We start from the raw sequence: 57671 nt of genomic DNA on the forward strand, positions 1-57671 counted from the left end.
TGGTTATAGTGATTTTAAAGCTTACATTAAATTAAATAGACAAACATCTAAACCATCGACAGATATCATTGAAAGTTTAGAGCAAGATTTACAACAAACTATGAAACATTTAAAAATGATCGACTTTGATTATATAAGCGAACAAATCAATCAAGCGCCTTATATCTACATATATGGTACAGGTGTCGCACAATTAAACGTTGCACGTGATGCTCAACGACACTTTCTTTCTATCAATAAAAGAGTAATGGTTATTAACGACGAGAATGAACTTAAAATCGCTATGAATCAAATGAATAAAGATGATTTAATTTTCATCATTTCATTATCAGGCGAAACATCACACTTAAGAGAGAACGTCGAAATTATGCATACACGAAATATTAGTTATATTTCTATTACAACATTAAAGGATAACTATTTAGCTCAGAATGCGAGCTACAATATATATGTTAATAGTTCACCGATAGAATTATTTAATCAAACTTCTTATTCCAGCTTCTTACCGTATCACATTGCTTTTGAAGTCATCGTACGTAAATTCAGTGAATGGAAACTTGCTCATTAGGGTATAATTATCATATAAACGATGAAAAGTTCTATAGGAGGTTACATCATGAATAAAGTATTCATAACTGGAGAAATTCCAACAGAAGGATTAGAAATGCTACAAGAACATTTTGAAGTAGAAGTCTTTGAAGGGGATCAATTAATTACGAAAGATACTTTACTTCAAAAAGTAACAGACGTAGATGCAATTATTAGTCCACTATCTACAAATATCGATAAAGAAATTATTGATCAAGCACCAAACTTAAAAATCATCGCAAATTATGGTGCTGGTTTCAATAACATTGACGTTAAATATGCGAGAGAAAAAGGAATAGATGTTACAAATACACCGAAAGCCTCAACAAATGCTACAGCAGATTTAACGATTGGCATTTTACTTGCCGTATCTAGAAGAATTGCTGAAGGCGATCAACTTTGTAGAACAACTGGATTCAACGGTTGGGCACCTCTATTCTTTAGAGGTAGGGAAGTCTCCGGTAAGACTATCGGCATAGTTGGACTTGGTGAAATAGGTTCTGCTGTTGCTAGACGTGCCAAAGGTTTTGACATGAACATCCTTTATACTGGACCACATAGAAAGCCAGAACAAGAAGCTTCATTAGGGGCTACTTACGTCAGTCTTGATGAGATGTTAGAACAAGCAGATTTCATTACAATTAATGCTGCCTACTCTGATGATTTACATCATTTATTCAATAAAGATACTTTTGAAAAAATGAAAGATACAGCATATATTATTAACGCATCTCGCGGACCTATCGTTGATGAACAAGCTTTAGTTGAAGCTCTACAATCTAAAACAATCGAAGGTGCTGCATTAGATGTATTTGAATTTGAACCAAAAATTACAGATGCACTTAAAACAATGGACAATGTCGTGATAACACCGCACATCGGAAATGCTACATTTGAAGCACGTGATGAAATGGCAAGAATCGTTGCAAATAATACGATTAAGAAACTACAAGGTGGTACACCAGACTACATTGTGAACAAATAATAAAAAGATCCTCGCACTCATATTAAGAGTCCGAGGATTTTCTTTTATTTAACAAGTTTTCTTTATCGATGATCGTTCTTAATTTATAAATACTTTCTTTTATATCATGTTCATCAATATATGAAAAAGAAAATCTTAAACTATGCTTTTCTTTTTCTGAATATATCTCCCCTGGATGAATGAGTAACCCTTCCTCTATGGCCAGTTGGAATAACCTTTTTAAATCAATACTTTCATTAAATTTGAACCATATATAGAAAGACCCTTCTACTTTAGACCATCTACCAATATCTAAGAAAGATTCTGTTAAAGCATCTTCCATCATATCTTTGCGCCTTTTTAAATTGCGTTTAATGTCTTCAATATGTGTCTCATGGTAATGTGCTAACCATTTAGTAGCTATAAATTGAGAAATCGAACTTGCACCATAGTCATTTTGCATTTTTAAATCTGCTAAATGATTAATGACTCGTTCGTTACCAATTAACCACCCTATTCTAAGACCTGGACTAACTGTTTTAGATAGACTTCCTAAATACAGCACATTATGACTTGTATCAAGCTCTTTCATAGATTTAGGTATCGGACCTTCAAACCACAGCTCACTATATATATCATCTTCCACAACAGGAATACCCTTCGCTTTACACTGTTCAAGAATTTGTTCCTTTTCTTTCAATGTATATGTGTGTGATGTAGGATTGTGCAATGTAGGATTACAATAAAATATGCTATTACTGTAATCTTCATCTTCTTTAAAAATCGTATGAATATTATTTCTTATATAATCAATTGATAAAGGTATCATTTTGGAATGAATTTTGTGCCAAGTTCTAATTGAATTGATATAAGATGGTGTTTCAACGATAATTTTTGATTTGGGGATTAATAATCCATCAGCTATCAACTTCAAACCTTGTAATGCACCAGAAGTGATACAAATTTCTTCTACACTACACTCAATACCTCTTTTTTTAACAAGTTCTTTAATTTGTTGTCTCAACTGAATATTCCCTTTAGGTGCTTCATAATTTGATGTCAATTGACGACTTAAATCTTTAGAAATGATTTCATGAAATGTATCATTAGGTATTAATTCTGGCGAAAGTTCGCCTGTCCCTAATCTCACCATGTTAGGTATAAATTCGCATCGATTAATTTCTCTAATATAATATTGGTTGTTCTGGTTAATACTATTACCTATATAATCTTGCCAATTCAAATTATTACTTACATACTCATTCCATTTATTTTTCGAAACATATATCCCTTTTCTTTCCTTACTTTCAAGCACGCCATAACTTTTTAAAATATCAATCACATGTACAATTGTTGATCTATTTACACCATACTTTTGTGTTAAAGCTCTTTGCGAAGGTATTTTCATACCAACTTCTAATTGACCATTATTAATATCTCTTAACATATCATCTATAATTTTTTGGTAGATAGGTTTTTCCATAAATGTAACTCCAATCTGGTTGGGCATAAATTTAATTCTGGATGATTTCATTGTAGCTTATTTCTTTTATACTATACAAAAAGGAGGTTCAATCAAATGTTTCAAGCAGTCATCCACGGTCTTTTATTAGCACTCGGTTTAATTTTACCATTAGGTGCTCAAAATATATTTGTTTTTAATCAAGGTGCAAATCATAAAAGCTTAAATAAAGCTTTACCCGTTGTTATTACAGCTGGTCTATGTGACACATTACTCATATTACTTGCAGTGTTTGGCGTATCACTCATCTTAAATCATTATCCATCACTGCAATTAATCATATATATCGTTGGATTAATTTTTCTATTGTATATGGCTTGGACGTTATGGAACGAAAAATCATCAAGCAATGGTTCAGACTTAGCAATATCAGCTAAAAAACAAATCAGCTTTGCACTATCTGTATCATTGCTCAATCCACATGCCATTATGGATACAGTCGGTGTTATCGGTACAAGTGCATCACTATATTCAGGGTATGAAAAAGTCGGATTTACAGTAGCAACAATCTTTATCTCTTGGTTCTGGTTCTTCGGACTCGCTATAGCAGGTAAACAAGTCGGCATGTTTGATAAATCAGGTAAATTTATCATCATATTAAATAAAGTATCAAGTATCATCATCTTATTCGTCGCAGCACTCATTATTAAAAATATAATCAATATGTAGAATGAGGTAAAAATGTTTTGGTTGGGATTTTAGTTGGGGGTTGAGGGGCTCATTTTCGCGTATTTTTTAAAATTTATTACCCGCTAACGATCTTGTTTCACTTTCTTGAACGTTAGAATTTCTAACGATCTTGTTTTCGAGTCTTGAGCGTTAGCGCCCTGTTTTCACGCATTTTTTAAAATTTATTGACCGCTAACGATCTTGTTTCACTTTCTTGAGCGTTAGAATTTCTAACGATCTTGTTTTCGAGTCTTGAGCGTTAGAACTACTTTTTTTCAGTTTTTGAGCTCATTTTCGTGCGCTAACGATCTTGTTTTACTTTCTTGAACGTTAGAATTTCTAACGATATTGTTTTCGACTCTTGAGCGTTAGAACTACTTTTTTTCAGTTTTTGAGCTCATTTTCGTGCGCTAACGATCTTGTTTACGATTCTTGAGCGTTAGATTAGTTTAAACAAAATAAATGCTGGCACTAATTTATTAATCAGTGTCAGCATTTATTAAAAAGTAGAATTTCATCATTATGTTTAACTTTTTATAAAGTTCCATTCAAAAATTGTGCTTCTCCTTTGAAGAAACTCCAATCTTCATCTGTATTCTCGACTATACTAAACATAACGTCTTCTTTTCTTATATTTAATTTGTCATGCAACTCATTTACAACTTCTCTATAGAACTGTACTTTTTGTTGTTGGGTTCTTGGTCTTGTAATAATCGTGAAAATTATAACACCCTCTGTTCGCTCTACACCTAATCCAGTATCTAATATTTCCATTTCATAATCTTCATGTTGCGTAACTATTTGATATCTATCACCTATTGGCGCATCAAATGCAGTTAGCATTGTTTCATATGCTATATCCAATATTTGTTTGATTTCACTCTTTTTTCTTCCTTTTATTATATCTATTTTCATTAAAGGCATATTATCCACCACTTATCGTCTTATTATACTTTGCCATTAGATTGGCATTTATAAATAATTGATTCAACTGTTCGTTCGATTGCTTTTTTACTTGGGTTCAATATTTGTTGTGGATTAAACAAACTTGTATCGTTAGTTAATACTTCTCTAAGTTCATTACTCCACGCAATATTTATTTCTGTATTAAAGTTAATTTTTGCGTGACCTAATTTTATCGCTTTCACTAAATCTTCGTCTGATATACCTGATGCACCATGTAATACTAAAGGTATATCAATTGTTTCTTGAATTTCTTTCATTTCTTTAAATCCTAAATTAGGTTCACCTTTATATTTACCGTGTACTGACCCGAGTGCTGGTGCCAATGTATCTATATGTGCTTTTTGTGCTAAGTTTATACAATCTTCTAACTTCGCATATTGTACATTTCCTATGACACCGTCTTCGTTTCCACCAATTGCTCCAACTTCACCTTCTACAATCACGTTATTTTTATGTGCATATTCTACTACTTGTTTGGTAAGTTCTATATTTTCTTCAATTGGTAATTTAGACCCATCAAACATAACTGAATCATAACCAGCATCTACTGCTTTCTTACACCCTTCAACAGTTAAACCATGATCTAGATGTATAATTACTGGTACTGTTATATTCATTGACTCTATTTTATTTCTGATTGTTTTACAGATAAAATCATACCCACCTAAAAAATCTATAATTTTATCTGTCGTTCCTAAAATAATGGGGGAACGTGTTTTCTCAGCAACTTTTAAAATACATTCAATCCATATTAATCCGTTAACATTAATTTGTGGAATAGCATAATGTTCTGTCTTTGCTTTGTGTATAAATGTATTCATTCTATAACGTTCCACCTTCCTTTTTTAAAGTGTCTTTGATTGTTTATTTAATAGCGACTTAGGTTCATTTGATAGTAACGACTCTTTACATTTCACAGCAATTTCTTGAGCTTTATAGCCATCTTCTATTGAACAAATTACTTCAGTGTCATTTAAGATAGCTTCAATAAATCCATCCATTTCTACTTTATAAGCGTCACTATAACGTGCTAAGAAGAAGTATGGCGGATTGTCTTTAGATATTCCTTCAGCTCTATGATAATTTAATGTCGTTGTTTGTTCATTACCTACATCAATTGCACCTTTATCACCCAATACTTCAACTCGTTGATCATATCCATATACACTTCTTCTACAGTTTTCAATTATGGCCATTGAGCCATTTTCGAATTTAAGTGTTACAAGTGCTGTATCGATATCATCATATTGAGCAATTTCAGGATTTACAAGTGCACCACCAGTTGCATACACTTCTGTTATTTCAGATTGCATTAAATATCTTGCCATATCAAAGTCATGAATCATCATATCCATGAAAAGCCCACCTGAGCGTTTAATATATTCTACTGGTGGTGGCTCTGGGTCTCTTGAAGTAATCCTTAATGTTTGAATATTACCAAGTTCACCTTTATTTAAAATATCTCTTAACTCTTTGAAGTTTTTATCAAAACGTCTATTAAAGCCCATTTGCAGTTTCACATTTGATTGTTTTACCGCTTCTAATGCAATTTTTGCTTCATCAATAGACAAACTAATCGGTTTCTCGCAGAAGATGTGCTTTCCTTTTGCACTAGCTTCTTTAATGATATCTACATGCGTATCGGTAGGTGAACATATTACTACTGCATCTACCTCAGGATCATTAATAATATCCATATGATCCTTAGTTTTATTTTCTATTCCTGCTTTTTTGATCCAATCTTCCATCTTGTCGCAATATAAGTCTGAAATCCACTTAATATTTACATCTTTATGTGTTCTTAAATAATTTATATGTAATTGGCCAATTCTACCTGCTCCAATTACTCCGAATGTTAGTGTCATATTTTTCTTCCTCCTATGCTAATCCGAGTGGTGAGAATAATACGTATGTGCCAATAACTACAAATATGATAATACCACCTACTAAATATCTATGTTTCCATGGTGTGATATCTACTTTTGCGTAATTTACACTGAAATCAAACTCATCAGATGGTTTCCATTTATTGAATAACATCACTATAAGTAAATCTACAAAGAATAGTACACTTAATACATATAAGAAATGTATTTCTGTAATCAAAACTTTTGAAAGCGCATACAATACAATGTGTAAAATAAACATCACTTTAGCGCCAAGCTGTGATGTACGTTTTACAAAAAATCCTACCAATACAAGTACTAAAAGTGGCATGTTATAAATACCATTAAACTCTTGTACAACTGCATATAAACCTTGTGGGAACAGAGAAATCATTGGTGCAATTATTACAACAATTACACCTACTAATACTGTAACCAATCTACCAATTCTTGATACTTGTTTATTACTAGCTTCTTTGTTGATAATTGATTTATAAAAGTCTAAAGAGAACAAAGTTGCTGTACTATTTAAAGATCCAACAAACGAACTTAGAATAGCACCAAAAATAACTGCTCCAAATAGACCATATGCCCATTCTGGTAATACTTCATTAACTAGCATTGGATAAGCATTATCAGGATTTGTAACTTTGTCTCCTAACATATTGAATGCTAATACACCTGGAAATACTAAGAATAAAGCACCAAAAATTTTAAATGTACCTACATACATAGCACCCTTTTGTGCTTCTTTTAAACTTTTACCAGCAAGTGCTTTTTGAACAATCATTTGGTTAGTACACCAGAAGAATAAATTGTTGAAGAACATACCAAAGAACAACGTTGGCCATGGTACTATCTTAGAATCAATCGCACCCAGTGAATTGAGTTTTTCCGGCGTGTTCTGAACCACTTTATCAAACCCGTGTAAGAAGTTTCCATCTCCAAAAATAATGAGACCTAAAGTTGGTATAGCAAGTCCACCTATAATTAAACCGACACCGTAGATAGAATCACTATGTGCACTTAAAGATAATCCACCTATGAATAAATATATAATTCCTACTATACCTATTACTGTTGATATTAAAATAACTGCAGTCATATCGCTTATATTTAGCATTTCACTTACATTGAAAATTTTATTAAACACTAGTGCACCAGAATATAAGACAACTGGTAAGAATGAAACAACATAAGTAAATATGAATAATAAAGATACGAGTCGTTTCGTGAAAGTATCAAATCTCATTTCAATAAAATCTGATATTGTATCTACACCATACCTAAAATATCTAGGTAAAAAGACAAGTGCTAATATTACAATGGCTACTGATGATGTTACTTCCCATGCCATAACTTCCATACCTGCAACGAAACTTTGACCATTTTGACCAACTATTTGTTCTGTAGATAAATTAGTCATAATAATTGTAGAAGCAATTGTAAAACCTGTTAAACTTCTACCACCCATAAAGAATCCATCTGAATCTTGAGTATTAATCTTTCTACTTCGTAAGTAAGCATATACACCGACACATATAACAACTAAAACAAATGAAATTGCTGCAAACATACTCATGATAATTCTCTCCCTTTAGGAGCCCTTAACTCCTATACCATTTTGTTTAAAATTTTATTGATATTGTGCTATATATTCTTTTGCTTTTTTTGCATATATAAATGGTTTTGCAATCGCTGGATCTTGTTCAGCTTCAACTACAATCCACCCACTGTAATCAGATTTATAAATTAAATCTAAGATAGGTTTAAAATCTATTACACCATCTCCAGGTACTGTGAACATACCTTTTTTTACACCATCCAAGAAGCAACTACTTTCTTTATCTACAGCTTCTTTAACATCTTGTCGAACATCTTTAAAATGAATATGTTTTATCCTATCTTCATATCTTTCAAATATGTCTATCGGATCTTCGCCAGAAAGGACAAGGTGTCCTGTATCAAATAAGAGAGAAACATTATCTTTGTTTGTTCTTTCCATTAATTCATCTATTTCTTTTGTCGTTTGTACACCTGTACCCATGTGATGGTGGTATACGATTTCCATATCTTTTTCATGTGCTAATTGTCCTAGCTTCTCTAATCCGTCTATTAATAATTGCCATTCTTGTTCGGTGAATATAGGTTTTTCTTTAAATAATGCTTTCGTTAAATCTCCTTGAATACTATTGCCTTGTTCTGACACAACAATAACGTTAGCGCCTAATGCATGTAAAAAATCTCTATGTTTTATAAATGCTTCTTCTGTTACTTCATATGGTTCGGAAGTTAAATATAAGCTTAACCATGCACTTGCGACTGATAGTCCTCTTGGTTCCAAATATGATTTCAAAACTTCAGGATCTTTCGGGTACTTGTTACCAATTTCTGTACCTTCATACCCAGAGAGTGCCATTTCACTTATACATTGCTCAAATGAATTTTCACGCCCTAGTTCTGGCATATCATCATTTGTCCAAGCTATCGGTGCACATGCGTATCGAATATTTTTAGTCATTTACTTCACCTCACAACTTAATGATTGTTTTCTTTTCATAAGATTCTTGCATTGCAATTGCAACCTCTGTACTTTTCAATCCATCAATACCTGTTATTGATGAAGGAACATTATTATTGATAGATTCTATAAATGCATTAATTTCATTAATAAATGCTAGTTTGAATCGTTCAGGAAAATGACCTGAAGTCGGTCTAACGACGCCGTTTTTGTCATAAAGTGTAACTAAGTTTTTCTCAGGTGCATTTCCGATTCTTATCATGCCTTCAGTTCCTATGATTTCTGTTTCAACATGGTATCCATGTTGTGCATTTCTTCCTGCTAATAAGTATGCGATTGTACCGTCATCTAATTCTGCCAGACATGCACCTGTTTCCAATTCTTCACATTCTGTTAATTCAGGTGCTGCTATGTTATTACCTAGTGAATAAACAGTTTTAAATTCTGAACCTGTGAACCAGCGTACTAGATCAATATCATGAATCGACATATCTAAAAATATGCCACCACTCGCACTGTTCTTCGCAAATTGGATAAAGCTATCTAACCCTGCACTAGGATCTATTCCATAACATCTCATTGCTGTAATTTTACCTAGTTCACCATTCTGAACAACGTCTTTAGCAAATTGGTAAGAATCATCAAATCTACGCATAAAACCTAACTGAAACACTTTGTCTGAGTGACTATTTATTTTTTCAACAACTTGTTTGATATTATCTAATTCAAGTCCAATAGGTTTTTCTGAAAAGACATGCAAACCTTTATCTAATGCTTGTGAAATTTGAACTGCATGAAATCCACTTGGTGAAACAATTACAACTGCATCTAGCTCATCGTTTTCTATCATTTCTGAATAGGATGTATAGCAATTTTTTACACCTAATTCATCTTTGGCGTATGCTAATTCTTGCTCAACAACACTTGCAACAGCGAATAATTCTGCGCCTTTCACATGATTAACAATGTTTTCTGCATGCACTTTTCCTAATCTACCTAAACCAACTTGACCAATTTTTATTTTTGTCATGTTATGAATCTCCTTATTAATATTGTTTTGCTTTTTTCATAGCTTGAACCTTTTCTTGATATGATGTATTTATATTTGATTTTTCACTATGTTCGGATACACCAACATTCCAGAATGATTCATATCCGTCAGTCATTGTTTTAGGTAAAGTCTTAATTTCTATTAATGTAGATTTTGTTTCTTTTTTAGCATCTTTAATTGCATCTTCTAAAGCTTGAAGACTGTTAACCTTGTATGAAACAGCACCATATCCTTCTGCAATTTTCTTATAATCTACATTCATGACTTTGCCGTTATAATCATTAAATTCAGTACAAAAACTTTCACTACCATTACCCATTTGTAAATTGTTGATACAACCAAATCCACTGTTATCAAATAATACAATGTTAATTTTATAGTTATATTGCAATGCAGTTAGTAATTCAGTGTGCAGCATCAAGAAACTTCCATCACCAACTAATGCATATACTTCTTTTTGGGGATTTGCTATTTTTGCACCAAGTGCAGCTGCAATTTCGTACCCCATCGTAGAATAACCATATTCCATATTGTAAGTATTAAATATATCGGTCTCCCACAATCTTTCTAAGTCTCCTGGTAAAGATCCAGCAGCGGCAACGATTATTGCATCATTATCGATTGTTTCATTAACTTTAATAACCGCATTTGTTTGTGGTAATTCCGTTTCTAAGGCTTCAATGTATTGATTAAGTTTTTCTTTACTAAAATGACCTGATATTTCAGCTTCAAAATCATTTTTATTAATATCTACATGAGATAATCTTTCTCTTTCTTCTGACCATTTATTTTTTAAATCATTTACTTCATCTAATGTATTAAATTGACATTTACTTAATGCTTTATCCAATAAACTAATTGATATTTTTGCGTCTCCAACTACTTGTATCGCATCTAATTTATAAGCATCAACTCTATTAACATTAATGTTTATAAATTTTGCATTATCAAAGTTAGCTACTGTCTTTGAGCTAGTTGTAAAGTCTGAATACCTTGTTCCAATACCAATAATGACATCAGCTTCTTTTGCATATAGATTGGCTGCTAAATTTCCTGTAACGCCAAGACCACCAAGATTCAATGGATGAGAGGCTTCTATTGTTGATTTACCTGCTTGAGTTTCTGCAATGGGAATATTCGTTTTTTCTATAAATGCTTTTATAGCATCTTGAGCTTCTGAATATTTAGCACCACCACCAACAATTAATAGTGGTTTTTTAGCTGTCTTCAATAGTTCAACTGCTGCATCTATTGATCTATTAGAAGGTTGAAGTCTATCAACATAATGTACGCGCTTTTCAAAAAATGTTTTTGGGAAATCGTATGACTCTCCTTGAACATCTTGGCTCAATGCTAATGTCACAGGACCCGCTGTTTGAGGGTTTGTCATGACCTCAAATGCACGAATTAAGGCAGACATGATTTGCTCAGGTCTCGTTATGCGATCAAAATATCTCGAAATTGGTTTTAACGCATCATTTGTAGTAATACCAATACTTTGAGGGTTTTCAATCTGTTGTAATACTGGATCTGGTTGACGAGTTGCAAATGTATCTCCTGGTAAAAATAATACTGGTATATGATTTGCTGCGGCTGTACCTGCTGCCGTTACAAGGTTAGCAGCACCTGGACCGACAGATGTTGTCACTGCAAATACTTTTTTTCGTAAACTTTGTTTACTAAAACCAATTGCTGTATGTGCCATACCTTGTTCATTTTTGCCTTGGATTATTTTTAATTCTTTTTGATAATTTGATAGTCCTTCTCCTAAACCAAGGACATTACCGTGGCCAAAAATATTCATGACACCTTCAACAAATCTTGTCTCTTTTCCATCAATCGAAATATATTGTTTCGTCAAAAATCTAACAATTGCTTCTCCAGTTGTTAACTTCACTGTATTAACCATGTTTAATACCACCTTAAGATTGTTCTTTAATTAAATTTTCTATTTTATCAACTGTAGGCATCGCTTCAGATGAACTATGACTACTTACAACAATCGCTGCTGAAGCTGCACCATATTTCAATGCTTCTTCAACTGACTTACCTTTAACTAATGCATAAATAAATGCGGCTGCGTATGAATCGCCAGCTCCAAATGTTTTAACGACATTGGCTTTAAATGCTTTACCTTCATAAGTATTGCCTTCTTTATCAAATGCATTTGAACCCTGCACACCGTGTTTAATGACAACTAAATGTGGATTAGCTTTAAATAATAGTTCACTAATTTCTTTGTCTGATAATGCTTTATATCTTTCGACCATATCAAATTCATCACGTGTTCCAATTACGACATCAGCTTGTTCAGCGACTAACTCATAGTAAATAGAAGTTTCTTCTTCGTCTTTCCAACTATAAGGTCTATAATCCAATTCAAAGATTACTTGTACATTATGTTTTTTCGCTAGTAACAGTGCTTTTAATACTGCTTCTCTTGATGGAGATTTAGCTAATGCCGTTCCTGAAATAAGCAAATATTCTGAATTTTTAACGTATGATTCATCTACATGTTCAGGCGCTAAATATAAATCTGCTACTTCTTCTCTATACATTAATATGCTAGACTCACTCGGACTTTTAATTTCTGTAAACGTTAAGCCGATTTTATGTCCATCTTCATCTACATGTATTTGAGAAGTATCAACACCTACTTCTTCAAAGTAATTCGTAATAAATCTTCCATGTTGATCATCTGATACATTGGCAATCATACCCACATCTAAACCTAACTTTGCTGTACCAATCATGATATTAGCTGGTGAGCCACCAACATATTTGCGAAATGATTCTGTTTCTTCCATTGGTCTATTAATTTCTATTGAGTTTAAATCTATTGCTGCACGACCTATTGCTATAATTTGTTTTTTATTAGACATTCACGTACACCCCTTATTCTCTATCAATAATCCATTCATGATCTGGTTGATTATAAAATTTCCAAACTTTTTTAGGTCCTGCCATAACATTTAAGTAATAACCATCGTAACCATCCGGTACAGCTACTGGATGATAACCTTTAGGCACAACAACAACATCACTATTCTCTACTGTCATCGTTTCATCTAATGAAAGGTCGTCTGTAAACACACGTTGAAAGACGAAACCTTTACTTGGATTCATTTCATGATAGTAAGTTTCTTCAAGTAATGATTCATTTGGTAAGTTATCAACGTCATGTTTATGTGGTGGATAGCTCGACCAATTACCTTGATCTGTATACACTTCAACGACAAGTAATTTTTCACTCGCTGTATGTGTATCAGGTAAAATATTATGAACATGTCGTTTATTTGAATATTTACCTCTATCTTCTACTGAGTTCTCAGATGCTGGGATTAATTGTGTTGCTCTTTCTTCATCTGCTGGTGAATAACAAAATACAACTCTTGAATCTTTATTCGCTTTAATCGTTACTTCATGATTTTTTGAAATATAGATACTGTCTGTTGGTATTTTTTCAAATACTGAATCTCTTGTTCCTAAATCTTCATAAGAACTTTCTCCATCTGACACATCAATATTGCCAGTTAAAGCGACAATACATAGTTCAAAATCACCTGTTGATTCTGTGTAAGTACCTTGTGATTTTATGTCTAACACTTTAAAACCAATATAAGCTAAATCAATATCTTCAGGTTTCAAATCATGTATTACTTGTACATCATCACTTAATGGATGATGTACAGGTTTATTTAATAATCGAGCCATCTCTATTTTTCACTCCTTAAAATTGTGGATTACCATGTCTAGCAGTTACGACTTTACGGTGTGTGTAGAAATCAATACTATCTTTACCGTTCGCATGTAATGAACCGTAGAATGATGATTTCCATCCAGAGAATGGGAAGATTGCCATTGGTGCTGGTACACCTAAATTAATACCTAACATACCTGCATCAATGTACTCTCTGAAGTATCTAATGGATGATGCACTGTCTGTAAATAAACATGCACCGTTCGCAAATTCAGATTGATTCGCTAATTGAATGCCTTCTTTTAGATCTTTTACTTTAACAAGTGATAGCACCGGTGCGAATATTTCATCTTGCCATAATTTCATATCAGTTGTAACATCTTCAAAAATAGTCGGTTTTACGAAGAAACCATCTTTGTTGTTGTCTTCTCTACCATCTAATACGAGTTTGGCACCTTCTTCGACACCTTGATCAACGTAATTTAATGTACGTTCAACATTTTCTTCTCTAATAACTGGACCTAAGAAAACATTATCTTCTAAGCCATTTCCGATAACGATATCTTTAGAAGCTTGTACAAGTTTTTCTTTAAATTCGTCATAAACACCTTCTTGAACAGCTACTACAGCTGCTGCCATACAACGTTCACCTGCTGATCCAAATGCTGCACCAATTACATCTTTAACTGCGCCATCAATGTTCGCATCATTTAAAATGATTGTATGGTTTTTAGCACCTGTTAAACATTGCGCACGTTTTAAGTTTTCAGTTGCTTTTTTATAAACATATTCACCTACTGGTTTAGAACCAACGAATGATACAGCTTTAATATGTTCATTTTCACAAATGCCATTCACAACATCATGTGCACCATGTACAACATTGAATACACCTTTTGGAAAACCTGCTTCTTCAATTAACTCTGCAAGTTTATTAACAAGTAATGGTGTCTTTTCAGAAGGTTTAATCACAAACGTATTACCTAACGAAATAGCCATCGGGAACATCCAACATGGCACCATCATTGGGAAGTTGAATGGTGTGATACCACCTACAACACCTACTGGATATCTATAGCTTGTTCCTTCTATATTTGTAGCGATACTTGAAAGTGAGTCACCCATCATTAAAGAAGGAGCACCTGCAGCGAATTCAACATTCTCAATACCTCTTTGTACTTCACCTAAAGCTTCTGTCGTATTCTTACCATTTTCTTTTGTAATAATTTCAGCTAATACTTCTCTATTGTCTGTTAGTAATTGTTGAAGTTTGAATAAAAGTCGAGCACGTTTAGGTACAGCAACTTCTTTCCATTCTTGAAACGCTTCATGTGCAATTTTTGCCGCTTCATCTAATTCTTCTCTAGTTGAAACAGGTACTTTAGCAATCACTTCTTTAGTAGCTGGATTGTATACATCTATTGTTTCCTTACTTTTTGACGCTTGCCATTGTCCATTAACGTAATTCTTTAAGATTTCTACCATTTACATATCCTCCAGTTATAAATATTAAAGTAACCGCTTTCATCACCTTTTAAAAAATGAGTATATATTGATTAACTATTGGTTACTTGTTGAGATAATATTATAATAACGAGTAGAATATGTCAAATTTTGAGTAACTTATATTTTTTATAGTTGTTATATAAGCAAATTTTGGGTATATTGTAAGAAATGGGGGAATCGTATATGAAATCTAAACGAATTTATGAAATAGAATCTTTCATAAAAAAAAACAAAACAGCTTCAATTGATGAATTGAAGGACACATTTAATGTATCTGTTAATACAATAAGGCGTGACATCAACCTTTTAGTAGATATGAATGTAGTTAAAAAAGTTTATGGTGGTATTGAAGTTATCGAGGATGAATATAAAGCGGTTGATTATCAAAAAAGAAATGTTGAGAATTATCAATCAAAAAAACATATCGGTCAATTAGCTGCTGCACATATCGAAACTAACGACATTATTTATATTGATACAGGAACAACAACAATACATGTATTAGATTATGTCGACAAAAAATTATCATTTACAATTATTACGAACAGTCTTGATATCATGAATAAAGCTTCACAATTTGAAAATGTAACTTTATTTATCATTGGCGAAAAATACAAACCACGTACACGATCATTCATAGGAATAGATACTAATATTTTATTGAATAAATTTAATATTAATAAATGCTTTATGGCAGCTACTGGTGTTAATATTCCAAATGGTCTATCTAATTCAGAGATGGAAGAAAATTTAATCAAACAACTTATTACAAAAAAAGCACGGGAAACTTATGTTTTAGCGGATAATAGTAAGATAGGACATTCAACATTACTAACATACTGCAATTTAAGTGACGTAGACAAAATAATTACTAATAAAGTACTCCCTCAAGAAATACAACAGTTCTGCGATGAAAATGATATTAAGGTACTATATTAGTTAATAAATATAACACGCGTGGATTTTGTGGGGCACTAACGATCTTGTTTGCGACTCTTGAGCGTTAGCGCCTCGTTTTCGCGCATTTTTTTAAATTTATTACCCGCTAACGATCTTGTTTTACTTTCTTGAACGTTAGAATTTCTAACGATCTTGTTTTCGACTCTTGAGCGTTAGCGCCTCGTTTTTGCGCATTTTTTAAAATTTATTGACCGCTAACGATCTTGTTTCGGTTTCTTGAACGTTAGAATTTCTAACGATCTTGTTTTCGACTCTTGAGCGTTAGCGCCTCGTTTTTGCACATTTTTTAAAATTTATTGACCGCTAACGATCTTGTTTTACTTTCTTGAACGTTAGAATTTCTAACGATCTTGTTTTCGACTCTTGAGCGTTAGCGCCTCGTTTTCGCGCATAACAAAAAGACGTGATACTGCTATTTTCTATCGGTATCACGTCTTTATTTATCTTATATTATGATGTCAGGGCTATTTCATTATAGAATTCGTCTATATTTATGGATTGCCCGTGGTTCAGTCTTGATTCTTCTGCTGCGAATGCCATTAAGTGACTGATTAAGGATTTACTTGCTATTGATTTAGATACATTTTGATCTGAGCTATTAATTGCATCTATAAAATCTCTTATAATACCTTCGTCTCCTCCACCATGTCCACTGCTCACTTCTGGGAATTTAATGACTTTTTCTTCTCTTGTTAAAAAGTCAAAAATACTTATTTCATTTGTTTCCATATTTCCTCTTATTTCACCTTTTGTTCCCATTATTTGAACTATTCTTGTTTGTTCTCTTGTAAATGCGCTCATACTAAATGTTGCTGTTGCGCCATTTTCAAATTCCATATTCACAACTTGGTGATCGACAACGTCATTATCTGATTGGAAGACGCATTTTCCATAATCCGTATGATTTAATCTTTCAATGATCGCTTCGTTAGAATTTTCTTCTGTAAATTTCATCGCCCATCCTCTACCGATACCTAAATAATACCTTCCAGCGTGAAATGGACATTCATTTTCTACTGGGCATCCGTCTAGACATCTTAATGGTGCGCCTTCTGGTTTGTTAGCTTCATTAAAGTACATCAATGAACCAAAGGAATTGATCCTTTTACAATCTTGATCCATGATATAACTGATAATATCCATATCATGGCAAGATTTAGCTAATATCATTGGACTTGACTGTTCTTTACTTTTCCAATTTCCCCTTACAAAACTATGAGACATATGCATATATTCTACATTTTCATTAAGTTGGATAGATGCAATCTGACCAATATCTCCATTTTGAACGATAGATTTTATTCTGCTCCAGAATGGTGTATATCTTAATACGTGACAAATCGTTAATGTTCTATCCATTTCTTTCGCTTTTTCTACCATTTTAATGCACTCTTCAGGACTAGGAGACATCGGTTTTTCAAGTAATACGTGATATCCTAAATCTAATGCTTTCATCGTTGGTTCAAAATGAGCTTTATCTTGAGTACATATAATTGCTATATCAGCTTCTGGCTTTAAGTCCAATAATGCTTTCCATGATTCTTGTACGTATCGTTCATCAAGATTATGGTGACTGCTTACACGTTCTCTTCTTTCTTTAACAGGTTCTGCTACCCCAATTAATTTAATTTTATGGGGTAAAGATTTTATCAAATTCGCGTAAACTCTTCCCCCACGGTCACCTGCACCTAATAAAATCGCTTTTTTTATACCCATTGAATCGTCCCCCTTTATCATTCAATAGTTTCATATTACTACTATAAAAGTAAAAAATCACACATTTATCATTATTTTTTGTTCATATTTGTTCAAAATTGTTATTATTATAAATAAAAAAACAGTAGGCATTCAAATTATAAAAATGAATGTCTACTGTTTAAATATTGATATATTCAATTAATGACCTTGATTTTGTTGCATTTGCATCAGTTCATCTGCTGTAAATTGTACATCAGTTCCAATAATAATTTGGATATTTTTATCACTAATTACTTTGTTTCCTAATGCGCCAGATTGTTTGATTTTTTCTTGATCAACAACGCTTGTATCTTTTAAAGTTAGACGAAGTCTTGTTGCACAGTGATCGATAACTTCTATATTATCATTACCACCAATTGCTTCATATATAAGCTTTGTCTTATTAGAAACTTTCACACCACTATTGTTTGTTGAAGTACCCGCTTCATCTTCTTCAAGACTAGGATCTTGCTTTGCCGCTTCTTCCATTAAGCCATCTCTACCTGGTGTCTTAAGATTAAATGTACGAATCGCAAAATCAAATACAACGAAGTATACGACACCCATAATCAAACCAAGGACAAGTAACATTAATGGCTTATTCGCAATTGGAATACTTAAACTTAATAAATAATCTATTAATCCTGCACTAAATGTAAATCCTGCAGTCCAATGGAATGTTGCTGCTATAAATAATGAAATACCTGTTAATAACGCATGAATTCCAAATAACATCGGTGCTGCTACTAAGAATGAGAATTCTAATGGTTCTGTGATACCAGTTACGAATGAAGCAATCGCTGCTGTAACCATTAAAGAACCTACTACTTTTCTGTTACGCTTTTCAGCATTTTTCCAAATCGCTAATGCTGCAGCTGGTAATCCAAACATCATAATTGGGAATAAGCCTGCTTGGTATCGACCAGTTATACCCGCTTCACCTTTACTAGACCAGAAGTTTGCAATATCATTAATACCTGCAATATCAAACCAGAATACTTGGTTTAACGCATGATGCAATCCAAATGGTAATAATAAACGGTTAAAGAATCCGTATAACCCTGCCCCAAGAGGACCAAGTTTAGAAATCATTTCCCCAAATGACACTAATCCATTATATACTGGTGGCCAAATAAACATAAGCGCGATAGAAATCACTAACATTGCCGCCGCTGATAATATCGGCACAAGACGTTTACCACTAAAGAAAGCAAACGCTGTTGGTAATTTCGTATCTTTAAATCTATTGTAAATTGCAGCTGTAACTAGACCACAAATAATCCCGATAAATACATTACTAATACCCGTAAATGCGATATCAACTTTATCCTCAGCAATATGCAATACTTTCGCCATTGCTTCTGGCTTTAGTACTTGTGTAACCACTAAAAATGATACAAGTCCACTAAGTGCAGCTGCTCCATTTTTATCTTTAGACATACCGAATGCTAACCCTACTGCAAATAGTATTGGTAAATTATTAATAACGGCTAAACCACCATTTGCTAAAAAGTTCGCAACGCTATTTCCTTCCCCGTTAATTGCACCTGAATCAATAAAAGATGCGATACCTAAAAGTAACCCAGCTACCGGTAAAATGGAAATAGGTAGCATTAGAGACTGTGCAAATTTTTGCATATAAGCCTTCATATTTTTCTCCCCTTATATATTTGTTGGAAACGTAATCTCTATTACATATTTACCACAAAAAACATTTGATGTATATAACGAATTAATATTTCAAAAACTTAAAATAATCAATTAATAATTTTTAACAAAAAATAATAAGCATTTCGTTAATATTTATATCAACATACTTTCTAAAAAATTAAGAGCCTGCAACAATTTCAATGTTTCAGACTCTTATACGCTTATTTATTCACTTTTTTAACAACTGATGACTTCAATCCGATTTGTCCAAAGCCAGGTATTTTACAATCAATGTCATGACCATCTTCTGGGTCTACTAATTTGATACCTTTAACTTTTGTACCTTGTTTAATAGAATTAGATGATCCTTTTACTTTTAAATCTTTAATGACCGTTACAGTATCTCCATCATTTAATTCAACACCATTTACATCTTTAATAACTGTGTTTTCTTCATTTGATGCATCTTCGTCGTTTATAGACCATTCATGATTACACATAGGACAAATATAAAATTGTCCATCCTCGTAAGTATATTCTGAATCACATTTAGGGCAATTTGGTAATGTTGCTTCCATCTTTCAACCTCCGAAAGTTTATAATAACCTCTATAATTTATCACATTTTCATAAATACTGGTATTGGATTTTTCATAAATTTAAGGTTTCATGATGATATATGACGTAATCGCTTTTACTTTAGCATCTTTTTTATGATTTTCAAATTCATACATTTCAGCAAAATAAATTTCCTCACCAGAATTCAATATAATTGTGCCATGTGAAGAAGCTTCTTTACCGTGCGTAAGCATTGATTTAATTTCAAGGCTAGATACTTTTTGCAAGTGTTCATTTATTTCTTCTAAAAATGCTTTTCTACCCTTTAATTCAAAAGAACCCGGTACTTTCCATACTAAATCATCTGTTAGCCATTCAGTGAGATACTTTTCATCACCAACTAGTGAAGCAATCACAATGTCTCTAATAATTCTTCTTTTTGGTGCATTATCACATTTTAAATCTCCCAGTACAGTGAATTTTACATTTTTTAAATCATCATCTAATTGACTAAATGATAACCCTTGTTCTACTAATGCTTCTTTCAAAATGCCTATTGCTTTTGGTCCCATACCATGTAGTTTCGCCAAATTATGTTCATCTAATTGAGCAACCTGTTCTAACGTCGTAATGTTGATCGTATTCAAAGCATTTGTTGCTGGTTTCCCTATTTTCGGCAAATTTGTCATCCGAACACAGCTCCCTTTATGAAATGTCTTTTCGTTTAAACCCTATAAATCCAATCATGATGAGCACTATAGATATTATGATTAATATACTTATACCCGAATAATTCATATCTTCAACAGGTATTTCAGGAATATGATGAAATGGCGTTATATCTTTTAACCAGTCTTTAATATTTAACAATTGTCCTAAGTAAACGACAAAAAATGTATAAGTTAAATATAAATAAACAATAAAGTGTCCTTTATTAAACCATCCTAAAAGTACAACACCGAGTGCTACGAAAGATATAATGGCTGGTATATGCACAATCCCTGCCTTTATTATTGTCCAAAAACTAAATGGATCATCTAACACAGATGCTTGGGCAATATACAAACCGAATGCAGCTATAAAAATCATAAAAATAGCATTAAATAATGAAACAACTAAATAACTACTCAACAATTTAATTCTTGAAATAGGTCGAGACATTATAAGTTCTATTCGATGAGTATCTAATTCGTTTTTTATTTTGTATAAACTTAATAGTGCAGGTATTGTTGATACGATAGCCATTATAATCATTAAAATAGGTAAGAATGCTTCTATATAATGATCACCTTTACCAGCTACCATTTGCTGCAACATTTCATTATCTTTGATAAAATCGTCTAACTCACCAAATACTGATCCATATGAAGCCCCAAATACAAGCATTCCTATTGCCCAGGAAATAAGCCCTACTTTATACAATTTAAGTTGTAAACCGAGTGGAGATAACCATAGTTTATGTGCAGTTCTTTTACCTGGTTTAGAAGGCAGTATGCCAGACTCTATATCCCTTCTAAAATAAAGTATCATCGCTATCATCAATAATATAATAGCCGTTATCAAAGTTATGACGATTGGCCACCAATTATTTTCAGAATAAGCAAACGTTCTTGTAATCCATCCTAGAGGTGAAACCATAGAAATATCTTCATTTATGACATCACCAACCGCTCTCACTAAATAGCTTAAGAGCAGTACTGTAATACTATAGCCTGTAACACTACTACTTGTTTCAGTTAACTGTGCGAATATAGCTGTCATCATACCAAATAGAATACCAATTGCCCCTAATGAAACTGCATAAACAATTGAACCTTGCCAATCCACACTATCAATATTCATTAAAGGTAATATCACCATAATCAAAATGGTTATCATGATATTCACAATAATCATCTCAATAAGTGCACTTACGAGAGGTGATACTTTTCCAACTGGCAATGCTCTAATCATTTCAATACGACCTGCAGATTCATCTCCTCTTGTACTTTTTGAAACAAGTAAAATACTCATTATTGCAACGAGAATACCTGTAAATAGTAACATCTCGTGTGTAAATAACACACCAACTGATACGTGTTCAAATTGACCTGGTCCTAACATTGCTTCCATTGCAGGATTTTTAGAAGTTTCAACAATTGGTTGCATATCTGATTGGTGTGGATACATACTTTTAAATGTTGATGGAATGATAACTGTTAAAACGACAATACCTAATATCCAAAACAGCATTTTCCATTTATGAGTCTTGAGGTAAAATAACGTTAATTGTCCAACACCGCTAAAGAGATTATTCATATTACTCACCTCTTTCAATATTCACACCATAATGTCTCATAAATAAATCTTCTAATGTAGGTGGCATACTTTCTAATTTCAGCAACTCAAATCGACTTAAATATTTAATAATATTAGAAACTTGCTCTGAATCCACTTGAAAATGATACGTCTCTCCTTCTTTAGAAATATCATGTACACCATCTTGCTCTTCTAAATCTGTTAAAGCTTCTTTAGACTGAACGACGAAATGCATTCTCGTTAAATGTCTCAAATCATCCAACGTTCCCATTTCTACGATTTCACCTTTTCTAATAATGCCGACTCGGTCACATAGTTTTTCTACTTCACTTAATATATGACTTGATAATAGAACACTTTTGCCCTCTTTTTTCTTTTCTAATACACATGATTGGAATACTTGTTCCATTAAAGGATCCAATCCAGATGTAGGTTCATCTAATATAAGCAGTTGTGCATCAGTAGTAAATGCAGCGATAAGTGCAACTTTCTGTCTATTACCTTTAGAATACGACCCACATTTTTTAGTAGGGTCTAAATCAAATTTTTTAATTAGTTCATCTCTTTTCTCATTATTTTTAGTGCCACTTAATTTCAGAAATAAATCTATCACTTCTCCACCTGTTAAGTTTGGCCACAAATTCACATCACCTGGAACATAGGCAACTTGTTTATGAATTTGAACTGCATCTTTCCAAGCATCTTTATCAAATGCCTCAATAGTACCAGAATCAGGTTTAAGCATCCCTAAAATTGCTTTAATGGTCGTAGATTTCCCTGAACCATTCGGACCAATAAAACCAAATATTTCTCCTTCTTCAACAGTGAAATTTACACCGTTTAAAGCTTTAAATTTACCAAACGTCTTCGTAACATCATTTACTTTTAACAATGTCATATTAATCACGATCCTTATAGAAGATTTTACGCATTTCCTTTATATATAAATCGAATTCATCATAAAAGCTTTGATAATCATTCTGCTCGATCATTTGATGCGTTATTCGTGTCTTCATAGATTCTGCTAAACCATCAATCGAGTACTTTATAATATTGATAGACATTTCAACATTTAAATTATCTTTAAAAAGATCCTTATCTAAATCTTCAAATAGAGCATTTTGAACTTTACTTTGTAATTGTTTAATATGTTGGTCTTGTTCTTCAGATATATAATGATGTTCAGATTCCTCCAGAACAATTTTCGTTAAAAACTTCGACATATGAGGATGAATCGTCATTAAATTAGATTTTATTTTTGCTTGTTTAACTAACCTATTAAAAATATCTTTCTCAGAAGTATCAATCTGTTTAAAATAATATTCCTCAATGAAATCTAATGAATAATCCACAAGAAATTTAAATAGTCCTTTTTTATTTTTAAAGTAATAAAAAAGCATCCCTTTACCAATACCAGCATTTTCAACAATACGATTCGTAGAACTTTGTTGATAGCCATAATTAGAGAACTCCATCAGCCCTGAATTGATTATTTTTTGACGCTTTTCTTCATCTAAGTTATAGAATGCATCATTCATCATATACACCTTCCGAAATATATTAGACCAGTTCGGTCGACTACATCATAACGCTATCGACCACATTGGTCAATTATTATTACTAAATAAAAAAGCCGCCAATTCGCAAAATACGAATTGGTGGCTTTTTTAGTACTTACAGCACTATGTACTGACCCCTTTGTTTGCATACACAGATAAAAAATAAATCCAATTTAAATTAAAGACCTAAAGCTGTAATCAAATCTACGATTGGTTGTAAGATACTTGTTAACATAAGAAACCTCCTCCTTTGTTTAAGTTATTCTTATTCTATATCAAATAATTATAAGTACATAAAATGAGTAAACTTACATTACTCATCGTGTTATATATCCTCACCTTTGTCTTACATTTAAAAACATTTATTTATATTAATATGCAAAATACAAATAATCGTAGTATAATGCTTTTTATATTGTTTTTTAAATCTTATTGTTTACATATGTTTTATTGCATCTAAGGAGAGCGAATAGAAAATGGAAAATCATGAGTTAAAAAGAAGTATGTCTAACCGGCATATTCAGTTAATTGCTATTGGTGGCGCGATTGGTACCGGTCTTTTTCTTGGGGCTGGTAAGAGTATTTCATTAGCGGGTCCATCTATTTTATTAGTTTATATTATTATTGGTTTTTTCTTATTTATTATGATGAGAGCTTTAGGGGAATTATTACTTTCAAATAGTAACTATAATTCTTTCATTGATATTGCTGAACATTATTTAGGTCCTTTATTCGGGTTTTTAACTGGATGGACGTATTGGTTTTGTTGGGTTGCAACGGGTATAGCGGATATTACGGCGGTGGCTAAGTATATTCAGTTTTGGTATCCTGATGTTCCTGCATATGTTTCTGCAATTGCGACTGTTGTTATACTCTTAGGTTTAAATCTTATGACTGTTAAATTATTTGGTGAGGTCGAATTCTGGTTCGCGCTTATTAAAATTATCGCCATTATATTATTAATTGTTATAGGTTTATGGATGATATTTAATGGATTTAAATCTAGTACAGGTATTCAATCCGGATTTCATAATTTATATAGTCATAATGGTTTCTTCCCAAATGGTGCTATGGGCTTCTTACTGGCATTCCAAATGGCGGTATTTAGCTTTGTAGGAATTGAACTTGTAGGTGTTACAGCACGTGAAACGAAAGATCCTGAAAAGAATTTACCTAAAGCGGTTAATTCTATCGGTATTCGTATTTTAATTTTCTATGTATTAAGTTTATTAATCATTATGAGTATTACACCTTGGAATAAAATTGATCCTGCTGAAAGTCCATTTGTTAATTTATTTGTATTAGCTGGTATTCCAGCTGCTGCGGGTATTGTTAACTTTGTTGTGTTAACTTCAGCTGCTAGTGCTGCAAACAGTGGATTATTCAGTAATAGTCGTATGGTTTATGGTTTAGGTCAAACAGGTCATGCTCCTGAAGGATTAAGCAAGACAAATAAACGTGGTGTCCCTTATCCAGCATTAATCTTCTCAGGTGTTGTATTATTCTTCGCTGCGATATTAAATTATTTTATACCGGATGATGTATTTACACTCGTTACGACATTGGCTACGATATTCTTTATTTTTATTTGGTCTATCATTTTAATTTGCTATATCAAATTTAGAAAAGAAGATAAATCTTTACATGAAAAATCTAAATTCAAAAACCCATTTGGTGTGATTGGATCATATCTTGCATTAATATTCTTTGTATTTGTATTAGTTATTTTGTTCTTTGCAAATGATACACGTACAGCATTAATGTACTCACCATTATGGATTATACTATTGCTTGTTGTTTATTATTTGAATCAGCGCAAGCAATCTACTTCAAATGAATAAATCTTATAAACAGTAAACATCGTCATATGACATGTTTGCTGTTTTTTTATTGAACAAATGTTATATACCATCGAATAATATTTAAATTCTTGTTATATATTGAATGCAATTAATAGTGTAATATTTATCTATATATTCTAAATTTTTAGAAAATACTATTAACTTCTTGATTTAGATATGCTAAAGTTTGACTATTAACTTTAAAAAGGAGGGAATGCTAATGGTTAGTGAACCGCTTATTTCAGCAACAATACTATTCGCATTAATCGTTCTCGGGGAAATTATATCTTATCTTACAAAGGCTCGTGTACCAATGCTCTTAACAGCAATGGTCAGTTACTTGCTTTTATCTTGGGCAGGCGTCTTACCTGAAAAGATATTAGATAATGCCATTTTACCCTCACTTGGTGCGCTTATTATTGCACCAGTTATCATGCATATGGGTACAATGATGCCGCTTCATATACTTAAATCACAATGGAAAGCAGTTGTTATATCAATATTAGGTATATTGGGTTCTACAACCTTAATATTAGTCTTCGTTACGCTCCTATTTGATTTCCGTACTGCCGCTTCAGGTGTTGGACCTATTGCTGGAGGTATCGTCGCGCTGCTCATCACAGTCGAAAAGCTTCAAGATTTAGGATTGGCAAATCTTATTGTTTTACCAGCTATCGTTCAGGCACTTCAAGGTGTTATTGGTATGCCATTAAGTTCTATTCTTATGAAGCGCTATTCAAAATATTACTTAGCAAATAGACATTCAGATAAAAATGTCGCTAATATTTCTAATAAAAATGAATCCAAGAAAGAAACGATATTTAATAAGAATCCGTTACTTCAAAACAATGTCATCAGACTCTTTATTATGTTCTTCTTAGCAAGTATTGCCTTCATGATTGGTGAAGTAACAGGCATTCATTTCACGCTCATCAGTTTATTATTTGGTGTCATCGGTTTGAAAATTGGATTATTTGAACAAAAAGAACTGGAACGTAATCAATCATTTACAATTATGATGGTTATTATCATTTTAATCGTTATCGGTTCTATGGGCGGCATTAAACCACATGATTTATGGGAATACCTACCTGCTATTTTATCTATTCTTGTTATAGGTACAATTGGTATTTTAATTGGTGGATTTATCGGTGCTAAATTAATTGGATGGAAACCAACTAAAGCATTACCTGTTGCTTTAACCGCATTATATGGTTTCCCAGGTGATTTTATTTTATGTGAAGAAGTCAGTCGATCTGTTACTGATAATGAGGAAGACAGAGAAGATGTATTTAATGAGTTATTGAGCCCAATGATTATTGGTGGGTTTACAACAGTTACAGTAGCATCTGTTATTTTAACATCTATATTAATGAACTTTATTAAGTAATTGAGGAGGACTTAGATATGATTATAAAAAACATCAATTTAATAGACGGTACTGGAAAAGACATTCAACGAGGTGTTGATATAAAGGTTGAAAATAATGTCATTTCTGAAATTGGTACTCATTTAAATGGCGATAATATAATAGAAGGAAATGGTCAATATCTATTACCTGGTATGATTGATAGTCACGTACATGTTATGTTGGAAATGGAACCTTTAGAGAGAAGATTAGCTACACCTTTTTCATATAACTTCTACAAAGCAATTGATCATTTAAAACGAACAGTTGATGCAGGTGTTACAACCGTTCGAGATGCTTTAGGCGCAGATTTAGGTTTAAAAGAAGCTGTGAATGATGGTTTAATACTCGGACCACGTTTACAAATAAGTGTTAACGCATTAACCATTACAGGTGGCCATGGAGACAGTTATACTAAATCTGGTATACAACTCCCTATTTTGCAAGATGGCTATCCTGGATTACCGAGTGGTATATGTGATGGTGTGAATGAAGTCCGTAAAAAAGCACGCGAAATGTTAAGAGCTGGTGCTGATGTATTAAAAGTACATGCAACGGGTGGTGTAACAAGTGCAACTGACCATCCAGATTATACGCAATTCTCATTAGAAGAATTAAAAGTCATTGTAGAAGAAGCTCAATTTAGAAATAATCGAAAAGTTATGGCGCATGCTCAAGGGTTGCAAGGTGTTAAACAATGTATAGAAGCAGGCATTCACTCAATTGAGCATGGTATCTATTTAGATGATGAAGCTGTTCAATTAATGAAAGAAAAAGAAATGTATCTCGTACCTACATTACTCGCACCTCTTTCCGTTATAGAATTCGCTGAAGAACTAGGTATGAGTGAAAATTCTATTAAGAAATCTAAACAAGTCATGCAAGACCATATTGATAGCTTTAAAAAAGCCCATCAAGCTGGTGTGAAAATAGCAATGGGTACTGATGCAGGTGTCTTCAAACATGGAACTAATTTAAGAGAATTAGAGCTTATGGTTGAACACGGCATGACAGAAATGGAAGCCATTGTTTCGTCTACTAAGACAGCTGCTGAATGTTTAGGTTATGACGAAGACTTAGGTACAATTGAAGTAGGCAAGAAAGCAGACTTTATTTTACTAGATCAAAATCCTTTAGAAGATATCAAAGTATTAAGAGATCCAAATAACATTAAAGTTGTTTCAATAGACGGTCAAATCGTCAAAGACATTAGATAATATCATAGTATTTAAAAATGTATTCTAGAAATAGATACATATGAAAACCCTCTAAAAGTTGTCACTTTTAGGGGGTTCATTTATTACATATTACCGATTGATAAATATTTAGTTTCTAAATAAGGTTCAATACCTTCGATACCGCCTTCACGACCATATCCACTTTCTTTAAATCCTCCAAATGGTGCATGCGCTGCTGATGGCGCACCATCATTCCAACCTATCACACCGAAATCAAGCTTCTTATAAATATCAAATCCTGTACGATAGTCATTCGTGAAGAAATAAGCGGCTAAACCATATTCTGTATCATTGGCAACTTTAATAACTTCATCTAAGTCTTCATATGCCATGACTGCTGCGATTGGACCGAATGTTTCTTCGTGCATCACTTTCATATCAAGATTCGCTTGTCTAATAACGACTGGCTTTAAGAAATTTCCACCTAATTTTAATTGTTCTAATGGTAATGACAATTCTCCACCATGATGAACAGCATCTTCAATTTGGTCAATGACTTTATCTACAGCTTGTTGATTAATGAGAGGTCCCATTTCAACGCCTTCTTCTAAGCCATTTCCTACATTTAATGCATTTACTTTTTCAGTTAAACGTTCTGTATAAGCTTGTTCTATATCTTGATGTACATAAATTCTATTTGCGCTTATACAAGTTTGACCTGAATTTCTAAATTTAGTCGCGATTGTTTGATCAACTGCAAGTTCAATATCTGCATCTTTATGAACAATAACTGGTGCTAATCCACCTAATTCCATCGTGACATTTTTAACTGTATTTGCAGAATCTTTTATTAAATGTTTACCAACTGGTGTAGATCCAGTGAATGTTATCTTCTGTATAATTGGACTTTCAGTAAATATTCTACCTGCGTCTTTACCACTTAATACAACATATTGAATGGCATCTTTAGGAATACCCGCTTCATGTGCCAATTCAACCATTCTTATCGTCGTTAACGGTGTTTCTAAAGCCGGTTTACAAACAATTGTACAACCTGCTGCTAATGCTGGCGCCATTTTTCTCGCAATCATTGCTGCTGGGAAATTCCAAGGTGTAATTGCACCAACAACACCTACAGGGAACGGATCAGTGATAATTTTTTTACCTTTTTGATTAGCAGGTATTGTCTTACCATAAATACGTTTTGCTTCTTCTTGATACCATTGAATGTAACTATTCGCATAGGCAACTTCGCCTAATGCTTCTTTATAAGGTTTACCGTTCTCTAATGTAATTAATTCTGCTAATTCTTCTTTATGTTCATCAATTAATTGATACCATTTTAATAAAAGAGATGAACGTTCATGTGCGTCTTTTTCACGCCATGATTCAAATGCAACTTGTGCTTTATCAATTTGTTGAATAGCTTCTTCTTCAGAAGTATAAGGAATCGACTTAACGACTTCATTCGTTGCTGGATTGTATACTTTTAGCTGTTTCAAATACTTCATCCCCTTTTGATTTTGTTAAATATAAGACTGCTGCTATGCCATACCATACGAATACGATAATCCATTCATGTGGCCAAATAAGTGATGAAGGCATTCCTGGTAAATAAATTGCGATAAATGCAATACTTAAAATAACAGCAATCCAACCGACTACTTTACCACTTTTAATACGATATGGTCTTTCTAAGTTAGGCTCACTTTTTCTTAATTTCAAAAATGCACAAGCAACTAAGAAATAACCTAATACAACACCGATGCCACCAGCATCAACAATCCATACTAATGCAGGTCGACCTAATAAAGGTGCAACAAATGCTAATACACCAAGGAAAATAATACCGTGTGTTGGTGTTTTGTATTTAGGGTGAATGTATGCAAACCAGTTAGGAATCATATTATTTTTCGCCATCGCATATAAAATACGACTACCACCGATAATAAATGCATTCCAACTTGTGATAATACCTGCAATTCCACCTAATACGAGTAATATACCAAATCCACTTGATCCAAATAAATTCACCATTGCATCTGCTGTAGCTAATTCACTTGTACTTAATTGACTTGGTGTTAAACCTGTTGCAACACCAAACACAATTAATAAATAGAAGATAACCGATGCTATGATAGAGACAACTAAAATACCACCAATTTTTTTAGAAGGTGCTTTTACTTCTTCAGCTATTTGTGGAATAACATCGAACCCTACAAATAGGAATGGAATCATGATCAGAACAGACATTGTTCCACCTACACCACCATTAAATAATGGTTTCAGATGTGTAAAGTCACCATTGAATCCTGCACCAAAGAATAATAATAAACCTACGCCAACAATAAATATTGTAAATACAGTCTGCATAACTGCAGCTGGTTTAACGCCAAAGTAGTTTAATGACGTTAATATAACACTACCTAAAGAACCGATAAGTACCCAAGTTAAGTAAACATCCCATCCAGCTAAATTCCATAATAAACCAGAATGTTCAAATGGTATGACATAATCTATAACAGTTGGCAATGCGACTGCTTCAAATGTAATAACAGATACATAGCCAAATAACACTGACCAACCAGATATAAATGCTACACCTGGACTAAATGCTTTCTTAACGAAGACAAATCCGCCACCTGTTTCAGGAATTGCAGAGGCAAGCTCTGCATATGTTAATCCAATAAAAATTACTAATAATCCACCAATTACAAATGCGATAATACTACCTAGAAATCCTGCTTGTGAAATCCATTCTCCCGAAAGAACAACCCAGCCCCATCCAAGCATGGCGCCAATCGCGAGAAATAATACGTCTGCTATGTTCATTGATTTATTAAATTGAGAATTCATAATTATACCCCATTTTTATTAGTCAAATTTCTTAAAGACTAGATTCTAAGATTGATAATCCTTTGTTTAATTCTTGATCTGTAATGACTAATGGTGCTAAAAATCTAATCACATTTCCGTTAATACCAGCTGATAATAATAATAAACCATTTTCATTTGCTGCTTTAACAATTTGTGACGTTTTAACTTTATCAGGTGATTGCGTTTCTGGATCAACAATTTCCATTGCGACCATTGCGCCTAATCTACGAATATCTCCTATAAATGAATGTTCTAATTTAAATGCTTCTAATCTTGATTGAATCGTTGCACCAAGTTGTTCAGCTTTAGCATTTAAGTTTTCTTCTTCAATAATTTCAATTACTTTTAATGCCGCTTCACATGCAAGTGGATTTCCTGCATATGTACCACCAATTTCGCCTGGATTTGGGCTATCGATAATTTCACTACGTCCAACAACACCACTTAATGGGAATCCTGCTGCTAGAGATTTTGATACAGTCATTAAATCTGGAATAACATCAAAATGCTCAATTGCAAATGTCTTACCAGTACGTGCAAAGCCTGTTTGAATTTCATCTGCAATAAATACAATACCATGTTCTTCACAAATATCTTTTAATGCATGGATAAATTTCTTATCTGGAATGATAAATCCACCTTCACCTTGTACTGGCTCAATCACTACACATGCCACTTCTGAAGGATCCACTGTTGCGATAAAGAAATTCTTCAAATCTTTAATGACTGAATCTATGTATGCCTCATCACTTAATCCTTCAGGTTTATCTGCTAAATAAGGATATGGTGCTTGATATACTTCTGGTGCAAATGGGCCAAACCCAAATTTGTATGGTCTTACTTTACTTGTCATAGACATTGTTAAATTTGTTCTACCATGAAAACCTCTAATAAATGATACAACTTGTTGTCTACCTGTATATTTTCTAGCGATTTTCACAGCGTTTTCTACTGCTTCTGCACCAGAATTTAGTAATACTGTTTTCTTTTTATGGTCACCTGGTGTAATTTCTGCTAATTTCTCTGCTAATTTAATATAGCTTTCATACATAATCACATTGAAACCAGGTAAAATAAATCTTTCAAGCTCGTTTTTTAAATGTTCAGTTATTTTAGGATGTGAATGACCAACGTTTAATGTTCCGATTGCTCCTGCAAAGTCAATCCACTCTGTACCGTCTTTATCTGTAACTGTTGCCCCTTTTGCAAAATCAGCAATATGTGTATTACCATTACTGACACCTCTTGCTACATATTCGTTACGTAAAGATTCTAATTGTTCTTGAGTCTTACCCATCAAAATCCCTCCTATTGTTTATTTAGTACATATTAAAAAAAGATTGGTATAATGAAAAGTACCAGTTTTTAATTTTTAATAGTACCAGAGGGGCGAACGATATGACTCAAACTTACAAATATAGAGAAATTTATCTCAAATTAAAACAAGATATACTCTCTCAGAAATATAACAGTCACGAAAAATTACCATCTAAAAGACAACTTTCAATCGATCAAAATGTCAGTATTAACACTGTTAAGAATGCTTATGAACAACTTTTTGCTGAGGGTTATATTTACACAAAGGAAAGACAAGGTTACTTTGTTGAAGCATTAAATAAGTTAATCATTCAAGATCAACATATTACGCAACCTTTAAACAATAGCCCAACTCAAATTAAATCTTCATATCGTTATTCTTTATCGCATATGACAACCGATATCTCACAATTTCCAATAGACTTATGGTCAAAATATGTGAAAGAAGCTTTTCACCTTTTCAAACATGAAATGTCAGAAATTCCTGTTTATAAAGGACCGCTTGAACTAAGAAAATCAATCGCTCAATTGATTTCATACAAAAGAGGTGTCGTCTGTTACCCTGAACAAATCATTGTCGGATCAGGTACAGCGAACTTACTCAGTAGCTTATTCAAAGCAATTTCAAACAATCAAAAAATTGCTATCGAAAATCCCGGCTATTCAAGGATGAGAAAGCTATTTATCGGCATGGGACAGGATGTCGTTAATATTCCACTAGACAACAAAGGATTATCTGTTGAACATGTGAAACAGGCTAAGCCTGACTTTGTCGTGACAACACCTTCACATCAATTTCCAACAGGTACGATTATGCCAATTTCAAGAAGAATTGAATTACTCAACTGGGTAACTGAACATAATAAATATATTATAGAAGACGATTATGATAGTGAATATAAATATGGTACAGACAATATTCCTTCATTATATAGTTTAGATAAGAATGAACGTGTCATATATTTGGGTACATTCGCGAAAACATTAATGCCAAGTTTGAGAATAAGCTATATGGTCTTACCCTATCCACTTTTATATAAATTCGATGCGATAACAGATACATCCATTACAGATTTAAGCTTAATCAATGCTTACGCGCTTCATTTATTTATTAAATCTGGAAACTATGAGAAATATATTCGTAAGATGCATCATACTTATACTGAAAAGAGAGAGCTTTTTCTAAAAGTATTAAAAAAAGCATTTAAAGAAGACGTCTCGATATACGACATGGAAGCAGGACTACATTTTCTAATTAATATTAAGACGGACTTAAGTTATCAAGAAATTGAACAGAAGGCGCATGACCACGATATAGAATTATATACGATTAGACGTTTCATGGCTGATGAACCTGAAAACACACCATTTAAGACACTCATTATCGGGTTTGCGAAAATAAATCGAAAAGATATCGAACCTGCTATTTTAAAATTAAAAGACATTATTTATGAAAGTCATTGATAAATAAAAAAAATACTTTCATAACCAACGCTTCTAAACAAGTTTGGTCATGAAAGTATGATTGTCTTCTATTATATATACTATTTCTTATAATTGATTTGATAACTTGTGACACTATTAAATGTGTCGCCTTTTCTTAAAATTGATGGTGCTGCTTCATTTAATAAATTAATATCATTAGGTAGTGATTGCGTTTCTAATGTAAAGCCACTATGTACGTTAATAGAGTCTTCATGATCATTCCAATCTACATCATTCAATGTAAATATGACAACTTCATTCTGATCAGTCGTCATTTCAAGTTCCAATTCATCATTCGACACTTTGAAAGTACCATCTTCTAATGTCACTGGATGATCAATACCATTAAATTGATTGATTTGTTGAAATCCACTGTCGAATATATCTTTAAAAGTTATACTATCTTTCCCAATTTCTACATTAATATTCTCTGTATCAAGAGATTCCACAATTTGATTATCTTTAAGCGGATAGAATTGAACGTTATGATGAAGTTGATGATTTTCAATAGAAGCATTTGTTTCATTCAAATTAAAATACACATGATTCATCGGATTCAATAAAGTATCTTCAGTACTCGTTGCTTCATATATAATTGTCCATTTCAAATTTGTTAAATCATATTGATGTGTTACGGTCATGTTAATATCACCTGGGAAATGATCAACTGAATGTTTCAATTCTACATGATATACAATGCGAACAATATCATCTTCATTAACAATGTCATAATCACACACTTGAGTATATAAACCGTTAGAGCCACCATGTAAATTATGAACACCATCATTTTGTTCAAGCTGATAGGATTCACCATTTAATACAAACTGACCATTTTCAATTCTTCCACCATATCTTGCAACAGTCGCACCAAAGAAATAAGGATTTTGCTCATAATATTCTATTAAATCATCACTTTCAGTCGGACCAAGGATAACGGATCTACCATCAATTTTCCAATCGACAATCCGCATACCAAAATTCGTAAATTGAATCTTTGAACGCTCATCATAGATTGTAATCAAATCTATATTCTTCTCTTTATCTAAAGTCTCAATCTCAAATGACATTAGCCTCATCCTATTCTATAAAGTGTACATGCAGTTAGTTAAAGTTTAGCATATTGTTCCAATCAATTCTCATTTACATGATCAAACGAATCAGCGTAAAAGTCATATTTCATATTATTCGTTGGTAAAATTCTTAATTTAGCTTTCCCTACAATTTGTTCGTCGGTAATGAGTCCAACATCTTGGCGACTATCGTTACTATTCAAACGATTATCACCGAGGACTAAATATTTACCTTCTGGAATTACTTTTTCACCATCAGAATTTTTTGTATCTGAAACATCAAAGTTTTCCGTTAAATACTCCGTAAATTTATGCTTTTTATTAAAATCTAAATAAGGTTCTGCAACTTTTTCATGATTAATATATAATTGATCATTCTTATAACTGACAGTGTCACCAGGTACACCTATTAATCTCTTAATATAATCCTTTTCTTCATTCGCATGAAAAATAATCACATCACCTCTATCAATCGTACCAAGCGTTTTCGAAATTTTACTAACAATCAAATTGTCTTTATCATTAAACGTAGGATACATAGACTGTCCATGCACCTCATATCTACTAAATAAAAAAGTCGTAATAAGCCACGCCACAACAATAGCAACAACGATAGACGCAACCCATTCCATTAAATTCTTAACCACTATAACCCTCCTCAAACTCATACTATTATTTACATGTTTTTCAAACGATAGCATATATTCAAGCATTCTTCCCTTTATTGCTCATTTAATATTTAAATGATAATATTACATTATTATATTATACTGAAAAGAGGTATTCTCATGAAAGTATCTTGGATATTGTGGTGGATTTTAACTATCATTGAAGTTGGTGCATTTTTAACGTTCTCAATCTTTTTATGGTTTAGAGAAGTTGATGCCACTGGAGCTGTGCAAACAACAGAAATAAAATGGTTCTCTATCGGTATCATGGCAACACTTTTTATCATTCCATTCTTAACACAACTCGTTTGGTTAATCGTCAATCTCATCACTTCTAAAAAGTTAAAAGCTCAAAATCAAAATATGTAAATATAAATTAACGATACACTCCGTCACTTTCACTTAGATAAGAGATAAAGTCATAGAGTGTATCGTTTGTTTTTAATTAAAAGAGCTATATCAATTCTTGACCCTTTTTGCTACTTTATATGCAGCTATTATAAAGAGAAATATTGAAACTCCCCATAATACTGCAGATAAATTGGTTAAACTTCCTTCTAAATTAGTTGCGATAACTGGAAGTATACCTGCTATTAATATTAATAAAATAATTTGTTTCATAAAGATTCACCCTTTAGTACATTATTCTTTATTTTGGCCATCCTAAATAAATAGCAAAGATAATAAGAACCGCACCAACAACTATAGATCCTTTATAAATATTATGTTCTTTTCTACGTTTTATGCCAACTACTACAATCACTAAACCTAATATAATTGAAAGTAACATTATATAAAAACCCATATGACACACCTCCTCATTTAGTATATTATTTTACCATAAAATGTCATAAATGGTATAATGTTATATAATCAGAAAAATAACGCTATGAAAAAAGTTTAAGGAGTGTTACGTATGAAAGTTAAAGAATTAATTAAACAAAGCTACGATGACTTATTAGAGTTAGAATTAACAAGCTATAATATAGCAGTTGTACTAGTTGCGGTTGTTGTCTTAAGTGTCTTAATCACACCTTTATTTGGAATTCCTGTCGGACTTTTAGGTGGCGCGTATTACTTAAAAAATTATAAATAATATTTAAAGCCCGTTTTCTTGAAAACGGGCTTTATTGATCAATTCATTATATACTTGCTTGAATTAAACCTATTCCAATTACGACAACAAGATAAATCACAGTCCATATTACTGCTGTCTTTCCTTTAAATCTACTTGTTGCATATAATACAACTCCAAATAAATAAGCTGCTAATAATGTTGATAAATCAAATACATCGAGATAATCATTACTTTGGCTAAATACTGCCAAACTTGTAATAGAGTGTTTAACTGGATCTAAACCAACAATTGCTATAATAGCTAAAACAATGAAATTAAAGATTGTTGTAATTAATTTTACAAACGTTGCAGCTGCAAATAAACTTGAAGCTTTCACATCAGATTTCATAATTTTTGAGATAATAAGAAAAATTAGAAATGAAAAGGCAATCCCTATAATTGGTGCTAAAATACCACCTATGTACGCAAATACTGTAGTAAATGTAGACATTTGATCAATTTCAGTTTCACTTAATCCAGCTTCTTTTAAATCAGCAGTAAGATCAGTTGTTATTGATGTAATCCATATTGAAGCAACTGATAAAATAATGACCAAAATCATATTTAACAACCACTTAGGTCGTTCTCTATAGTTGTTTAAAGTTGGTGCAAATAATAAATTTGAACGTTTCATCACTATACTCCTTTGCTTTTTGTATAATTTAAGGTTAACATTCATAAAGCATTAATAAAATAGTTAATTATATAATTAATATTCTTAAATTTTATAATCGTTATTTAATTTTTGCATAGAATATGATATTCATGTACTTCTTAAAGAACTATGCAAATTAAATATTCATATGATCACTCAACAGAAATAGACAAAATATACCAAATTATGCTATTATGTAAATGAAAAAGGCAACGTGCGGTCACACGTTGCCTGTGAGCCCGTTAAAAAGACGGTGACTGTTTCAAAAGTTAAAGTTTAATAAATTTAACCATCGAACCGATCAAAGTTAGCGATGGTTATTTTTTATGGTTATTGTTACTAATTAGTACTAAACTAATGATTGAAATAACAATCATTAGTATTTCATAATCAGTCATATTACTCCTTTCTAGGAGTTGAAACCATTATCATAGGCATCACCCCTTCATTTAAGAGATTAGCCACCATCTATCTAACTTGCTCTGTTATATTATACCAAATTCCCATTATTTGTAACATTATTTTTAGGTTGTTATAGACAAAATATTTGTATTTATTGTATAATATATGCATAAAAAGGCAACGTGCTGTCACACGTTGCCTGTGAGCCCGTCAAAAAGACGGTGGATTTTTGATTATGTTAAAAATAACCATTTAAACCTCCAAAGTTAAAAACAATTATTTTTTATGGCTATTATTACTTATTAATACTAAACCAATTTCACAGGTGTCACCCACCTTCTTTAAAAGGGGGATTCACCATATAACCATCGATTTTTCCAAAGTTAGCGATGGTTATTTTTTTGTGCTTTTTTATGGATATTTTTAATTTTACGCTCTATCAATCATGTATGATTCCACTATTGTTTGTGAATTACATAAAAAAACATGAATAATTAATTACAAATTTAATATTCTTAAATCTCATAAGTATTATTTTTTATTGTTCCTAACTGTGATAACATTTCCCATGTGAGAATAAAAATATATAGGAGTGGAATAAGTTGAAGCGTAAATTATTTTGGATAATCGGGATTATCGTTATCATTTTGTTAGTTATTGTTGCGCTTATTGTAAAACAAACGACAAATGATACAGACGATAAAAAAGACGGTTATGATACATATAAAGTTAAAAAGGAATCTCCTTTAAGTATTTCTGGTAAGGCTGCACCTACTAAAATTAAAACTTATAACAATAATGATCAGTTAGGTGAATTTGTGAGTACTGTTGTTGATGATGGTCAATCTGTTAAACAAGGTGATCAATTGATTAACTATAATGTGAATGATCAAAAGCGCCAAGGTTTACAAGATAAAGTAAATGCTGCACAAAACAAAGTGGATCAAGACTATCAAAATATAAATCAGCAACCGAACAATAATGATTTACAAAACACTTTATCTAAAGATTTAAATACATTAAGTGAAGCTAACAAGCAATTATCGCAGTACGATCGTCAAGTAAATGAAAGTATGTATGCTTCATTTGATGGTAAAGTCGAAATGGAAAATGATAATGACGCTAACAGTGGTGAAGCTATTTTAAAATTAGTCGCGAGCGAACCTCAAATCAAAACTTCTGTATCAGAATTTGATATTACTAAAATTAAAGTTGGCGATGCAGTTAATGTAACTGTGAACAGTACTGGTGAAGAAGGTAAAGGGAAAGTGACAAAGATTTCTGAATTACCTACAAGTTATAATGATAGTAACCAAAGTGAATCGATGAATACTGCTGATCCAGAAAGTGAAACAACGCAGACTTCTAATCCTGTTTCAAATAATCCAAGCATTGGAAAAGGTAATTCTAAATACCAAGTAACGATTGGTAAATTAGACATTTCTGTTCGTAGTGGTTTCTCAACTGAAGGCGAGATTCCTTTAGATACGATTAAATTACCTAAATCTGTATTAACAAAAGGTAACCATGTATTTGTTGTCGATAAAAATCATAAAGTTCATAAACGACATATTAATATTAAACGACAAAATGGTGAAATATATGTTGAGAAAGGACTTAAATCTGGAGATAAACTGATCATTTCACCTAAGAAAACATTAAATAATGGTGAAAAGGTTGAGATAGCATCATGATTAATTTAGTTAATGTGAATCGACACTTTAAAAACGGAGAAGAAACAAATCATATATTGAAAGATATTAATATATCTATTGATACAGGTGAATTTATCGCGATTATGGGCCCTTCTGGTTCAGGGAAAAGTACATTGATTAATATTTTAGGGTTTATAGATAGAGGATACACAGGTGAATATCTGTTTGATAATGAGAATTATCAACAAGTTTCAGATAATAAACTTGCCTTTATTAGAAATAAAACAGTCGGATTTGTCTTTCAAAATTTTAAATTGATACAAAATAATACGATTATGGAGAATGTTAGTATCCCCCTATTATATTCAGGAATGTCTTCAAAAGAACGTAAACTACGTGTTGAATCTGTCTTAAAAGACGTTGGAATTGCAGATAAAAAACATCTTGTACCGAATAAGTTATCGGGTGGTCAACAACAACGTGTCGCCATCGCGCGCTCGATTGTCAATAAACCTAAATTCATTATTGCTGATGAACCAACAGGTGCGCTTGATTCTCAAACTTCTAAAGATATTATGGATTTATTTGTGCGACTTAATCGTGAACAAAATACAACCATGATTATTGTTACGCATGATCGTAAAGTAGCTGAACAAGCTGATCGCGTGATACATATATTAGATGGCCGTGTTCAGCGAGAAGAGGTGATAGAATGAAGAACTTACCGAATATCATATCAGTCTCTCTCAAATCTATCATGAAGAATAAACGCCGTAACATCTTTACGATGATTGGTATTATTATCGGTATAGCTGCAGTCATTACCATTATGTCTTTAGGTAATGGTTTTAAAAAGACAGCATCTGATGAATTTGCAGATACGGGTGCGAGTAAAGGACAAGCTATGATTAGCTTCATGCCTGAAAATATGGAAGGCTCTAAAGAAAATCCATTCGACAAACAAGATATTGATCTCGTCAAACAAATAGACGGTGTCACAGATGCTAAAATTAAAGAAGATGACAGTCAAAGTTATGGGGCAAAAATGACCAATTCACAAAAGCAATCTGACATCAATATCTTTAAGAAAGACCATGTCGATAATGCATCTGAAGGTAAAGGATTAACGCAATCAGATAATGAATTGAAAGAAAAAGTCGTCACAATCGATCAAACGATCGCTAAAAAAGCGTTCAAAGGTGACGCGATTGGTAAGACGTTATTTATAGATGACCAAGGATTTAAAATTGTAGGTATTGTCAATAATCCTATGTATGAAAATACAGTAAATATGCCAAGCGAAACATTCAATCGATATATGGGCGACTTAAGTCAGGAACTTCCACAGCTTGAATTAAAAGTAGATAACGATGACAACAAAAAAGAAATTGCTAATAAGGCAGCTAAGCTCTTAAATAAAAGAGGTTCAGGTATGAGCGAAGGTAGTTATCAATATTCAGATATGGAAGAAATCATGAAAAATATCACACAAGTATTCGATGCCATTACGTACTTTGTTGCAGCAGTAGCAGGTATTTCATTATTCATTGCGGGTATAGGTGTGATGAACGTTATGTATATTTCAGTCGCTGAACGTACAGAAGAAATTGCGATAAGACGTGCGTTTGGAGCTAAAGGTCGAGACATTGAAATACAATTCTTAATAGAAAGTATCGTGCTATGTCTGATTGGAGGCATTATCGGATTAATCATAGGTATTTTGATTTCTAAACTTGTAGAAGCCGTTACGCCTGATATGGTTCAAAGTGTTGTGAGTCTAGGATCTATTTTACTTGCTGTCGGCGTTTCAACATTAATTGGTATTGTCTTTGGTTGGATACCAGCAAGATCAGCATCTAAGAAAGAATTAATAGATATTATTAAATAGTTTAAATAAAATTTAACCGCCACATGAGTTATCATTCAACTCATGTGGCGGTTTTATTCATTATACTTCAGTTAATGCATCATTAAAATCTGCTTTCATTTTATGCCATGCTTCATCGATACGTTCATCTAAACCGAATAACCCGCTTCTTCCCAATATATAAATATCTGGATTGGCTTTTTGAATTTTACTAAATGTCTTCTTATTTGAAGAACCATCCATTTCAATTAAATATTTGTATTGATGCTCGTCTCTTAACTTTCTCAATTCTACTATTTTATCTAATGTTTCATCGATAAATTTTTCTCCAGCAAATCCTGGGTCAACGGTCATAATTGTGATCTTATCTAAATATTGAATATATGGTTTAATCACTTCAATGGGTGTTTCTGGATTTAATACAATCCCTACTTTTTTACCATGATCATGAATTTTATGAATCAATCGGTAAGCAACACCATTGACGACTTCTGCATGTATACATATATAATCTGTATCTACTTTTAATAATTCATCCACCCAAAACGAAGGTTCCGTGACCATTAAATGCGCAGAAATAGGTACGTCAGAAATTTTCTTCACTTGTTCAATAAACCAAGGTGACAGTGTAATATTCGGGACATAATGACCATCCATAATATCTATATGATAAGATTCTACGTGCTGATTCAAAAATGTAATCTGCTCGCTAAATTTATCTAAGTCCATCGTCATTAATGATGGTGAAAACTTTACATTCTCCATGTGTTAAACCTCCATTAGTATACTTTAATATCGCCTAATTCTATGTCATCTTCTTCGATTTCATCGATCATTTCTTCTGATTCATTTACAGGTTTCTTAAGTAGCACAAGTACTAGAGCTGTAACAATAACATTTGCTACGATAGCGATGACGAAACCTAATGGCTGAGACATTGTTGGAATTGCTAACATGCCACCAAACGGTACTTTCGAGTCAGCGTTCATCACCATTGAAATCGCACCACCTACTGCTCCACCGATTCCTGTAGCAATAACACATCTAATAATGTCGTTTAAGACAATCGGTAAGACACCTTCAACAATTTCAATAATACCCATTGGGAATGCTGTTTTTAATGTTTCTACCTCTACTTTTTTATAAATATTTTTACGCATTAATCTTCCAATCCAATATGCAAATGCGAATCCAATTGGCGTAGCTGTGTTAACGACAATCAATGCTGTTATAGGTTCATGAATACCTTGTGCTTGTAGTGTTAATACAAAAGCAAATACTGTCTTATTAATTGGACCACCATAATCGACACTTGCTAATACACCGATGATAATGCCATAAATTAATTTAGAAGTACCACTTAGAGATTGTAAATACTCCGTCAAAATATGCGTAAATTGTGTAATTGGCGCTCCGATTACATAGACCATAATGAGTCCACCTACAAGCGAAGCAATAAATGGAATTACAAGCATCGGCATTAAACCTTTTGCCCAATTTGGCATTTTGATATATTTAATAATTAATACAACAAGATAACCTGCCAAGAAGCCACCTATTAATCCTCCGATAAAACCTGATCCAACTGCATTAGCTGTTAAACCAATAACGAGGCCAGGTGCTATACCCGGTTTATCAGCAATTGAATAAGCGATACCTGTTGCAATAACAACTGGTAACATGCCCAGTCCAACACCACCTAATGTTGCAAGTACATCCCAGAATGAATAGCCAGTCTTCGTCAAATCTGTTGATGAATCTCCACCTAACGCCATCCCAATTGCAATCATGAATCCCGCTCCACATACAACTGGAATTAAATAAGATATTGCCGTAAGTAAATGACCTTTTAAATTCAACTGATTAAAAAATGTTTTCACGTTATCTCCCCCTTTGTTAGTTAGATAAAATTGCTACAACTTCTGTTTTATTTTTAGAATTTAATAATTGTTCAATCACTTCATCATTACTCAACTTTCTTGCGATTAATGATAAGAGTTTCAAATGTTCTTTAGAATTGTCGCTATCTTCACCAACTGCAAGTAAAATAACGACTTTCGCACCTGTATCATCTAAAGATGGCCACTCTACTTCATCTTTTAAGACGCCAATTGCAATACCAACTTTGTTAACGCTACTACTTTTCCCGTGTGGAATCGCCACAAAGTTACCTATACCTGTTACGCCTTCAGACTCTCTTTTATAAACTGCTTCTAAAAATGAATCTGGATTGTCTATATATTGTTCTTTATCAAATAAATGAACGAGTGTTTCTAAAGTTTCTTCTCTATTATTTGTCTCAAGTTCTGTTAAGATTGTGTTCTCATCTAATACATCTATTAAATTCATATGGCATCTCCTTTATTGTTGTGAAATTTGTTCGATTTTTTCTATTAATTTATTTGGAGATTTTATTGCGACATCTGTCGGTATTTCGATGACTTTTTTACCTTCAAATCTTTCTTTAGCGCTTACCTTTACATCTACAGCAAGCAACACGATATCAGCTTGTTTAATATCTTCAGGTGACAATTCATTTTCTACACCTATTGTCCCTTGTGTTTCAATTTTGATATTATGACCTTTCTTTTCAGCTGCTTTTTCTAACTTTTCAGCTGCGATATATGTGTGTGCAATACCTACTGTACAAGCACAAATACTCACGATATTCATATTTCATTCCTCCAATTATAATAATGACTCTACAAAGTCTTCGTCTGCTAAATTCCTCATAAATGCTTGAATGTCTTGCAATACTGCTTGATCTTCTTGTGGTTTAAGATTTAACAAAATAATCAATTTCAATGACTGGTCATGCCAGTTCATAAGATTTGTCTCATTTTTTATTAAAAATATTTTAGTCTTTAATATGTTCTCACTTTGAATGTGCGGTAAAATCACTTCTGGAAAAATTTCAATATTCCCATGTTGTTCTCGCTCGTGTACTTCTTCAATAAAAACACTTTCAGACTGAATGTACTGATCTATCTTTAACTGACTACCTATTTCTTCAATGACATCTTGATACATTGTGTTAGTTGTTTTAATTTCATAAAATAACGATTCATTCATTGTTATCACCTAACATTTCTATCATCTTTCGCAATTTAATTTGATCATTCTTATTAAACATTGCGCTGATGACCACGATTGGAATTTGCTTTACTTCAGGTATATGAACAGTTGAAATAATCAAATCGATTTTATGCAAGTCATCTTCTTGTAAATCAAAAGAAGATTTAACATCTACAATCTCAATTTCTGGTACGTTTCTGTCTATTTTTGTTTTCAATAATTCAGAAGTACCTATGCCTGTAGTACAAGTAATCAGTGTTTGTATTTTCTTCGGGTTTCTCTCAAGTTCTTTCGCAAAATACAATGTTAAAAAGCCTATTTCATCGTCATTCATTTTTTTAATATGATATGTTTCAGAAATTAGATCTGAAATCTGTCGAATAACTGTAAAAACATGTGGATATTCAATTTTAATTTGTTCTATTAAAGCATTCCTGACATTTAACCCATGTTCAATTCGATTGAGCATCGGTTTAATATGTTTAAGAAGTTGCTGCTCTAAATCAATATTTTTAAATGAATGATTTAATTCTTGACTCGCACCATCTATCAATGCATTTGTTATATCGATGACTTCTTGTGAATATTGCATGTCTTCTTGATTATGCTGAACATTTTGCGTTTCAAATCTGGAAGAAATAAGATATTCAAACAAATAAATTCGTTCATTTTCAGGTAATTGAGTATGAAGATATTGTTCAACATTGCCAATTACCATGTCACTCATTCTATAAAATGATTGATACTCATTTTTTAACTTTATCAATTCAGGTGTCTTTCTATCTTTGTTTTGTTTGATCACGCCTCTTTTTCTAAAGCGCATGATTAAAATATATAAATGAGAGAAAATGTTCACATTATAAGGATAAGGAATAATCATATCTTTATAACTCTCAATCTTATTTATTTGTTCTTGCACAAAATGTGCATCTTTATCCTCATTTTGATCGATAACATTATATGCAGAGAAATTAGACAGTTGCCCATCTCCAATGAGTTCTAACAATGCATTTCGAATATCACTTTCATCACCATTTATAGATAAATGACGATTCTTTCTTTCTAAATTTAAATTAAAACGTTTTAACATTTCTTCAATTTTTTTCTCATCTGTGTTCAGTACACTTTCAGAAATATAATAACGTTCGATAATATTAAAGATAGATATCGACTTAGGGGAGATTAACAATAAATCTTTTGTCATCATATTTCGTCTTTCAATAGGAGAAAACAAATCATTTTGATGAAGTTGCCCCATTTCGTGCTGTTCAATATATTCTTTATCATCAATACGATAGCCCTTACCTTTTTCAGATATAATAAGAGGCTCTTTATAATAATCATTTATACGTTTAACAAGTCGATAAATCGTTTTAGTAGAAACATCTAGATGTTTAGCCAATCGATTCGAATCGACAAACGAATGCGCATTTAATAAGTAATGAATTAACTTCTCTTGATTATCACCTTCCATGACTTTTACAACCTCCCTGTAGCTTTATCATAAAACAAATATATGTAAGCGTTTTACTTTTGTTTGTCCATTACAATAGACATTAAAATATCATTCATTATAAACTATCATGTTACTAAAGTAATGAATTAACCTCTTTTACACTTCTACATTTGTAAAAAGTCTACATACCAATTAAAATTGCGCACAAAAAAACTCACTTTAGCAAAATTGCTAAAATGAGTTTGAAATTAAAGTTCTATTAAACACCTGAATACGCCATAAATCCGCCATCGACTGGTACAGTAATGCCATTTACAAATGATGAATAATCTTTATCTAATAACCATAAAACCGTACCGATAAGTGCTTCTGGTTTCCCAAATTCTCCAAGAGGTGTTTGACTTAATATTTTTTCTGAACGTGCCGTCAGACTTCCGTCTTCATTTAATAATAAGTCTCTATTTTGTTCTGTTAAGAAAAATCCTGGTGCAATCGCATTAACTCTAATATCTTCCTCTGCAAAATAAACAGCCAACCACTGCGTAAAGTTATTAATAGCAGCTTTTGCAGCACTATATGCTGGCACTTTAGTCAATGGTGCATAACCACTCATGGAAGAGAAATTAATAATGCTTGCATGCTCTGACTTCAGTAATTCTTTGCCGAATACTTTAGCAGCAACAAATGAGCCAATAAAGTTATTATTAAATACATGTTCAAATCCACTTTGTTCTAAATCAAAAAAGTTCTTTTTATCTTCAGCATTATATGACTCTGAATCTGTAATAGCGTCAGGATTATTACCACCTGCACCATTAATTAAATAGTCAATTTTTCCAAATGCTTTTAAAATTTCATCTTTAGCTTTCGTTAGCGATTCTTCATTCGTAACATCAACTGAATAGTTACGAGCAATACCACCTTCAGCTTCTATTTCTTTAACAACTTCTACACCTTTATCATAAGTACGATTTAAAATGGCGATTTGCATGCCTTGTTTGCCTAATTCTTTCGCAATTGTTCTACAAAGCACTCCGCTTCCACCTGTAATTACAACAACTTTATCTTTTAAACTTTCATGTTTACTAAACATTTTTACCAGACTCCTTTTCAAGTTGATATGCATCCCATAATCCATTTAAGTACATAATGCCTAATGCTCTATCATATAATCCGTATCCTGGACGACATTCTTCATTCCATAAATGTCTACCGTGGTCTGGACGAATGTATCCTTTATAATCTGCATCTGATAAATGTTTCATAATTTGTGCAATATCAATATCACCGTCTTCTGTAAAATGAGAAGTCTCTACAAAACTGCCATTTTCGGAGATGTGAACATTTCTAATATGCATAAATGGTGCATGCTCATGGTATTTCAAAGCAATTTCTGCCATATCATTATCTTTAGTAGCACCCATAGAGCCCGTACATAACGTAATCGCATTATTTGGACTATTATTGATCTCAAACATTCTCTCATAACTATCTGCGCCAGTTATAATTCTTGGTAAGTTGAAAATAGAATATGGCGGATCATCTGGGTGAATTGCCATTTTAATCCCACAACGTTCTGCAGTTGGAATGATTGCGTTTATAAAGTATGCAAAGTTTTCCCATAATTTTTCTTCATCTATATCTTTATATGCTTCAAATAGTTCTGAAATTTGATCTAATTTTTCTGGTTCCCAACCTGGCATTGTTAGATTTTTACTCGCACTTGAAACAGTTTCTATTAATTCTTTCGGATCTAAATTTTTAACTTTTTCATAATCAAAGTATAGTGCTGTAGAACCATCTTCTAATGGATGGAACATATCTGTTCTAGTCCAATCAAATATTGGCATGAAGTTATAACAAATAACTTCCACACCATATTCAGCTAAATTCTCAATAGTTTGTTTGTAGTTTTCAATTAATTCATCACGTTCACTATTACCTAATTTAATAGATTCATGAACATTTACACTTTCAACAACTTTTGCATTAAATCCGTATGATTCAATATATTCAACTTCTTCTTTAATTTCTTCTTTTTCCCAAACAGCACCAACTGGCTTTTCATGAAGTGCCCATACAATCCCAGTTGTATTAGGTATTTGTTTAATATCTTCTAATGTAATTGTGTCATTGTTTCTTCCGTACCAACGAAATGTCATTTCCATTTTATCCATCTCCTAATTGCCGATTATCTTTCTATTATACCTTTACCACTCAAGAAACTTTCTACTTGTTCTAAATATGGCAATCCTTCGTTATCGCCTATTACTTCTGTAACCATTCCGCCAACTGCATTTGCAAATCTTACGCGCTCTTTTGCTGTATATCCTTTACTTAAAGCGAACAAGTATCCGCTTGAAAAGCCATCTCCAGCGCCTACTGTATCGATTGGACTTACTGGAAAAACTTCTGTTTCAAATTGTTCTTCATTACTTACAAATTGTGTAGGTAAATGTCCACCTTTGACAATGATTTCTTGTAAGTCTTGTTCTTTTAATAAATCTTCAATATTTTCAAATGGTGTCGCTATTTTAAGAATTTCTAGTTCTTCATCGCTTGTTAACAGAATATCTGTATAAGGTAATAACGCACCTAGACTTTCACTTGCTGTTTCTTTAGACCAAGTTTTTAGTCTTATATTTGGATCTAAAGTTACGGTTGTATTTGCTTTTTGTGCTTTTTTCATCATTGATTGTATCAGTTCAATTTTATGATGTAATAATGCGACAAACACACCACTGACGTGGAAATAATCAATATCATCAAAGTTAATATGTGCGACATCTTCTTCTGTTAAGTCTTTAATGGGTGCATTGTCTCGATAATAAAATGATGCACCGCTTCCATCTGCATTGATTTGTTTAAAATAAACGGACGTGTTTTTTCCTGGTACTTGTTCGATATGCTCTGTATCAATACCTTCTCCACGTAAATTATTGATAATATGTTGACCAAATTCATCTTTACCAACTTTTGAATAAAAAGTTGTTTCTAACCCTAATCTACTCGCACCAATTGCTACATTTAATTCCGCGCCTCCAATTGTTCTTTGGAATGTATGATTAAATTTTAAAGGTCCTTTATTACTAGGGTTCATGGCTATCATGGAATCACCTATTGTGAAAAGCCTCATTTCTACCACTCACTTTCATCGATTTCTAACAGCTTCTACATACTTTTGAGCTTTTTCTGAAATAACTTCAAAATTATTTCCTGTAAATTCTTTCGTTAAGTCGCCACCAATACCTACAGCGAATGAACCTTTTTCAATCCAATCTGATACGTTATCTAAATTCACGCCTCCTGAAGGCATTAGTTCTACATTAGGTACTGGACCTTTAATATCTTTAATAAATCCGGCACCTAATTGTCCTCCTGGGAACAGTTTAATTAAATCAGAGCCATAGCGTAACGCTTCTATAATTTCTGTTGCACTACTACAACCTGGTAAATATGGAATAGAATATACATTACATAATTTAGATATATTGGTGTCTAAATGTGGACTTACAATATATTGTGCACCTTTATTAATCGCTATTTGTGCTGTAGCAGCATCTAACACTGTACCTGCACCAAGAACGATATCATCACCATATTGTTTATGTACTTGATTAATCACTTCTTCAGCATTCGGTACAGTAAACGTAATTTCTATATTTTTAAATCCACCTTTAATGATTTCATCCACAATTTTCTTTGTTTCATCCTCATCATTCCCTCTAACAACTGCAACGAGGTAATTTTCATGTAACTGATTTAAAATTTTATACTTTTTCAAAATAGTCCTCCGTTCCACATTGTGATACAATGTATTGTATAGTAATATTTAGTATTATTATAACGTTTGTGAAAACGTTGTCAATTATTTATTTTCATCTATGTTACTTAATTCGTAGATTAATTTATGCTATATTTTTATCAAAGAGGTGATGATTATGGCTTCTAACGTTCAATCCATTGACCGTGCATTAAGCATTTTAGAAATCATATCTGAAAAAGAACAAATATCATTAAAAGACTTAGTAGATGAAACTCAATTATCTAAAGCAACTGTACATAGACTTGTTAATTCATTGATTAGCAATGGCTACGTTCAACAAAACGCATTGACCAATCAATATGAAATAACTTTTAAAATGTTCCAACTTGGGAATAAACGTGTACAAAACATTGATTTTTTAAATGTAGCTAAAAGTATGATAAGTCAGCTGATGACAACAGTTGGGGAAACATGTCATTTAGTAGTGGAAGACAATAACGAAGTGGTATATATAGATAAATTTATACCAAGCAATAACAATCGATCGATGGCATCAAAAATTGGGAAACGAGCACCCATGTATTGCACAGCAGTAGGTAAATCTATCCTTTCGACGTATGACAATGAAAGAATCCAAGAAATATGGAATCAATCGAACATTGTTAAACTAACCGAAAATACAATCACAGACTATGATCAATTCATCGATGAAATAGCAGTCATCCGAGAACAAGGTTATTCGGTTGATAATGAAGAAAACGAAAAAGGCATATATTGCGTAAGTACATACTTCGTAAACTATCGAAACGAAGTCCAAGGCGCTATCAGCCTTTCATTCCCTACAACAGAATTAGATAAGAAAGAGTTCTTTGTAGATGAATTAAAAACATGTGCCAACAAAATTTCGAGATTACTTGGGTATCATTAAGAGATTTAGTAATTTTAGAGCGGGGGTGGCGCACGATATCTCTCGGTCTTCGTGCATTACACCCTGTTTTTATACCCTAGCGCACGATATCTCTTAGTCTTCGTGCGTTACACCCTGTTTTTATACCTTAGCGCACGATATCTCTCAGTCTTCGTGCGTTACACCCTGTTTTTATACCCTAGCGCACGATATCTCTCAGTCTTCGTGCGTTACACCCTGTTTTTATACCCTAGCGCACGATATCTCTCAGTCTTCGTGCGTTACACCCTGTTTTTATACCTTAGCGCACGATATCTCTCAGTCTTCGTGCGTTATGATGAATAATTTATAAGGGGGCGTTTACATGTATGTACCAAAATATTATCAGATGCGTGATTATGAAAAAATCAAAGATTTTATGATGCATAATAATTTTGCAACCATCATTACTTATGACGAATTAAAACCTCTTGCTACACATTTACCTGTTAATATTGAAGAAAAAGATAATACCTTATATGTATCAGGTCATTTTGCAAAGGCTAATAAACAATGGCAAACAATCGAATCAAACGAACATATCCTTATCATATTCCATGGTCCTCATGCTTACATTTCTTCTACATGGTATGAAAAAGAAGATGTTCCAACTTGGGATTACCAAAGTATACATGCGTATGGTAAAGGGCATTTGTTAAGTGAGTCAGAGTTAGTAGATGATTTGACGATCCTTTTAAATAAATATGAAAGTCATCGACAAAATGGTGCTACTTGGAACAATTTATCAGATCAAACGAAAAAACAAGTTAAAGGTATTGTAGGTTTTAAAATGGAAATTGAAGAAATTGATGCTGCTTATAAACTAAGCCAGAATCGTAGTGACATTGATAAAAAGAATATTGTTGAGGAACTTAATAAAAGTGTAAATCCTGTAGACACAGTATTGGCTAAAGAAATTGAAGATAATAAATAAATGTTGTTACATATAAACCCCCTCACTTTTAATATTAGTGAGGGGATTCGTTTATTTATCTAAACTCATAGTTCTTAATTTCATTTACGATCGTATTATATTTATTTGTCTTGTATCTTGATTTGTTAGACACTATAAAGAAATTCCGATTTAAATCTAGGTCGTTTGTGACGATATAATCTTCATCAAATGATTTTATAGAGAAATTAGATAATATCGTAAAGCCCATGTTTTGTTTAACGAGTTCTAAAATTAATTGGTTATCGTTAATGACGACTTTACGAGATGTTAAATTCAATTGTTGTAATAGCATATCTTGATAATATCTTATTCCTGATCCTGTTTCTCTAACGTAACATCTTAATTGATTTAAATTTTGGTTTGTTTGTTTATTTTTCACGAGTAATAGTTTATCTCTCGTTAGGACTTCACTATTGATTTTGTCGTCCAGTACTGGCTTTTCGATAATGCCTAGGTCTAGTGAGTAATCTTTCAACTTACTTAATATATCAGCTGAGTTATAGACATAAATATGAATATTGAGTTTCGGATATTTTGTTTGTAGATAGATTGTTAAATCTAATAACATCGATTGGCCAAATGTGTGACTCGTTCCTATGACAAACTTCCCTTTCACATCTTCTTTATGCTGATTAATTTTCGTTTGCAATTGCTCATCTAATATTGCTAATTGGCATGCATAGTTATATAACTCTCTTCCCTCTTCTGTCAAAATTATATGTTTTCTTGTATTTTCAAAAATCTTAATTTGATATTTCTCTTCAAGTGTTTTGATATCTCTACTTATTGATGGCTGTGATTTATATAACTTTTCGGCAGCATTCGTAAAGCCCTCTTCTTCTACAATTACTTTTAAGATTTGTAATTTATCTTCCACTGCAACCACCTCATATCATTTTTGTTATATTATATATTTAAAAATAGCATTTCACAAATATTCATCTTGCGCTTAAACTTACGTTGAGGTGAACATTATGGGGGAGAAATTTAATAAACGTTTTTTACTCGGTATTGGCTTTACTTTTTTAGTTGCTATTGTCAGTATACTTTTATCGTATTTACCGGTATTTAACAAAGTCGGGGCACTCGCAATTGCGATTATTACAGCTATTTTATATAGACATTTCAGGGGATATCCTACGCAAATCGAATCGGGGATTGCATTTTCATCAAAAAAATTATTAAGATTTGCGATTATTCTATACGGGCTTAAGTTAAATTTATGGACGATTATTCATCAAGGTAGCACATTATTATTACTAGATGTTAGTGTCGTCGCTTTTGCGATATTGTTTATTTTGTTTTTAAATAAAATCATTAAAGGAGATAACAATTTAGTCTTGTTATTGGGTGTTGGAACTGGTGTTTGTGGTGCAGCTGCAATTGCCGCGATATCACCTATCCTTAAATCTAAAGATAGTGATGTTGGGATTAGTGTAGGTTTAGTGGCAATAATGGGTACAATATTCTCTTTAACTTACACGTTATTATTCGCTATTTTTCCAATGAATGCTGAATTTTATGGTATTTGGTCAGGTTCAAGCTTACATGAAATTGCACACGTTATTTTAGCAGCAGATGCCGGTGGTCAGTCATCACTAGGTATTGGTTTGTTAACTAAGTTAGGTAGAGTATTTCTATTAATACCATTAAGTATTATTTTCTTAATTATCGTTAATAGAAAGAGATCACATAAAGTATCACAAAAAATAGACTTTCCGTACTTTTTAATTGGATTTTTAATTATGAGCGCTGTGAATACGTTCATTCCTATTCCTGAAGCCATATTAAATGTAATCAGCACATTTACAACACTTATCTTAATTATGGCAATGGTCGGTATCGGTTTAAATGTATCTTTCAGTGACTTAAAAACGAAAGCATTCAAACCAATGATAGCAATGCTTATAACGTCAGTCGTGTTATCAGTAATCACATTTATTGTCGTTGGATTTTTATAATAGCAATATAAGGGTATAACATAGTGATGATTCAATTATGAGAAAGATTGTGATTAAATGCTGTTATACCTCAAATTATATTTAATACTCATTATTTCCATGTTCAATTATTTATTGATACAGCCTGATGTCCCTGCAACCTATAAAGATACATTTACTAAAGCAACACATCATGATTATCAAGAAGCTTTTAAATTAGGTTCACAAATTCCAAATGAACATCTTAAAATCAAACCATTTCATTCAAACGATAAAACTATCAATCAAGCAGTTGGTAAAGTCACATCTGATGAAACAGGTAAGTCAGGAAATGGCGCAACAGGGTTTGTCGTCGATGATCATACAGTTATCACTGCGTCACATGTCGCAAGTGATGATGATGGAAATAAGGAAAAGAAACAATTTTATTTCTTTCCAGCTAAATCTAATCAATATACACCGATGAAATTCAAGATTAAGCAATTTTATAAATCAAACGAAAGAGATGTCGCAGTACTCATTACTGAAAAATCATTAACACCTAAAATTAAACCTTTAACTATAGCATCCGAACGTGAAATTCAAAAATTGAAACCTAAATCAGCATTATTTATGGCAGGTTATCCAAATGAAGAACCATATGACGGTCAATATATGTATCAATCAAAAGGATTCTATCTTAAACCAACTCAAGACTATATCGAATATATCGGACACATGCATCGAACAATAGGATTTTCAGGATCTCCAGTATTTAATCAAGACAACCATGTCATCGGTATACATGCACATGGCATTCGTCCAACTGAAAAAGTCAAAAACCCATCAACTAGAGTCATATACACAGGCGGACCACTCATTACCGGTAAGACAAAAGCATTTATAGAAGAACATAAACAATAAAGCTGGGATATAAAATCCTAGCTTTAAAGTATCTATTTATATAGATATTTAAGATATACAAAGGTCTTGGACAGAAATGTTCTAGACACTTTTCATATTTTTAGAAATAAAGGCTGAATATTGCAAGTGAGGTGTGACTAGCAATGTTGAGGACCTCGTATTTATCAAGACTGGCCAAACAAGATAAATAGGCGCTCTGTATTTATCAAGACTGGCGAAACAAGATAAATAGGCGCTTCGTATTTATCAAGACTGACCAAACAAGATAAATAGGCGCTCTGTATTTATCAAGACTGACCAAACAAGATAAATAGACGCTTCGTATTTATCAAGACTGACCAAACAAGATAAATAGGCGCCTCGTATGTTGCAAGACTCATCAAGCAAGCAACTTAGAACCTCCGTATGTTGCAAGACTCATCAAACAAGCAACATAGACGCTTCGTATTTATCAAGACTGACCAAACAAGATAAATAGACGCTTCGTATTTATCAAGACTGGCCAAACAAGCAACATAGGCGCTTCGTATGTTGCAAGACTCATCAAACAAGCAACATAGAACTCCTGTATATTGCAAGTCTCATCAAACAAGCAACATAGAACCTCTGTATATTGCAAGACTCCCCAAACAAGCAACATAGAGGCTCACGTTTAGATTGATTTTTCCATATAAAAAAGACTGGGACACAATGTAATGTCTCAGTCTCATTTATTATTTCTGTGCAGTATTAATTTTTATATCTGCGCCACAACGCCGATTATTTATTGACATTATTACACCAATTTATGTAAAATTAGACAATATTTATTTAATTATAAAATTCGTAATACTTAACATAATCGTCTGAAGAAAGAGCTCTTTCTTGATTTTTATCTATTATCCATTGATATTTGATTATTTAAGTTCATATAAAAATATCAACAACACTATTGGTGATATTCCATTACTATATTTCACTAGCTATGTATCAGGTGCAGGTATTTCATTTATTAAACATTGGATACAAGACGAAAAAAGAATCGATAAATCTTATTTAATCAAACATTTCACAACAATCGTCAATAATGGTCCGTCCCATTAATGGAAAAAGAACAGTTCCCAAAATAATTTTAGGAACTGTTCTAAGTTTTTTATCATTGATTTGAAAACAATTGATCATCTTTAGGTTGGTTTTCTAAGTAGATAATTTTGCCGTTCTCATCTAATCTTGCGATATCTTTGCCTTCTTGTGTATAGACACCTGTTTCATATCGATTACCACAAATTGCCCAATCTGTTTCATAACTACCGTCTTCGTTTTGCGTCCAACCGTTATGCATATGTTTTAAATCTTTATTTGTTGTATAAACACTTTTAACAAACTGCTTCCAAGCTTCTTTACCTTTAAAAGTCTTCTTATTTAATACAAATTCTATATCATCATGAAATAGTTCATTTAATTTATGAAAACTTTCTTCACTGTATCTTGCTTCATCAAATAAGATAAAGTATTCATCTAATATGTTCATTATATTCACCTTCTTTTCTTCAAGTGATTATACAGTTCACTTTATAAAAGAGAAATTATAATGCTCATCAATTTATAAACCAGCTTGATTGTACATTTGGTCCTAGTACATTGGCATCGACATTTTGATCAAGTTCTGATGAATAGTAACTATCTGTGTATTGCCATAATACATGTTCTCTTTCGGGTTGTGTTTCTTGATATGAGGCTAACCAATAACCATCATAAGAGCCTACAGCATTCGCTGTATGATTAACCATAAAGTCTTCATAAGAGTATAGTAATACTTTCTTATCGCCTGAATACTTCCTCATTTCATTTAACCAAGCGAGTGTACTTGCATTCGTATCTCCTGAAGCAACTGATTCTTCCTCATAATCATTGATATAGAAACTTGCATTAGGTGCTCTATTATATAATGATTTCGCTTCTGTTCTTGCTTCACCTGCATTTTCATACATACTATATGTATATACACCATACTTCATATTATTGGCAGAAAGTAATTTTGAATTTGTATCAAATGTTGCATCTTTATAGTCTGAACCATACTGTGCTCTTATAATAATAAAATCATAATTGGCTTTAAGCTTTTTAACTTGAGCTGACGTTAATTCTCCTTGCCATTCTGATAAATCAAGTATCGAATCATCTTTAGCTACTGTCGAAGATTCCTCTATTTCTTGTTTGTTTCTAAAAGTATTTTGATTTTCATTTTCTATGTATTTCTTATAACCATGACCCATCGTACCTTCTTCTTGGGCCGCTTCTACTTCTTCAGATGATACATTGATGATAAACATCATCGTCACGACTGTTATCATCATTTTTAGAAATCTTCTAGACATTTAAATACTCCTTTGTCATTGATGCATATTTTATTAAACTTTATCTATTACAGGTTTTCCATTCTCATCTAACAATGGTGTTAAACCGCTGCCTGTACCTACCCAAGCATTGATATAATTAACACCTGTTTCACGATCAACAAGAATTGAAATGCGACCTAATCCTTTAACATTATCTACCGATTTAACATAAAATCGATTATTATCTTTTGAATCATTATCTTTGTTACCAAACATATTTTTTCCTCCTTTTCTCATATAATGGTATAATATTTGCCATTATAATTAAATGATAGGAGTTAAATTTCATGAAAATCATCACAACTTTTGATGAATTAAATAAACAGATTGATGCACATACATTCACACTAATCTATGTATCTAGCGAGAATTGTTCGGTATGTAAAGCCGATCATCCAATCGTACAAAAAATGGTTGAGGAATATGACATTCCAGCATACGAAATTGTTGCTAACCAAATGCCAGAAGCAGTCGGACAATTAAATTTATTCACTTCACCTGTCGTATTACTTTATTACAAACAAAAAGAAGTTCACCGACAAGCCCGTATAATAGACTTTGATGAACTTCAATAT

At 32.5% G+C, this 57671-nt stretch carries 59 protein-coding genes (2 of these 59 cut by a window edge); 19 read left to right on the forward strand and 40 right to left on the reverse strand.

What is annotated here, in order from left to right; genetic code table 11:
• Together LQ622_RS10135 and LQ622_RS10140 are read left to right on the forward strand one after the other, a co-directional pair.
• Nucleotides 1–568, forward strand: the 3' portion of a protein-coding gene (locus LQ622_RS10135; RefSeq protein WP_037590359.1) for a MurR/RpiR family transcriptional regulator. Its footprint begins 182 nt before the window's first position; only the last 568 of its 750 coding nucleotides appear in the window; its start codon lies beyond the left edge, outside the window; it ends in the stop codon at nt 566–568.
• Between the two features lie 48 nt (nt 569–616).
• Nucleotides 617–1573, forward strand: coding sequence for a 2-hydroxyacid dehydrogenase family protein (locus LQ622_RS10140; protein WP_239762685.1), 957 nt, complete (start codon nt 617–619; stop codon nt 1571–1573).
• A gap of 22 nt (nt 1574–1595) precedes the next feature.
• On the opposite strand, the gene LQ622_RS10145 is transcribed toward LQ622_RS10140, so the two are convergent.
• The gene (locus LQ622_RS10145; protein ID WP_239762683.1) at nt 1596–3035 is read right to left on the reverse strand and encodes an aminotransferase-like domain-containing protein; all 1440 of its coding nucleotides are present in this window, start codon (nt 3033–3035) and stop codon (nt 1596–1598) included.
• Nucleotides 3036–3131: 96 nt separating this feature from the next.
• Here LQ622_RS10145 and LQ622_RS10150 point away from each other — a divergent pair, with 96 nt between their 5' ends.
• Nucleotides 3132–3743: a LysE/ArgO family amino acid transporter gene (locus LQ622_RS10150; protein ID WP_239762681.1), complete on the forward strand. Its 612-nt coding sequence runs from the start codon at nt 3132–3134 to the stop codon at nt 3741–3743.
• A gap of 534 nt (nt 3744–4277) precedes the next feature.
• On the opposite strand, the gene LQ622_RS10155 is transcribed toward LQ622_RS10150, so the two are convergent.
• Genes LQ622_RS10155 through LQ622_RS10200 form a run of 10 tightly spaced genes read right to left on the reverse strand, consistent with a single transcriptional unit; the run spans nt 4278 to nt 15352 of the window.
• Nucleotides 4278–4667: a tautomerase family protein gene (locus LQ622_RS10155; RefSeq protein ID WP_191836115.1), complete on the reverse strand. Its 390-nt coding sequence runs from the start codon at nt 4665–4667 to the stop codon at nt 4278–4280.
• Nucleotides 4668–4690: 23 nt separating this feature from the next.
• Entirely contained in the window at nt 4691–5530 is an 840-nt protein-coding gene (gene fba, locus LQ622_RS10160) for a class II fructose-1,6-bisphosphate aldolase (RefSeq protein WP_159316167.1), read from the reverse strand.
• Nucleotides 5531–5554: 24 nt separating this feature from the next.
• Complete coding sequence (iolG, locus tag LQ622_RS10165; protein WP_239762679.1) at nt 5555–6574, reverse strand: inositol 2-dehydrogenase; 1020 nt, start codon at nt 6572–6574, stop codon at nt 5555–5557.
• 13 nt (nt 6575–6587) lie between these two features.
• Nucleotides 6588–8177 carry a solute:sodium symporter family transporter gene (locus LQ622_RS10170; RefSeq protein ID WP_037590352.1) on the reverse strand — a complete coding sequence of 530 codons (1590 nt, stop codon included), beginning with the start codon at nt 8175–8177 and terminating at the stop codon, nt 6588–6590.
• Nucleotides 8178–8231: 54 nt separating this feature from the next.
• On the reverse strand, nt 8232–9116 hold the full coding sequence (gene iolE, locus LQ622_RS10175) for a myo-inosose-2 dehydratase (RefSeq protein WP_239775093.1): 885 nt from the start codon (nt 9114–9116) through the stop codon (nt 8232–8234).
• A gap of 10 nt (nt 9117–9126) precedes the next feature.
• Entirely contained in the window at nt 9127–10146 is a 1020-nt protein-coding gene (locus tag LQ622_RS10180; RefSeq protein ID WP_037590350.1) for a Gfo/Idh/MocA family protein, read from the reverse strand.
• A gap of 16 nt (nt 10147–10162) precedes the next feature.
• Entirely contained in the window at nt 10163–12076 is a 1914-nt protein-coding gene (gene iolD, locus LQ622_RS10185) for a 3D-(3,5/4)-trihydroxycyclohexane-1,2-dione acylhydrolase (decyclizing) (protein WP_239762677.1), read from the reverse strand.
• A 13-nt stretch (nt 12077–12089) separates the two neighbouring features.
• On the reverse strand, nt 12090–13049 hold the full coding sequence (gene iolC / locus LQ622_RS10190) for a 5-dehydro-2-deoxygluconokinase (RefSeq protein ID WP_084755318.1): 960 nt from the start codon (nt 13047–13049) through the stop codon (nt 12090–12092).
• Between the two features lie 13 nt (nt 13050–13062).
• Nucleotides 13063–13881 (reverse strand): 5-deoxy-glucuronate isomerase, encoded by an 819-nt coding sequence (iolB, locus tag LQ622_RS10195; RefSeq protein ID WP_126477340.1) that lies wholly within the window; start codon nt 13879–13881, stop codon nt 13063–13065.
• Between the two features lie 16 nt (nt 13882–13897).
• Complete coding sequence (locus tag LQ622_RS10200; RefSeq protein WP_103360919.1) at nt 13898–15352, reverse strand: CoA-acylating methylmalonate-semialdehyde dehydrogenase; 1455 nt, start codon at nt 15350–15352, stop codon at nt 13898–13900.
• A gap of 204 nt (nt 15353–15556) precedes the next feature.
• Here LQ622_RS10200 and LQ622_RS10205 point away from each other — a divergent pair, with 204 nt between their 5' ends.
• Entirely contained in the window at nt 15557–16312 is a 756-nt protein-coding gene (locus tag LQ622_RS10205; protein ID WP_185805808.1) for a DeoR/GlpR family DNA-binding transcription regulator, read from the forward strand.
• Between the two features lie 471 nt (nt 16313–16783).
• Here the strand turns inward: LQ622_RS10205 and LQ622_RS10210 are convergent, their stop codons facing one another.
• From LQ622_RS10210 to LQ622_RS10240, 7 genes are all read right to left on the reverse strand, one after another.
• A complete protein-coding gene (locus LQ622_RS10210; protein ID WP_239775095.1) occupies nt 16784–18049 on the reverse strand; it encodes a Gfo/Idh/MocA family oxidoreductase in 1266 nt (421 codons plus the stop codon).
• A 180-nt stretch (nt 18050–18229) separates the two neighbouring features.
• Nucleotides 18230–19720 carry an N-acetylglucosamine-specific PTS transporter subunit IIBC gene (gene nagE, locus LQ622_RS10215; protein ID WP_159316164.1) on the reverse strand — a complete coding sequence of 497 codons (1491 nt, stop codon included), beginning with the start codon at nt 19718–19720 and terminating at the stop codon, nt 18230–18232.
• A 221-nt stretch (nt 19721–19941) separates the two neighbouring features.
• Nucleotides 19942–20298, reverse strand: a complete 357-nt coding sequence (locus tag LQ622_RS10220) for a zinc ribbon domain-containing protein YjdM (RefSeq protein WP_025904427.1) — start codon at nt 20296–20298, stop codon at nt 19942–19944.
• Between the two features lie 80 nt (nt 20299–20378).
• Entirely contained in the window at nt 20379–20966 is a 588-nt protein-coding gene (locus LQ622_RS10225; RefSeq protein ID WP_239762671.1) for a helix-hairpin-helix domain-containing protein, read from the reverse strand.
• A 16-nt stretch (nt 20967–20982) separates the two neighbouring features.
• A complete protein-coding gene (locus tag LQ622_RS10230) occupies nt 20983–22575 on the reverse strand; it encodes an ABC transporter permease (protein ID WP_239762670.1) in 1593 nt (530 codons plus the stop codon).
• A gap of 1 nt (nt 22576) precedes the next feature.
• Nucleotides 22577–23473, reverse strand: coding sequence for an ABC transporter ATP-binding protein (locus tag LQ622_RS10235; protein WP_239762668.1), 897 nt, complete (start codon nt 23471–23473; stop codon nt 22577–22579).
• A 1-nt stretch (nt 23474) separates the two neighbouring features.
• Nucleotides 23475–24116: a TetR/AcrR family transcriptional regulator gene (locus LQ622_RS10240; protein ID WP_126477348.1), complete on the reverse strand. Its 642-nt coding sequence runs from the start codon at nt 24114–24116 to the stop codon at nt 23475–23477.
• A gap of 494 nt (nt 24117–24610) precedes the next feature.
• Between LQ622_RS10240 and LQ622_RS10245 the strand changes: the two genes are divergently transcribed.
• The 3 genes from LQ622_RS10245 to LQ622_RS10255 all read left to right on the forward strand — a co-directional run bounded on the left by LQ622_RS10245 (nt 24611) and on the right by LQ622_RS10255 (nt 28600).
• The gene (locus LQ622_RS10245; protein ID WP_196307620.1) at nt 24611–25975 is read left to right on the forward strand and encodes an amino acid permease; all 1365 of its coding nucleotides are present in this window, start codon (nt 24611–24613) and stop codon (nt 25973–25975) included.
• Between the two features lie 220 nt (nt 25976–26195).
• Nucleotides 26196–27365 (forward strand): hypothetical protein, encoded by a 1170-nt coding sequence (locus tag LQ622_RS10250; RefSeq protein WP_037590096.1) that lies wholly within the window; start codon nt 26196–26198, stop codon nt 27363–27365.
• 17 nt (nt 27366–27382) lie between these two features.
• Nucleotides 27383–28600, forward strand: coding sequence for a metal-dependent hydrolase family protein (locus LQ622_RS10255; RefSeq protein WP_159316158.1), 1218 nt, complete (start codon nt 27383–27385; stop codon nt 28598–28600).
• Between the two features lie 83 nt (nt 28601–28683).
• Here the strand turns inward: LQ622_RS10255 and LQ622_RS10260 are convergent, their stop codons facing one another.
• From LQ622_RS10260 to gabT, 3 genes are read right to left on the reverse strand one after another with little or no spacing between them, the layout of a single operon-like run.
• Nucleotides 28684–30063: an NAD-dependent succinate-semialdehyde dehydrogenase gene (locus LQ622_RS10260; RefSeq protein WP_239775097.1), complete on the reverse strand. Its 1380-nt coding sequence runs from the start codon at nt 30061–30063 to the stop codon at nt 28684–28686.
• Nucleotides 30026–31417 carry an APC family permease gene (locus LQ622_RS10265; RefSeq protein WP_239775099.1) on the reverse strand — a complete coding sequence of 464 codons (1392 nt, stop codon included), beginning with the start codon at nt 31415–31417 and terminating at the stop codon, nt 30026–30028. The genes LQ622_RS10260 and LQ622_RS10265 overlap by 38 nt, the downstream gene beginning before the upstream one ends.
• Nucleotides 31418–31448: 31 nt before the next feature.
• Nucleotides 31449–32735: a 4-aminobutyrate--2-oxoglutarate transaminase gene (gene gabT / locus LQ622_RS10270; protein WP_204194508.1), complete on the reverse strand. Its 1287-nt coding sequence runs from the start codon at nt 32733–32735 to the stop codon at nt 31449–31451.
• A gap of 101 nt (nt 32736–32836) precedes the next feature.
• Between gabT and gabR the strand changes: the two genes are divergently transcribed.
• On the forward strand, nt 32837–34219 hold the full coding sequence (gabR, locus tag LQ622_RS10275; RefSeq protein ID WP_239762665.1) for a MocR-like transcriptional regulator GabR: 1383 nt from the start codon (nt 32837–32839) through the stop codon (nt 34217–34219).
• Between the two features lie 80 nt (nt 34220–34299).
• Here gabR and LQ622_RS10280 read toward each other — a convergent pair whose 3' ends face one another.
• Nucleotides 34300–35310: an aldose epimerase family protein gene (locus LQ622_RS10280; protein ID WP_204194506.1), complete on the reverse strand. Its 1011-nt coding sequence runs from the start codon at nt 35308–35310 to the stop codon at nt 34300–34302.
• A 62-nt stretch (nt 35311–35372) separates the two neighbouring features.
• On the reverse strand, nt 35373–35960 hold the full coding sequence (gene lepB, locus LQ622_RS10285; RefSeq protein WP_025904440.1) for a signal peptidase I: 588 nt from the start codon (nt 35958–35960) through the stop codon (nt 35373–35375).
• A 141-nt stretch (nt 35961–36101) separates the two neighbouring features.
• Here lepB and LQ622_RS10290 point away from each other — a divergent pair, with 141 nt between their 5' ends.
• Nucleotides 36102–36350, forward strand: coding sequence for a DUF3923 family protein (locus LQ622_RS10290; protein WP_037590089.1), 249 nt, complete (start codon nt 36102–36104; stop codon nt 36348–36350).
• A gap of 90 nt (nt 36351–36440) precedes the next feature.
• Here the strand turns inward: LQ622_RS10290 and LQ622_RS10295 are convergent, their stop codons facing one another.
• Nucleotides 36441–36602: a hypothetical protein gene (locus tag LQ622_RS10295; protein ID WP_158258743.1), complete on the reverse strand. Its 162-nt coding sequence runs from the start codon at nt 36600–36602 to the stop codon at nt 36441–36443.
• Between the two features lie 28 nt (nt 36603–36630).
• Complete coding sequence (locus LQ622_RS10300) at nt 36631–36786, reverse strand: hypothetical protein (protein ID WP_239762664.1); 156 nt, start codon at nt 36784–36786, stop codon at nt 36631–36633.
• A gap of 111 nt (nt 36787–36897) precedes the next feature.
• Here LQ622_RS10300 and LQ622_RS10305 point away from each other — a divergent pair, with 111 nt between their 5' ends.
• Nucleotides 36898–37077 (forward strand): VraH family peptide resistance protein, encoded by a 180-nt coding sequence (locus tag LQ622_RS10305; RefSeq protein WP_037590087.1) that lies wholly within the window; start codon nt 36898–36900, stop codon nt 37075–37077.
• 46 nt (nt 37078–37123) lie between these two features.
• On the opposite strand, the gene LQ622_RS10310 is transcribed toward LQ622_RS10305, so the two are convergent.
• A complete protein-coding gene (locus tag LQ622_RS10310; RefSeq protein WP_239762663.1) occupies nt 37124–37732 on the reverse strand; it encodes a YIP1 family protein in 609 nt (202 codons plus the stop codon).
• A 1025-nt stretch (nt 37733–38757) separates the two neighbouring features.
• On the opposite strand from LQ622_RS10310, the gene LQ622_RS10315 reads away from it, so the two are divergent.
• From LQ622_RS10315 to LQ622_RS10325, 3 genes are read left to right on the forward strand one after another with little or no spacing between them, the layout of a single operon-like run.
• The gene (locus tag LQ622_RS10315) at nt 38758–39849 is read left to right on the forward strand and encodes an efflux RND transporter periplasmic adaptor subunit (RefSeq protein ID WP_239762662.1); all 1092 of its coding nucleotides are present in this window, start codon (nt 38758–38760) and stop codon (nt 39847–39849) included.
• Nucleotides 39846–40526 carry an ABC transporter ATP-binding protein gene (locus LQ622_RS10320; RefSeq protein ID WP_126477357.1) on the forward strand — a complete coding sequence of 227 codons (681 nt, stop codon included), beginning with the start codon at nt 39846–39848 and terminating at the stop codon, nt 40524–40526. The genes LQ622_RS10315 and LQ622_RS10320 overlap by 4 nt, the downstream gene beginning before the upstream one ends.
• Nucleotides 40523–41698: an ABC transporter permease gene (locus tag LQ622_RS10325; protein ID WP_239775101.1), complete on the forward strand. Its 1176-nt coding sequence runs from the start codon at nt 40523–40525 to the stop codon at nt 41696–41698. Before LQ622_RS10320 ends, LQ622_RS10325 begins: the two co-directional genes overlap by 4 nt.
• Before the next feature lie 60 nt (nt 41699–41758).
• On the opposite strand, the gene alsE is transcribed toward LQ622_RS10325, so the two are convergent.
• The 10 genes from alsE to LQ622_RS10375 all read right to left on the reverse strand — a co-directional run bounded on the left by alsE (nt 41759) and on the right by LQ622_RS10375 (nt 49992).
• Nucleotides 41759–42442 carry a D-allulose 6-phosphate 3-epimerase gene (gene alsE, locus LQ622_RS10330; RefSeq protein WP_107565806.1) on the reverse strand — a complete coding sequence of 228 codons (684 nt, stop codon included), beginning with the start codon at nt 42440–42442 and terminating at the stop codon, nt 41759–41761.
• Nucleotides 42443–42456: 14 nt separating this feature from the next.
• Entirely contained in the window at nt 42457–43557 is a 1101-nt protein-coding gene (locus LQ622_RS10335; RefSeq protein WP_239762660.1) for a PTS fructose transporter subunit IIC, read from the reverse strand.
• Nucleotides 43558–43573: 16 nt separating this feature from the next.
• Nucleotides 43574–44026: a PTS sugar transporter subunit IIA gene (locus tag LQ622_RS10340; RefSeq protein ID WP_206180488.1), complete on the reverse strand. Its 453-nt coding sequence runs from the start codon at nt 44024–44026 to the stop codon at nt 43574–43576.
• Nucleotides 44027–44038: 12 nt separating this feature from the next.
• Complete coding sequence (locus LQ622_RS10345; RefSeq protein WP_037590079.1) at nt 44039–44350, reverse strand: PTS fructose transporter subunit IIB; 312 nt, start codon at nt 44348–44350, stop codon at nt 44039–44041.
• A 15-nt stretch (nt 44351–44365) separates the two neighbouring features.
• The gene (locus LQ622_RS10350; protein ID WP_239762659.1) at nt 44366–44749 is read right to left on the reverse strand and encodes a PTS sugar transporter subunit IIA; all 384 of its coding nucleotides are present in this window, start codon (nt 44747–44749) and stop codon (nt 44366–44368) included.
• Nucleotides 44742–46226 carry a BglG family transcription antiterminator gene (locus LQ622_RS10355; RefSeq protein WP_239775104.1) on the reverse strand — a complete coding sequence of 495 codons (1485 nt, stop codon included), beginning with the start codon at nt 46224–46226 and terminating at the stop codon, nt 44742–44744. Before LQ622_RS10355 ends, LQ622_RS10350 begins: the two co-directional genes overlap by 8 nt.
• Nucleotides 46227–46467: 241 nt before the next feature.
• A complete protein-coding gene (locus tag LQ622_RS10360) occupies nt 46468–47301 on the reverse strand; it encodes an SDR family oxidoreductase (RefSeq protein ID WP_239775106.1) in 834 nt (277 codons plus the stop codon).
• On the reverse strand, nt 47294–48376 hold the full coding sequence (gene uxuA / locus LQ622_RS10365) for a mannonate dehydratase (protein ID WP_037590075.1): 1083 nt from the start codon (nt 48374–48376) through the stop codon (nt 47294–47296). Before uxuA ends, LQ622_RS10360 begins: the two co-directional genes overlap by 8 nt.
• A gap of 23 nt (nt 48377–48399) precedes the next feature.
• Nucleotides 48400–49344, reverse strand: coding sequence for a sugar kinase (locus LQ622_RS10370; RefSeq protein ID WP_037590074.1), 945 nt, complete (start codon nt 49342–49344; stop codon nt 48400–48402).
• 15 nt (nt 49345–49359) lie between these two features.
• Nucleotides 49360–49992 carry a bifunctional 2-keto-4-hydroxyglutarate aldolase/2-keto-3-deoxy-6-phosphogluconate aldolase gene (locus LQ622_RS10375; protein WP_037590073.1) on the reverse strand — a complete coding sequence of 211 codons (633 nt, stop codon included), beginning with the start codon at nt 49990–49992 and terminating at the stop codon, nt 49360–49362.
• Nucleotides 49993–50149: 157 nt separating this feature from the next.
• Here LQ622_RS10375 and LQ622_RS10380 point away from each other — a divergent pair, with 157 nt between their 5' ends.
• Both LQ622_RS10380 and LQ622_RS10385 read left to right on the forward strand, forming a co-directional pair.
• Entirely contained in the window at nt 50150–50902 is a 753-nt protein-coding gene (locus LQ622_RS10380; RefSeq protein ID WP_025904769.1) for an IclR family transcriptional regulator, read from the forward strand.
• A 343-nt stretch (nt 50903–51245) separates the two neighbouring features.
• Nucleotides 51246–51854: an FMN-binding negative transcriptional regulator gene (locus LQ622_RS10385; protein ID WP_239762643.1), complete on the forward strand. Its 609-nt coding sequence runs from the start codon at nt 51246–51248 to the stop codon at nt 51852–51854.
• A 55-nt stretch (nt 51855–51909) separates the two neighbouring features.
• Here the strand turns inward: LQ622_RS10385 and LQ622_RS10390 are convergent, their stop codons facing one another.
• A complete protein-coding gene (locus tag LQ622_RS10390; RefSeq protein WP_037590071.1) occupies nt 51910–52752 on the reverse strand; it encodes a LysR family transcriptional regulator in 843 nt (280 codons plus the stop codon).
• A 97-nt stretch (nt 52753–52849) separates the two neighbouring features.
• Between LQ622_RS10390 and LQ622_RS10395 the strand changes: the two genes are divergently transcribed.
• The 3 genes from LQ622_RS10395 (at nt 52850) to LQ622_RS10405 (ending at nt 55801) form a co-directional block, all read left to right on the forward strand.
• Nucleotides 52850–53836 carry a YeiH family protein gene (locus LQ622_RS10395; protein ID WP_239762641.1) on the forward strand — a complete coding sequence of 329 codons (987 nt, stop codon included), beginning with the start codon at nt 52850–52852 and terminating at the stop codon, nt 53834–53836.
• 57 nt (nt 53837–53893) lie between these two features.
• The gene (locus LQ622_RS10400) at nt 53894–54718 is read left to right on the forward strand and encodes a trypsin-like serine peptidase (protein ID WP_239775108.1); all 825 of its coding nucleotides are present in this window, start codon (nt 53894–53896) and stop codon (nt 54716–54718) included.
• Nucleotides 54719–55582: 864 nt separating this feature from the next.
• Complete coding sequence (locus LQ622_RS10405; RefSeq protein WP_239762638.1) at nt 55583–55801, forward strand: TetR-like C-terminal domain-containing protein; 219 nt, start codon at nt 55583–55585, stop codon at nt 55799–55801.
• A 52-nt stretch (nt 55802–55853) separates the two neighbouring features.
• On the opposite strand, the gene LQ622_RS10410 is transcribed toward LQ622_RS10405, so the two are convergent.
• The 3 genes from LQ622_RS10410 to LQ622_RS10420 all read right to left on the reverse strand — a co-directional run bounded on the left by LQ622_RS10410 (nt 55854) and on the right by LQ622_RS10420 (nt 57312).
• Nucleotides 55854–56228, reverse strand: coding sequence for a polyketide cyclase (locus tag LQ622_RS10410; RefSeq protein ID WP_107577315.1), 375 nt, complete (start codon nt 56226–56228; stop codon nt 55854–55856).
• 67 nt (nt 56229–56295) lie between these two features.
• On the reverse strand, nt 56296–57075 hold the full coding sequence (locus LQ622_RS10415; RefSeq protein WP_481817226.1) for a GH25 family lysozyme: 780 nt from the start codon (nt 57073–57075) through the stop codon (nt 56296–56298).
• Between the two features lie 33 nt (nt 57076–57108).
• Nucleotides 57109–57312 carry a DUF6440 family protein gene (locus tag LQ622_RS10420; RefSeq protein ID WP_037590068.1) on the reverse strand — a complete coding sequence of 68 codons (204 nt, stop codon included), beginning with the start codon at nt 57310–57312 and terminating at the stop codon, nt 57109–57111.
• A 71-nt stretch (nt 57313–57383) separates the two neighbouring features.
• Here LQ622_RS10420 and LQ622_RS10425 point away from each other — a divergent pair, with 71 nt between their 5' ends.
• Nucleotides 57384–57671, forward strand: partial view of a thioredoxin family protein gene (locus LQ622_RS10425; RefSeq protein WP_037590067.1) — the 5' portion only. 27 nt of this gene lie beyond the right edge of the window; only the first 288 of its 315 coding nucleotides appear in the window; the start codon lies at nt 57384–57386; the stop codon falls past the right edge of the window.

Source organism: Mammaliicoccus sp. N-M50 (assembly GCF_022386995.1).
In the GTDB taxonomy this organism is placed as follows: Bacteria; Bacillota; Bacilli; order Staphylococcales; family Staphylococcaceae; genus Mammaliicoccus; species Mammaliicoccus sciuri_A.

Excerpts from the sequence above, each read along its gene's own strand:
- LQ622_RS10140 (WP_239762685.1), top strand. The coding sequence starts at position 617 with ATGAATAAAGTATTCATAACTGGAGAAATTCCAACAGAAGGATTAGAA.
- LQ622_RS10145 (WP_239762683.1), bottom strand. The coding sequence starts at position 3,035 with ATGGAAAAACCTATCTACCAAAAAATTATAGATGATATGTTAAGAGAT.
- LQ622_RS10150 (WP_239762681.1), top strand. The coding sequence starts at position 3,132 with ATGTTTCAAGCAGTCATCCACGGTCTTTTATTAGCACTCGGTTTAATT.
- LQ622_RS10155 (WP_191836115.1), bottom strand. The coding sequence starts at position 4,667 with ATGCCTTTAATGAAAATAGATATAATAAAAGGAAGAAAAAAGAGTGAA.
- fba (WP_159316167.1), bottom strand. The coding sequence starts at position 5,530 with ATGAATACATTTATACACAAAGCAAAGACAGAACATTATGCTATTCCA.
- iolG (WP_239762679.1), bottom strand. The coding sequence starts at position 6,574 with ATGACACTAACATTCGGAGTAATTGGAGCAGGTAGAATTGGCCAATTA.
- LQ622_RS10170 (WP_037590352.1), bottom strand. The coding sequence starts at position 8,177 with ATGAGTATGTTTGCAGCAATTTCATTTGTTTTAGTTGTTATATGTGTC.
- iolE (WP_239775093.1), bottom strand. The coding sequence starts at position 9,116 with ATGACTAAAAATATTCGATACGCATGTGCACCGATAGCTTGGACAAAT.
- LQ622_RS10180 (WP_037590350.1), bottom strand. The coding sequence starts at position 10,146 with ATGACAAAAATAAAAATTGGTCAAGTTGGTTTAGGTAGATTAGGAAAA.
- iolD (WP_239762677.1), bottom strand. The coding sequence starts at position 12,076 with ATGGTTAATACAGTGAAGTTAACAACTGGAGAAGCAATTGTTAGATTT.
- iolC (WP_084755318.1), bottom strand. The coding sequence starts at position 13,049 with ATGTCTAATAAAAAACAAATTATAGCAATAGGTCGTGCAGCAATAGAT.
- iolB (WP_126477340.1), bottom strand. The coding sequence starts at position 13,881 with ATGGCTCGATTATTAAATAAACCTGTACATCATCCATTAAGTGATGAT.
- LQ622_RS10200 (WP_103360919.1), bottom strand. The coding sequence starts at position 15,352 with ATGGTAGAAATCTTAAAGAATTACGTTAATGGACAATGGCAAGCGTCA.
- LQ622_RS10205 (WP_185805808.1), top strand. The coding sequence starts at position 15,557 with ATGAAATCTAAACGAATTTATGAAATAGAATCTTTCATAAAAAAAAAC.
- LQ622_RS10210 (WP_239775095.1), bottom strand. The coding sequence starts at position 18,049 with ATGGGTATAAAAAAAGCGATTTTATTAGGTGCAGGTGACCGTGGGGGA.
- nagE (WP_159316164.1), bottom strand. The coding sequence starts at position 19,720 with ATGAAGGCTTATATGCAAAAATTTGCACAGTCTCTAATGCTACCTATT.
- LQ622_RS10220 (WP_025904427.1), bottom strand. The coding sequence starts at position 20,298 with ATGGAAGCAACATTACCAAATTGCCCTAAATGTGATTCAGAATATACT.
- LQ622_RS10225 (WP_239762671.1), bottom strand. The coding sequence starts at position 20,966 with ATGACAAATTTGCCGAAAATAGGGAAACCAGCAACAAATGCTTTGAAT.
- LQ622_RS10230 (WP_239762670.1), bottom strand. The coding sequence starts at position 22,575 with ATGAATAATCTCTTTAGCGGTGTTGGACAATTAACGTTATTTTACCTC.
- LQ622_RS10235 (WP_239762668.1), bottom strand. The coding sequence starts at position 23,473 with ATGACATTGTTAAAAGTAAATGATGTTACGAAGACGTTTGGTAAATTT.
- LQ622_RS10240 (WP_126477348.1), bottom strand. The coding sequence starts at position 24,116 with ATGATGAATGATGCATTCTATAACTTAGATGAAGAAAAGCGTCAAAAA.
- LQ622_RS10245 (WP_196307620.1), top strand. The coding sequence starts at position 24,611 with ATGGAAAATCATGAGTTAAAAAGAAGTATGTCTAACCGGCATATTCAG.
- LQ622_RS10250 (WP_037590096.1), top strand. The coding sequence starts at position 26,196 with ATGGTTAGTGAACCGCTTATTTCAGCAACAATACTATTCGCATTAATC.
- LQ622_RS10255 (WP_159316158.1), top strand. The coding sequence starts at position 27,383 with ATGATTATAAAAAACATCAATTTAATAGACGGTACTGGAAAAGACATT.
- LQ622_RS10265 (WP_239775099.1), bottom strand. The coding sequence starts at position 31,417 with ATGAATTCTCAATTTAATAAATCAATGAACATAGCAGACGTATTATTT.
- gabT (WP_204194508.1), bottom strand. The coding sequence starts at position 32,735 with ATGGGTAAGACTCAAGAACAATTAGAATCTTTACGTAACGAATATGTA.
- gabR (WP_239762665.1), top strand. The coding sequence starts at position 32,837 with ATGACTCAAACTTACAAATATAGAGAAATTTATCTCAAATTAAAACAA.
- LQ622_RS10280 (WP_204194506.1), bottom strand. The coding sequence starts at position 35,310 with ATGTCATTTGAGATTGAGACTTTAGATAAAGAGAAGAATATAGATTTG.
- LQ622_RS10290 (WP_037590089.1), top strand. The coding sequence starts at position 36,102 with ATGAAAGTATCTTGGATATTGTGGTGGATTTTAACTATCATTGAAGTT.
- LQ622_RS10295 (WP_158258743.1), bottom strand. The coding sequence starts at position 36,602 with ATGAAACAAATTATTTTATTAATATTAATAGCAGGTATACTTCCAGTT.
- LQ622_RS10300 (WP_239762664.1), bottom strand. The coding sequence starts at position 36,786 with ATGGGTTTTTATATAATGTTACTTTCAATTATATTAGGTTTAGTGATT.
- LQ622_RS10305 (WP_037590087.1), top strand. The coding sequence starts at position 36,898 with ATGAAAGTTAAAGAATTAATTAAACAAAGCTACGATGACTTATTAGAG.
- LQ622_RS10310 (WP_239762663.1), bottom strand. The coding sequence starts at position 37,732 with ATGAAACGTTCAAATTTATTATTTGCACCAACTTTAAACAACTATAGA.
- LQ622_RS10320 (WP_126477357.1), top strand. The coding sequence starts at position 39,846 with ATGATTAATTTAGTTAATGTGAATCGACACTTTAAAAACGGAGAAGAA.
- LQ622_RS10325 (WP_239775101.1), top strand. The coding sequence starts at position 40,523 with ATGAAGAACTTACCGAATATCATATCAGTCTCTCTCAAATCTATCATG.
- alsE (WP_107565806.1), bottom strand. The coding sequence starts at position 42,442 with ATGGAGAATGTAAAGTTTTCACCATCATTAATGACGATGGACTTAGAT.
- LQ622_RS10340 (WP_206180488.1), bottom strand. The coding sequence starts at position 44,026 with ATGAATTTAATAGATGTATTAGATGAGAACACAATCTTAACAGAACTT.
- LQ622_RS10345 (WP_037590079.1), bottom strand. The coding sequence starts at position 44,350 with ATGAATATCGTGAGTATTTGTGCTTGTACAGTAGGTATTGCACACACA.
- LQ622_RS10350 (WP_239762659.1), bottom strand. The coding sequence starts at position 44,749 with ATGAATGAATCGTTATTTTATGAAATTAAAACAACTAACACAATGTAT.
- LQ622_RS10355 (WP_239775104.1), bottom strand. The coding sequence starts at position 46,226 with ATGGAAGGTGATAATCAAGAGAAGTTAATTCATTACTTATTAAATGCG.
- LQ622_RS10360 (WP_239775106.1), bottom strand. The coding sequence starts at position 47,301 with ATGTTTAGTAAACATGAAAGTTTAAAAGATAAAGTTGTTGTAATTACA.
- uxuA (WP_037590075.1), bottom strand. The coding sequence starts at position 48,376 with ATGGAAATGACATTTCGTTGGTACGGAAGAAACAATGACACAATTACA.
- LQ622_RS10370 (WP_037590074.1), bottom strand. The coding sequence starts at position 49,344 with ATGAGGCTTTTCACAATAGGTGATTCCATGATAGCCATGAACCCTAGT.
- LQ622_RS10380 (WP_025904769.1), top strand. The coding sequence starts at position 50,150 with ATGGCTTCTAACGTTCAATCCATTGACCGTGCATTAAGCATTTTAGAA.
- LQ622_RS10385 (WP_239762643.1), top strand. The coding sequence starts at position 51,246 with ATGTATGTACCAAAATATTATCAGATGCGTGATTATGAAAAAATCAAA.
- LQ622_RS10395 (WP_239762641.1), top strand. The coding sequence starts at position 52,850 with ATGGGGGAGAAATTTAATAAACGTTTTTTACTCGGTATTGGCTTTACT.
- LQ622_RS10400 (WP_239775108.1), top strand. The coding sequence starts at position 53,894 with ATGCTGTTATACCTCAAATTATATTTAATACTCATTATTTCCATGTTC.
- LQ622_RS10410 (WP_107577315.1), bottom strand. The coding sequence starts at position 56,228 with ATGAACATATTAGATGAATACTTTATCTTATTTGATGAAGCAAGATAC.
- LQ622_RS10415 (WP_481817226.1), bottom strand. The coding sequence starts at position 57,075 with ATGTCTAGAAGATTTCTAAAAATGATGATAACAGTCGTGACGATGATG.
- LQ622_RS10420 (WP_037590068.1), bottom strand. The coding sequence starts at position 57,312 with ATGTTTGGTAACAAAGATAATGATTCAAAAGATAATAATCGATTTTAT.